The 56,114-nt window shown below is 71.4% G+C and carries 55 protein-coding genes and 4 pseudogenes (2 of these 59 running past the window's edge); 39 read left to right on the top strand and 20 right to left on the bottom strand.

The window, feature by feature from the left end; all coding sequences use genetic code 11:
• The 8 genes from phaZ to ASG32_RS16910 form a co-directional block, all read left to right on the top strand.
• A protein-coding gene (gene phaZ / locus ASG32_RS16945; RefSeq protein ID WP_056528356.1) for a polyhydroxyalkanoate depolymerase crosses the window boundary here: on the top strand, positions 1-558 show its final stretch. 651 nt of this gene lie to the left of the window's left edge; only the last 558 of its 1,209 coding nucleotides appear in the window; the start codon falls outside the window, past its left edge; its stop codon occupies positions 556-558.
• 137 nt (positions 559-695) lie between these two features.
• A complete protein-coding gene (locus tag ASG32_RS16940; RefSeq protein WP_244492010.1) occupies positions 696-3,392 on the top strand; it encodes a TIGR02302 family protein in 2,697 nt (898 codons plus the stop codon).
• A 67-nt stretch (positions 3,393-3,459) separates the two neighbouring features.
• Entirely contained in the window at positions 3,460-3,645 is a 186-nt protein-coding gene (locus ASG32_RS16935; protein WP_020091853.1) for a twin transmembrane helix small protein, read from the top strand.
• A 138-nt stretch (positions 3,646-3,783) separates the two neighbouring features.
• Positions 3,784-4,413: an acyloxyacyl hydrolase gene (locus ASG32_RS16930; RefSeq protein WP_056528353.1), complete on the top strand. Its 630-nt coding sequence runs from the start codon at positions 3,784-3,786 to the stop codon at positions 4,411-4,413.
• Between the two features lie 13 nt (positions 4,414-4,426).
• Positions 4,427-4,999 carry a cob(I)yrinic acid a,c-diamide adenosyltransferase gene (locus ASG32_RS16925; RefSeq protein ID WP_056528350.1) on the top strand — a complete coding sequence of 191 codons (573 nt, stop codon included), beginning with the start codon at positions 4,427-4,429 and terminating at the stop codon, positions 4,997-4,999.
• 167 nt (positions 5,000-5,166) lie between these two features.
• Positions 5,167-5,916 (top strand): electron transfer flavoprotein subunit beta/FixA family protein, encoded by a 750-nt coding sequence (locus ASG32_RS16920; protein ID WP_056528346.1) that lies wholly within the window; start codon positions 5,167-5,169, stop codon positions 5,914-5,916.
• Positions 5,917-5,982: 66 nt separating this feature from the next.
• The gene (locus ASG32_RS16915) at positions 5,983-6,936 is read left to right on the top strand and encodes an FAD-binding protein (RefSeq protein ID WP_056528343.1); all 954 of its coding nucleotides are present in this window, start codon (positions 5,983-5,985) and stop codon (positions 6,934-6,936) included.
• Between the two features lie 183 nt (positions 6,937-7,119).
• The gene (locus ASG32_RS16910) at positions 7,120-8,001 is read left to right on the top strand and encodes a 3-hydroxybutyryl-CoA dehydrogenase (RefSeq protein ID WP_056528340.1); all 882 of its coding nucleotides are present in this window, start codon (positions 7,120-7,122) and stop codon (positions 7,999-8,001) included.
• A 45-nt stretch (positions 8,002-8,046) separates the two neighbouring features.
• Here the strand turns inward: ASG32_RS16910 and ASG32_RS16905 are convergent, their stop codons facing one another.
• From ASG32_RS16905 to ASG32_RS16890, 5 genes and pseudogenes are all read right to left on the bottom strand, one after another.
• Complete coding sequence (locus tag ASG32_RS16905) at positions 8,047-8,349, bottom strand: hypothetical protein (protein WP_020091847.1); 303 nt, start codon at positions 8,347-8,349, stop codon at positions 8,047-8,049.
• Positions 8,350-8,462: 113 nt separating this feature from the next.
• Positions 8,463-9,476 (bottom strand): NAD(P)H-quinone oxidoreductase, encoded by a 1,014-nt coding sequence (locus ASG32_RS16900; protein ID WP_056528337.1) that lies wholly within the window; start codon positions 9,474-9,476, stop codon positions 8,463-8,465.
• A gap of 121 nt (positions 9,477-9,597) precedes the next feature.
• Positions 9,598-10,596: pseudogene (locus ASG32_RS16895) on the bottom strand (ABC transporter substrate-binding protein); the annotation flags it as partial.
• Between the two features lies 1 nt (position 10,597).
• Positions 10,598-10,939, bottom strand: a 342-nt coding sequence (locus ASG32_RS35150) for an ABC transporter substrate-binding protein (RefSeq protein ID WP_244492008.1), incomplete at its 3' end; no start/stop codon positions are given.
• A gap of 119 nt (positions 10,940-11,058) precedes the next feature.
• Positions 11,059-11,685 (bottom strand): DUF938 domain-containing protein, encoded by a 627-nt coding sequence (locus ASG32_RS16890; RefSeq protein ID WP_056528334.1) that lies wholly within the window; start codon positions 11,683-11,685, stop codon positions 11,059-11,061.
• A 247-nt stretch (positions 11,686-11,932) separates the two neighbouring features.
• On the opposite strand from ASG32_RS16890, the gene kaiC reads away from it, so the two are divergent.
• From kaiC to ASG32_RS16870, 4 genes are read left to right on the top strand one after another with little or no spacing between them, the layout of a single operon-like run.
• Positions 11,933-13,621: a circadian clock protein KaiC gene (kaiC, locus tag ASG32_RS16885; protein WP_199866130.1), complete on the top strand. Its 1,689-nt coding sequence runs from the start codon at positions 11,933-11,935 to the stop codon at positions 13,619-13,621.
• Positions 13,618-13,959 (top strand): circadian clock KaiB family protein, encoded by a 342-nt coding sequence (locus ASG32_RS16880; protein ID WP_056528328.1) that lies wholly within the window; start codon positions 13,618-13,620, stop codon positions 13,957-13,959. The genes kaiC and ASG32_RS16880 overlap by 4 nt, the downstream gene beginning before the upstream one ends.
• Positions 13,960-14,000: 41 nt before the next feature.
• The gene (locus tag ASG32_RS16875; RefSeq protein ID WP_020096506.1) at positions 14,001-14,273 is read left to right on the top strand and encodes a circadian clock KaiB family protein; all 273 of its coding nucleotides are present in this window, start codon (positions 14,001-14,003) and stop codon (positions 14,271-14,273) included.
• The gene (locus tag ASG32_RS16870; protein ID WP_056528325.1) at positions 14,273-16,027 is read left to right on the top strand and encodes an ATP-binding protein; all 1,755 of its coding nucleotides are present in this window, start codon (positions 14,273-14,275) and stop codon (positions 16,025-16,027) included. Before ASG32_RS16875 ends, ASG32_RS16870 begins: the two co-directional genes overlap by 1 nt.
• Positions 16,028-16,036: 9 nt before the next feature.
• Here the strand turns inward: ASG32_RS16870 and upp are convergent, their stop codons facing one another.
• A complete protein-coding gene (gene upp, locus ASG32_RS16865) occupies positions 16,037-16,672 on the bottom strand; it encodes a uracil phosphoribosyltransferase (protein ID WP_020096508.1) in 636 nt (211 codons plus the stop codon).
• Between the two features lie 478 nt (positions 16,673-17,150).
• Between upp and ASG32_RS16860 the strand changes: the two are divergent.
• A pseudogene (locus tag ASG32_RS16860) lies at positions 17,151-18,928 on the top strand (methyl-accepting chemotaxis protein).
• 61 nt (positions 18,929-18,989) lie between these two features.
• On the opposite strand, the gene ASG32_RS16855 reads toward ASG32_RS16860, so the two are convergent.
• A complete protein-coding gene (locus tag ASG32_RS16855) occupies positions 18,990-19,451 on the bottom strand; it encodes a DUF2852 domain-containing protein (protein WP_026605002.1) in 462 nt (153 codons plus the stop codon).
• Between the two features lie 57 nt (positions 19,452-19,508).
• Positions 19,509-20,186 (bottom strand): TetR/AcrR family transcriptional regulator, encoded by a 678-nt coding sequence (locus ASG32_RS16850; protein WP_056528322.1) that lies wholly within the window; start codon positions 20,184-20,186, stop codon positions 19,509-19,511.
• Between the two features lie 223 nt (positions 20,187-20,409).
• On the opposite strand from ASG32_RS16850, the gene ASG32_RS16845 reads away from it, so the two are divergent.
• The 3 genes from ASG32_RS16845 (at position 20,410) to ASG32_RS16835 (ending at position 22,531) form a co-directional block, all read left to right on the top strand.
• Positions 20,410-20,724, top strand: coding sequence for a hypothetical protein (locus ASG32_RS16845; protein ID WP_020093604.1), 315 nt, complete (start codon positions 20,410-20,412; stop codon positions 20,722-20,724).
• 122 nt (positions 20,725-20,846) lie between these two features.
• Positions 20,847-21,254 (top strand): thioredoxin family protein, encoded by a 408-nt coding sequence (locus ASG32_RS16840; RefSeq protein ID WP_056528319.1) that lies wholly within the window; start codon positions 20,847-20,849, stop codon positions 21,252-21,254.
• A gap of 149 nt (positions 21,255-21,403) precedes the next feature.
• A complete protein-coding gene (locus ASG32_RS16835) occupies positions 21,404-22,531 on the top strand; it encodes a glycosyltransferase (protein ID WP_348271894.1) in 1,128 nt (375 codons plus the stop codon).
• 5 nt (positions 22,532-22,536) lie between these two features.
• Here ASG32_RS16835 and ASG32_RS16830 read toward each other — a convergent pair whose 3' ends face one another.
• Together ASG32_RS16830 and ASG32_RS16825 are read right to left on the bottom strand one after the other, a co-directional pair.
• Positions 22,537-23,478 carry a helix-turn-helix domain-containing protein gene (locus ASG32_RS16830; RefSeq protein ID WP_056528313.1) on the bottom strand — a complete coding sequence of 314 codons (942 nt, stop codon included), beginning with the start codon at positions 23,476-23,478 and terminating at the stop codon, positions 22,537-22,539.
• A 122-nt stretch (positions 23,479-23,600) separates the two neighbouring features.
• Positions 23,601-24,380: a zinc-ribbon domain-containing protein gene (locus ASG32_RS16825; protein ID WP_056529249.1), complete on the bottom strand. Its 780-nt coding sequence runs from the start codon at positions 24,378-24,380 to the stop codon at positions 23,601-23,603.
• A 181-nt stretch (positions 24,381-24,561) separates the two neighbouring features.
• Here ASG32_RS16825 and ftsE point away from each other — a divergent pair, with 181 nt between their 5' ends.
• The 3 genes from ftsE (at position 24,562) to ASG32_RS16810 (ending at position 27,147) form a co-directional block, all read left to right on the top strand.
• Positions 24,562-25,254 (top strand): cell division ATP-binding protein FtsE, encoded by a 693-nt coding sequence (ftsE, locus tag ASG32_RS16820; protein WP_020093599.1) that lies wholly within the window; start codon positions 24,562-24,564, stop codon positions 25,252-25,254.
• A complete protein-coding gene (locus ASG32_RS16815) occupies positions 25,251-26,219 on the top strand; it encodes an ABC transporter permease (RefSeq protein WP_082557920.1) in 969 nt (322 codons plus the stop codon). Before ftsE ends, ASG32_RS16815 begins: the two co-directional genes overlap by 4 nt.
• Before the next feature lie 151 nt (positions 26,220-26,370).
• Positions 26,371-27,147: a YdcF family protein gene (locus ASG32_RS16810; protein ID WP_056528310.1), complete on the top strand. Its 777-nt coding sequence runs from the start codon at positions 26,371-26,373 to the stop codon at positions 27,145-27,147.
• A gap of 26 nt (positions 27,148-27,173) precedes the next feature.
• Here ASG32_RS16810 and ASG32_RS16805 read toward each other — a convergent pair whose 3' ends face one another.
• The 3 genes from ASG32_RS16805 to ASG32_RS16795 all read right to left on the bottom strand — a co-directional run bounded on the left by ASG32_RS16805 (position 27,174) and on the right by ASG32_RS16795 (position 28,705).
• A complete protein-coding gene (locus ASG32_RS16805) occupies positions 27,174-27,500 on the bottom strand; it encodes a hypothetical protein (RefSeq protein ID WP_020093596.1) in 327 nt (108 codons plus the stop codon).
• Positions 27,500-27,967 carry a PTS IIA-like nitrogen regulatory protein PtsN gene (gene ptsN / locus ASG32_RS16800; RefSeq protein WP_020093595.1) on the bottom strand — a complete coding sequence of 156 codons (468 nt, stop codon included), beginning with the start codon at positions 27,965-27,967 and terminating at the stop codon, positions 27,500-27,502. The genes ASG32_RS16805 and ptsN overlap by 1 nt, the downstream gene beginning before the upstream one ends.
• 144 nt (positions 27,968-28,111) lie before the next feature.
• Positions 28,112-28,705, bottom strand: coding sequence for an HPF/RaiA family ribosome-associated protein (locus ASG32_RS16795; protein ID WP_026605000.1), 594 nt, complete (start codon positions 28,703-28,705; stop codon positions 28,112-28,114).
• Between the two features lie 167 nt (positions 28,706-28,872).
• On the opposite strand from ASG32_RS16795, the gene ASG32_RS16790 reads away from it, so the two are divergent.
• The 3 genes from ASG32_RS16790 (at position 28,873) to ASG32_RS34525 (ending at position 33,006) form a co-directional block, all read left to right on the top strand.
• A complete protein-coding gene (locus ASG32_RS16790; RefSeq protein ID WP_056528307.1) occupies positions 28,873-30,441 on the top strand; it encodes a glucan biosynthesis protein D in 1,569 nt (522 codons plus the stop codon).
• A 52-nt stretch (positions 30,442-30,493) separates the two neighbouring features.
• Complete coding sequence (gene mdoH, locus ASG32_RS16785; protein WP_199866129.1) at positions 30,494-32,653, top strand: glucans biosynthesis glucosyltransferase MdoH; 2,160 nt, start codon at positions 30,494-30,496, stop codon at positions 32,651-32,653.
• A 185-nt stretch (positions 32,654-32,838) separates the two neighbouring features.
• A complete protein-coding gene (locus ASG32_RS34525; RefSeq protein WP_020093591.1) occupies positions 32,839-33,006 on the top strand; it encodes a hypothetical protein in 168 nt (55 codons plus the stop codon).
• A gap of 23 nt (positions 33,007-33,029) precedes the next feature.
• On the opposite strand, the gene ASG32_RS16780 is transcribed toward ASG32_RS34525, so the two are convergent.
• Positions 33,030-33,230, bottom strand: a complete 201-nt coding sequence (locus ASG32_RS16780; RefSeq protein ID WP_020093590.1) for a hypothetical protein — start codon at positions 33,228-33,230, stop codon at positions 33,030-33,032.
• A 547-nt stretch (positions 33,231-33,777) separates the two neighbouring features.
• On the opposite strand from ASG32_RS16780, the gene ASG32_RS35625 reads away from it, so the two are divergent.
• From ASG32_RS35625 to ASG32_RS16765, 3 genes are all read left to right on the top strand, one after another.
• Positions 33,778-33,900: a hypothetical protein gene (locus ASG32_RS35625; protein ID WP_280141587.1), complete on the top strand. Its 123-nt coding sequence runs from the start codon at positions 33,778-33,780 to the stop codon at positions 33,898-33,900.
• A 76-nt stretch (positions 33,901-33,976) separates the two neighbouring features.
• Complete coding sequence (locus ASG32_RS16770) at positions 33,977-36,289, top strand: Tex family protein (protein WP_056528301.1); 2,313 nt, start codon at positions 33,977-33,979, stop codon at positions 36,287-36,289.
• A 189-nt stretch (positions 36,290-36,478) separates the two neighbouring features.
• On the top strand, positions 36,479-37,690 hold the full coding sequence (locus ASG32_RS16765; protein WP_056528298.1) for a hypothetical protein: 1,212 nt from the start codon (positions 36,479-36,481) through the stop codon (positions 37,688-37,690).
• 53 nt (positions 37,691-37,743) lie between these two features.
• Here ASG32_RS16765 and ASG32_RS35145 read toward each other — a convergent pair whose 3' ends face one another.
• Positions 37,744-37,893: a hypothetical protein gene (locus tag ASG32_RS35145; RefSeq protein ID WP_244492006.1), complete on the bottom strand. Its 150-nt coding sequence runs from the start codon at positions 37,891-37,893 to the stop codon at positions 37,744-37,746.
• A gap of 304 nt (positions 37,894-38,197) precedes the next feature.
• On the opposite strand from ASG32_RS35145, the gene ASG32_RS35140 reads away from it, so the two are divergent.
• The gene (locus ASG32_RS35140) at positions 38,198-38,560 is read left to right on the top strand and encodes a hypothetical protein (protein WP_244492005.1); all 363 of its coding nucleotides are present in this window, start codon (positions 38,198-38,200) and stop codon (positions 38,558-38,560) included.
• Here the strand turns inward: ASG32_RS35140 and ASG32_RS16755 are convergent.
• On the bottom strand, positions 38,550-39,119 hold the full coding sequence (locus tag ASG32_RS16755; RefSeq protein WP_020093585.1) for a glycosyltransferase: 570 nt from the start codon (positions 39,117-39,119) through the stop codon (positions 38,550-38,552). The genes ASG32_RS35140 and ASG32_RS16755 overlap by 11 nt on opposite strands.
• Positions 39,120-39,705: 586 nt before the next feature.
• Here ASG32_RS16755 and ASG32_RS34705 point away from each other — a divergent pair.
• The 5 genes and pseudogenes from ASG32_RS34705 to ASG32_RS16735 all read left to right on the top strand — a co-directional run.
• Positions 39,706-40,029: pseudogene (locus ASG32_RS34705) on the top strand (flagellar protein); the annotation flags it as partial.
• 1 nt (position 40,030) lies between these two features.
• Positions 40,031-40,685: pseudogene (locus tag ASG32_RS35135) on the top strand (flagellar protein); the annotation flags it as partial.
• 1 nt (position 40,686) lies between these two features.
• On the top strand, positions 40,687-41,102 hold a 416-nt coding region (locus ASG32_RS34700; RefSeq protein WP_280141586.1), incomplete at its 5' end, for a flagellin.
• Positions 41,103-41,165: 63 nt separating this feature from the next.
• Positions 41,166-41,399, top strand: a complete 234-nt coding sequence (locus ASG32_RS16740; protein WP_280141590.1) for a flagellin — start codon at positions 41,166-41,168, stop codon at positions 41,397-41,399.
• A gap of 330 nt (positions 41,400-41,729) precedes the next feature.
• On the top strand, positions 41,730-44,171 hold the full coding sequence (locus ASG32_RS16735; RefSeq protein ID WP_056528292.1) for a PAS domain S-box protein: 2,442 nt from the start codon (positions 41,730-41,732) through the stop codon (positions 44,169-44,171).
• Positions 44,172-44,506: 335 nt separating this feature from the next.
• Here the strand turns inward: ASG32_RS16735 and ASG32_RS16730 are convergent, their stop codons facing one another.
• From ASG32_RS16730 to ASG32_RS16715, 4 genes are all read right to left on the bottom strand, one after another.
• Positions 44,507-44,953, bottom strand: coding sequence for a lysozyme inhibitor LprI family protein (locus ASG32_RS16730; protein WP_056528289.1), 447 nt, complete (start codon positions 44,951-44,953; stop codon positions 44,507-44,509).
• 101 nt (positions 44,954-45,054) lie between these two features.
• Positions 45,055-45,375, bottom strand: a complete 321-nt coding sequence (locus ASG32_RS16725; protein ID WP_056528286.1) for a YbjQ family protein — start codon at positions 45,373-45,375, stop codon at positions 45,055-45,057.
• Between the two features lie 42 nt (positions 45,376-45,417).
• Positions 45,418-45,822, bottom strand: a complete 405-nt coding sequence (locus ASG32_RS16720) for a lysozyme inhibitor LprI family protein (RefSeq protein WP_056529240.1) — start codon at positions 45,820-45,822, stop codon at positions 45,418-45,420.
• Between the two features lie 50 nt (positions 45,823-45,872).
• Positions 45,873-46,925 carry a hypothetical protein gene (locus tag ASG32_RS16715; RefSeq protein WP_056528283.1) on the bottom strand — a complete coding sequence of 351 codons (1,053 nt, stop codon included), beginning with the start codon at positions 46,923-46,925 and terminating at the stop codon, positions 45,873-45,875.
• Positions 46,926-47,692: 767 nt separating this feature from the next.
• On the opposite strand from ASG32_RS16715, the gene ASG32_RS16710 reads away from it, so the two are divergent.
• The 8 genes from ASG32_RS16710 to ASG32_RS16675 all read left to right on the top strand — a co-directional run.
• Positions 47,693-47,950: a hypothetical protein gene (locus tag ASG32_RS16710; protein ID WP_020094549.1), complete on the top strand. Its 258-nt coding sequence runs from the start codon at positions 47,693-47,695 to the stop codon at positions 47,948-47,950.
• 279 nt (positions 47,951-48,229) lie between these two features.
• Positions 48,230-50,323: a caspase family protein gene (locus ASG32_RS16705; RefSeq protein ID WP_056528280.1), complete on the top strand. Its 2,094-nt coding sequence runs from the start codon at positions 48,230-48,232 to the stop codon at positions 50,321-50,323.
• The gene (locus ASG32_RS16700) at positions 50,320-51,654 is read left to right on the top strand and encodes a hypothetical protein (RefSeq protein WP_056528277.1); all 1,335 of its coding nucleotides are present in this window, start codon (positions 50,320-50,322) and stop codon (positions 51,652-51,654) included. Before ASG32_RS16705 ends, ASG32_RS16700 begins: the two co-directional genes overlap by 4 nt.
• Before the next feature lie 161 nt (positions 51,655-51,815).
• On the top strand, positions 51,816-53,207 hold the full coding sequence (locus ASG32_RS16695) for a hypothetical protein (protein ID WP_056528274.1): 1,392 nt from the start codon (positions 51,816-51,818) through the stop codon (positions 53,205-53,207).
• Positions 53,204-53,716, top strand: coding sequence for a hypothetical protein (locus ASG32_RS16690; protein ID WP_056528271.1), 513 nt, complete (start codon positions 53,204-53,206; stop codon positions 53,714-53,716). Before ASG32_RS16695 ends, ASG32_RS16690 begins: the two co-directional genes overlap by 4 nt.
• A gap of 58 nt (positions 53,717-53,774) precedes the next feature.
• On the top strand, positions 53,775-54,905 hold the full coding sequence (locus tag ASG32_RS16685; protein ID WP_056528268.1) for a hypothetical protein: 1,131 nt from the start codon (positions 53,775-53,777) through the stop codon (positions 54,903-54,905).
• 80 nt (positions 54,906-54,985) lie between these two features.
• A complete protein-coding gene (locus ASG32_RS16680) occupies positions 54,986-55,972 on the top strand; it encodes a serine protease (protein WP_056528265.1) in 987 nt (328 codons plus the stop codon).
• A gap of 107 nt (positions 55,973-56,079) precedes the next feature.
• Positions 56,080-56,114 carry the 5' end (the start) of an OmpA family protein gene (locus tag ASG32_RS16675; RefSeq protein WP_056528261.1) on the top strand. It continues 781 nt past the right edge of the window, so the window shows 35 of its 816 coding nt (coding positions 1-35); the start codon lies at positions 56,080-56,082; the stop codon falls past the right edge of the window.

Raw genomic sequence — 56,114 nt, 5'->3', positions numbered from 1 at the left:
TCCAAGCCGATCGAGTGGTTCGAGAAGAACCTGATCGCCACGGTGCCGTCGCGCCACAAGGGGGCCGGCCGCAAGGTCTATCCGGGTTTCGTGCAGGTCTCGGCCTTCATGGCGATGAACGCCAAGCGCCACGTCCAGGGCCACGCCGACCTGTTCTGGCACATGGCCAACGGCGAGCACGACAAGGCCGAGGCGATCGAGACCTTCTACGACGAGTATTTCGCGGTGCTCGATCTCGCCGCCGATTTCTACCTCGAGACGGTCAAGACGGTGTTCCAAGACCACGCCCTGGCCCGGAACGCGGTGTCGTATCGGGGCGAGCCGATCGACCTGCGCGCGATCCGCCGCACGGCGCTGATGACGGTCGAGGGCGAGCGGGACGACATCTGCGCGGTCGGGCAGACCATGGCGGCCCACGACCTGTGCTCGGACCTCGCCCCGTACATGCGGACCCACCACCTCCAGGCCGGCGTGGGCCATTACGGCGTCTTCGCCGGGCGGCGCTGGGAGTCGCAGATCTACCCGCAGGTGCGCAACTTCATCCAGGCGCACAACTGACCGGCGCGCCGGTCGGGCCGCCGTCGCGCCGATTTGACCCGCCGACCCGCGCGGCCCACCATGCTAGGCACGTGTGACGGGGCCCGCCGGGGGCGGCTCCGTGGGCCACTCCTTCGGCGTGAGGCGGAACGGTCGGCGTGATCGGCAGCAACGGCACCGAGAGCAAGACCCGGGTGGGCGGAGCGGACGCGGCGTCCACGCGGCTCGACCGGCTGGTGGCGCAGGCGCGGGCCGCCGCCCTGTGGGAGCAGGCCTGGCCCGTGCTCTGGCGCGGCATCGGCGTCTTCCTGCTCTTCCTGGTCGTCTCCTGGGCGGGCGTGTGGCTCGACCTCACGCCGCTCTGGCGCCAGATCGGCCTCGGCGCCCTCGCCATCCTGCTCGTCGCCGCGCTCCTGCCGCTGATCCACATCGCCCGGCCGGACCGGCGCCTCGCCCTGGCGCGGCTCGACCGCGAGGCCGCTTCCCGCGATCCGAAGCTGCGGCACGGGCCGGCCTCGGCCGCCCAGGACAGCCTCGCCGTCGGCGCCGCCGATCCGGGAAGCCGGCTGCTGTGGGACCTCCACCAGCGCCGGGCCGCGCAGGCGATCTCGGCGCTGCGGGTCGGCCTGCCGCGACCGGGCATGACCCGGCACGACCCCTTCGCGCTGCGCGCCGGCCTAGTGGTCGCGGCGGTCGCCAGCCTGTTCGTGGCCGGCCCCGAGTGGCGCCAGCGGATCGGCGCCGCCTTCGACTGGCAGGAGCCGGCGGCGCCCGGCCCGAACTTCCGCGTGGACGGCTGGATCGACCCGCCGCTCTACACGCGGCTTCCGCCGCTGCTGATCGCGATGGACGGGAGCGACCAGCACCTGCGCGCGCCGGTCAACGCGCAGCTGATCGTGCGGATCGCCGGCCAGGGCAAGGCCGCGTCCGAGACGACCCTCACGCCCAATGCCGGCCTCGTCCCGGTGCCGGGCCAGGAGGCGCGCGCCGACCTGCGCGAGGAGCGCTACCGCATCGTCGGCGGCGCCGCGCTGACGATCGTGACCCCCGCGGGCAAGCAGCGTCTCACGGTCGACGCGATCCCCGACCGGCCGCCGGAGGTGACCGCCGTGGGCGGCCCCGAGGTGAACGGGCGCGGCACCTTCAACCTGACCTACCGGGCGAAGGACGATTACGGGATCAGCTCGGCCGAGGCGGTGATCGAGCCGCTGAAGTCCGCGCGGGCCCTGGTCCCGGTGCCGCAGATCAACCTGGCGCTGCCGGGCGACGCGAGCGGCGACACCGACACCAAGACCCTCGTGGACCTCACCGAGAGCCCGTGGTCCGGCGCGAAGGTTCGCTACCATATCGTCGTCAAGGACGAGGCCGGCCAGGAGGGGCGCACGCCCGACACCGAGATCGTCCTGCCGGCGCGGCCGTTCCGCGAACCGCTGGCGCGGGCGCTCGCCGAACAGCGCCGCCGGCTCGTCATCGCGCCCGACACGGATCGCCGCTGGGTCCAGGGGGCGCTGGACGCCCTGCTGGTCGCGCCCGACACGTACACGCCGCAGCCCGCGGTCTTCCTCGGCCTGCGGACTGCGACCGAGCGCCTGCGCCGCGCCCGCACGGATGCCGACCTCGTCGCGGTGGCCGACCTCCTCTGGGAGATGGCTCTCAAGATCGAGGACGGCGACCTGTCGGACGCCGAGAAGCAGCTCCGCCAGGCCCAGGACCGGCTGAAGGAGGCGATCGAGCGCAACGCGCCCGACGACGAGATCAGGCGCCTGACGCAGGACCTGAAGCAGGCGCTCGACAAGTTCCTGTCCGAGATGGCGCAGAAGCAGGGCCGCGAGCCCCGCGAGCAGAGCGAGCGCGGCCAGAGCAACGGGCAGACCAAGACCGTCACGCCGGAGGATCTCGACAAGATGATCCAGGACATGGCGGAGGCGATGAAGCGCGGCGACACCGCCGAGGCGCAGCGCCTGATGGAGCAGCTGCGCAACATCCTGGAGAATCTCCAGACCGCCGAGCGCGGCGGTCGCTCCGATCAGGCGTCCCGCGAGATGCAGAAGCAGATGCGCGATCTCGACGCGATGTCGCGTGAGCAGCAGGGCCTGCGCGACGAGACCTTCAAGGACAGCGAGGAGCAGCGCGACGGCCAGCGCCCGCAGAATCGCGGCCAGCCGCAGCAGGGACAGCGCGGCCAGCAGGGCCAGGGGCAGCAGGGCCAGCGCCAGCAGGGTCAGAAGGGTCAGCAGGGCCAGGGGCAGCAGGGCCAGCGCCAGCAGGGTCAGAAGGGTCAGCAGGGGCAAGGCCAGCAGGGTCAGGGCCAACAGGGCCAGAAGGGTCAGGGGCAGCAGGGCGAGGGCCAGCAGGGCGGCGTCGGCGAGCGCCAGCAGGCGCTCCGGCAGCGGCTGGAGGACCTTCAGAAGCGCATGAAGGAGAACGGCATGCGCGGCGAGCAGGGCCTCTCCGACGCCGAGGACGCCATGCGCGAGGCCGAGAACGCGCTGAAGGACGGCGATTCGGACGGCGCGGTCGACGCGCAGGGCCGCGCCCTCGACGGCCTCAAGCGCGGCGCCGACGGCATGGCCCAGCAGATGCAGGAGATGGCCGAGGGCCAGGGCGAGGGCCAGCAGGAGGGGGGCCAGCAGCCGGGCCAGCAGGGTCAGGCCGGCGCCCGCGACGACGATCCCCTCGGGCGCCCGACCCGCGGCCGCGACATGAGCGACGGGCGGGTCCGCGTCCCCACGGCCGACGAATCCGCGGTCCAGCGCGCCCGGCGCATCATGGAGGAGCTGCGGCGCAAGCTCGGAGACCCGAGTCGCCCCCGCGAGGAACTCGACTATTTCGAGCGCCTCCTCCGCCGCAACTGAGCGCCCGACACCTCAACGACGCGCCGAGCCGCATCGCGGCTCGCGCCCCACCCGGATCCCCGACCGCATGTCGTCCAACACCCTCGTCCTGATCGCCTGCCTCGCCGTCGCCGCGGTGCTGGTCGCGGGCCTCGCCAACATGATGCGCGGCGGCAGCGTGAACCTCTCGCAGAAGCTGATGCGCCTCCGGGTGCTCCTGCAGTTCGTCGCGATCGTGATCATCATGGGCGTCGTCTGGTGGCGCTCGGCGTGAGGGCTTCGGGCCGGGTGTGACCGCGCCGCCGCACCGAACACCTTTCGATCCGGTGAAGGATGAATAGGCCGCCCCGCCGCGCGGGCCTCTGCTACGCTCGGTAGAAGCAAATCGCTGCGCCTAACCGGCCGAGCCCGCATGACTGCCCCTTCCCGCCTCCGTCTGTTCGGCCTTCTGACCGGGGCGGCGATTCTGCCGGCTTCGGCCGCCGACCTCGCGCCGCCGCCGCCCGCCGCCTACGCGGCCCCCGTCCAGCCGCTCAGCATCGTGTCGGAGATCCGGATCGGCGGCGCGGTGCAGGATCCCGGGAGCGCCGAGGGCAAGCTCCCCGGCTTCAGCAAGGCGAACGTCAACGGCGAGATCCTGTTCGCCAAGCCGCGCATCAGCGACGATCCGTTCTGGCAGGCCTTCGTGCCGCGGCCGACCGTCGGCGGCAGCTACAACACCGGTGGCCGGACCAGCTACGCCTATCTCGGCGCGACCTGGACGCTCGAGATCTTCCCCGAGACCTTCAACCGCCGCGTGTTCCTCGACGGGTTCTTCGGCGGCGTGGCCCATAACGGCTGGACCGGCCCGAAGGCCGAGACGCCCTACGGCTTCAACACCCTCGGCTGCTCGCCGATGTTCCGCGAGGCGGCCGCCCTGGGCTTCCGCCTGACGGAGCACTGGAGCATCATGGCGACGGTCGAGCACATGTCGAATGCCGGGCTCTGCGCCAACAACCGCGGCCTGACCAATTTCGGCGGCAAGATCGGCTACACGTTCTGAGGCACGCCACCCCGTGGTCAAGCTCAACCGCATCTACACGAGGACCGGCGACAAGGGGACGACCGCGCTGGCGGACGGGCAGCGGCGCTCGAAGGCAGACCTGCGGGTCGAGACCTACGGCACCGTCGACGAGACCAATGCCTGCATCGGCATGGCGCGCCTGCACACGCAGGGCCCCCTCGACGGGATGCTGGGGGCGATCCAGAACGACCTGTTCGACCTCGGCGCCGATCTCGCGACGCCGCCGACCCCGGAGCCCCTCCCCTACGAGCCGCTGCGGATCGTGGCGAGCCAGGTCGACCGGCTGGAGCGCGATATCGACGCGCTCAACGCCGCGATCCCGCCGCTGAAATCCTTCGTCCTGCCCGGCGGCTCGCCGGCTGCCGCGGCGCTGCACCTCGCCCGGACCGTCTGCCGGCGCGCCGAGCGGCTCGCGGTCAGCCTCGCTGCGCGGGAGGACGAGACGGTCTCGCCGGAGGCGCTGCGCTACCTCAACCGCCTGTCGGACTTCCTGTTCGTGGCGAGCCGGGCGGCGAACGGCGACGGGGCCGACGACGTGCTCTGGGTGCCCGGCGCCAATCGCTGAGCCGGCATCGCGGTTTTCGCGGGGCCGCCACGGCGCCGCGTTGACAAGGCGGAAATGTGGCCGTTACGGTCCGGCGCCTTGCGTGCCCCGGCCACGCTGCGCCTCGCGCGCCCGTGGGAGTGGCCTGCACGACGACAAGAATCCTCCGGGGAAGGATCGTGACCGCCATGAAGGTGCTGGTGCCCGTCAAGCGGGTGGTGGACTACAACGTCAAGATTCGCGTGAAGGCCGACGGCTCCGGCGTCGAGCTCGCCAACGTCAAGATGTCCATGAACCCCTTCGACGAGATCGCCGTCGAGGAGGCGATCCGCCTGAAGGAGAAGGGCAAGGTCACCGAGATCGTGGCCGTGTCGATCGGCCCGCAGCAGGCGCAGGAGACGCTGCGCACGGCACTCGCCATGGGCGCCGACCGGGCGATCCTGGTGAAGACCGACGTGAACTGCGAGCCGCTCGCCGTCGCGAAGCTCCTGAAGGCCGTCGTCGAGAAGGAGAGCCCGGAGCTCGTCATCCTCGGCAAGCAGGCGATCGACGACGACTCTAACCAGACCGGCCAGATGCTCGCCGCCCTGCTCGGCTGGCCTCAGGGCACCTTCGCGTACAAGATCGAGCCCGGCGAGGGCAGCCTCGACGTCACCCGCGAGGTCGATGGCGGCCTGCAGACCGTGAGCCTCAAGCTGCCGGCCATCGTGACGACGGACCTCCGCCTCAACGAGCCGCGCTACGCGTCGCTGCCCAACATCATGAAGGCCAAGAAGAAGCCCCTGGAGGAGCTGGCACCCGACGCGCTCGGCGTCGACGTCACGCCGCGGCTCACGGTGCTGAAGACCGCCGAACCGCCGGGCCGCTCGGCCGGCGTGAAGGTCGCCTCCGCGGCCGAGCTCGTCCAGAAGCTCAAGGTCGAAGCCGGCGTCATCTGATCCGAGGCGGGGCTCCCGGTCGACGGTCGAGCCCCGCGCCACCACCTTCGAGGGCACCAGCAGACCATGACGACACTCCTCTTCGTCGAGCACGGCAACGGCCAGATCAAGGACAGCACGCTGAAGGCGCTCGCCGCCGCCAAGGAGATCGGCGCGCCGGTCCACGCCCTCGTGCTGGGCACCGGCTCCAAGGCCGTGGCCGAGGCCGCGGGCAAGCTCGACGGCGTCGAGAAGGTCCTGAACGCCGAGGACGGCGTCTACGACCACGACCTCGCCGAGCCGGTCTCGGCGCTCATCGCCGCCATCGCCGAGCCCTACGACACGATCATCGCCTCGGCCTCGACCACGGGCAAGAACGTGCTGCCGCGCGTGGCCGCCCTGCTCGACGTCGCGCAGGTCTCCGACATCATCAAGGTGGTCTCGCCCGACACGTTCGAGCGGCCGATCTACGCTGGCAACGCCATCCAGACCGTGCAGGCGCCCGCCGGCAAGAAGGTGATCACGGTGCGCACGGCGGCCTTCAAGGCGGCCGAAGAGGGGGGCGCCCCGGCGCCGGTGGAGGCCGTCTCGGCGGCCGCGCCCGAGGCGGGCGGCTCGAGCTTCAAGGGCGAGGAGATCGCCAAGTCCGACCGGCCGGAACTGGCCTCGGCGCGGATCATCGTCTCCGGCGGCCGCTCGCTCGGCTCCTCGGACAAGTTCCACGAGCTGATCGAGCCGCTGGCCGACTCGCTGGGCGCCGCCGTCGGCGCCTCGCGCGCCGCCGTGGACGCGGGCTACGCGCCGAACGACTGGCAGGTGGGGCAGACCGGCAAGGTCGTGGCGCCGGACCTCTACGTCGCGGTGGGGATCTCGGGCGCTATCCAGCACCTCGCCGGCATGAAGGACTCGAAGGTCATCGTCGCCATCAACAAGGATGAGGACGCGCCGATCTTCCAGGTGGCCGATTACGGCCTCGTCGGCGACCTGTTCCAGGTCGTTCCCGAGCTGCAATCCGAGATCGGCAAAGCCAAGGGCCAGTAACGGCACCGGATCTGGCAACCCGCGAGCATTGTCGCAGAACGCGGCTTCACGGGTTCCTTCCGGATCGAGGATTGGTCTAGAAGGCAGCAGCGGCGAGACTTCGCGCGGTGCCGTCGCGTCCGTGCCGTCCAGAAAACTGGGCGGCAGCGCTGCGGCATCCGCCTTGGGGGCACAGGTCGGCACATGCATATGGAGATCAAGCGGGTCGGCATCGTCGGCGCGGGCCAGATGGGCAGCGGCATCGCGCAGGTCTGCGCCACCGCCGGCTTCGAGGTTCTGCTGAACGACCGCGATCCCGCCCGGCTCGAGAACGGGCTGTCGGTGATCGAGGGCAGCCTCGCGCGCCTCGTCTCGAAGGGCGCGCTCACCGAGGGCGACAGCGGCGAGGCCCGCTCGCGCATCGTCCCCGCCCGCGACTTCGCTGCCCTCGGCCCGTGCGATCTCGTCATCGAGGCGGCGACCGAGAACGAGGCGACCAAGCGCGAGATCTTCACCACGCTGTGCGGGTCGCTGCGGCCGGAGACCCTGGTGGCGACCAACACGTCGTCGATCTCGATCACCCGGCTGGCGGCGGCGACCGACCGGCCGGAGAAGTTCATCGGCATCCACTTCATGAACCCGGTGCCGGTGATGCAGCTCGTCGAGCTGATCCGCGGCATCGCCACCGAGGACACGACCTACGAGTCGGCCAAGGCGTTCATCGCGAAGCTCGGCAAGACGTCGACGATGTCGGAGGATTTCCCGGCCTTCATCGTCAACCGGATCCTGCTGCCGATGATCAACGAGGCGATCTACACGCTCTACGAGGGCGTCGGATCGGTCGAGTCGATCGACACCGCCATGAAGCTCGGCGCGAACCACCCGATGGGCCCGCTGCAGCTGGCCGACTTCATCGGCCTCGATACCTGCCTGTCGGTCATGCAGGTTCTCTACGAGGGCCTCGCCGATTCGAAGTACCGGCCCTGCCCGCTCCTCGTGAAGTACGTCGAGGCCGGCTGGCTGGGCCGGAAGGCCAAGCGCGGCTTCTACGATTACCGCGGCCCGACGCCGATCCCGACCCGCTGAGAGGGCCGTGTGCGGGACGGCCCGAGCCGTCCCGCGCGCGACGCCTTACTTCGGCGCGCCGTTCGCGCCCGGCTGGGCCGGCTGCGGATAGGACGGGTTGCCGCCCGGAACGGCGGTGCTATTCGACGGCGACGACCCGCCGGACTGGCCGTTGACCGAGCCCGTCACCTCCTTGCGCGACGCGTCCTGGCTCTGGCTGGCGTAGTCCTTCGGCGAGTTGGCGCCGTTCCACGTGAGCAGGCCCACGGTCGCGATCGCCAGCAGGACGAGGCTCGCCACCAAGACCCAGAGCACCGGCTTGCCGCGCTCGCCCTGACGGCTCTCGTTGGGGTTCAGTCTCTCGGCCATGTACAAAACCTTCCTCGGCGGGACGCCACACGCCGGAACGGGCGCTGTGCGACACGATCTCGTTACCGGCCGCCAACGCGGGGCCGCCGAGGCAGGTTCCTGACGGGGCCGGCTCAGCGGCCGGTCGTCAGCAGGATCTTGCCGAGATGGGCGCTCGATTCCATCAGCTCGTGCGCCGCCCGCGCCTCTTCGAGCGGGAACGTGGCGTGAGTGACGGACCGGATGCGTCCGGCCTCGAGCTCGGGCCAGATGTCCCGGCGGAGACCGTCGGCGATCGCGGCCTTGTCGCCCTTCCCGCGCGGCCGGAGCGTCGAGCCGGTGAAGGTCAGGCGGTTGCGCATGATCGGCGTGATGTTCAGCCCGTCGACCTTGTAGCCGCCCATCAGCGCGATCATCACCAGCCGCCCGTCCGGTGCCAGCGACTTGAGGTTCCGGGCGAGGTAGCTGGCGCCGATCATGTCGAGGATGACGTCGACGCCGCGCCCGTCGGTGAGGCGCTTCAGTTCCTCGGCGAAGTCGGCCTGCTTGTAGTCGATCGCGGCATCCGCCCCGAGATCCTCGCAGAACCGGCACTTCTCGGCGGAGCCCGCCGTCGCGAAGACCCGGGCGCCGACATGCTTGGCGATCTGGATCGCCGTGGCGCCGATGCCGCTCGACCCGCCGTGGACGAGGAAGCTCTCGCCGCGCGTCAGGCGGCCGCGCTGGACCACGTTGGAGTAGACCGTGAAGAAGGTCTCCGGCAGACCGCCGGCATCGACCAGCGAGACGGCCTTCGGTCGCGGCAGGCAATGGGCCGCCTCGGCCACGGCGTACTCGGCGTAGCCGCCGCTGATCACCAGGGCGCAGACCTCGTCGCCGGCCGACAGGCCCTCGACCCCGCTGCCGAGCGCGACCACACGGCCGGCGACTTCGAGGCCGGGAATCTCGGTGGCGCCGGGCGGCGGCGGGTACACCCCGGACCGCTGCGCGACGTCGGGCCGGTTCACCCCGGCCGCCACCACCTCGATCAGGACCTGGCCGGGCCCCGGGCTCGGCACGGGCGCGTTCTCCAGGCTGATCACCTCCGGTCCCCCGGAACCCGCGTAACGGATCTGGCGCATGGTCCCGGGCAGGTCGGTGGTGGCCATCAGCGATTGTCCTCAGCGCGCATGTCGTCTCGGCCGCGCTCACGGTGTCGCGGCCCGGCTCTACTTGCGGCAACGGGCGCGCTTGGCAAGCCGCGCGCCCGTTGCCGGTCCGGAGAGCCGCCTAGCGGGCCGCCGCCTTCACGGCCGCCGGGAGCACGATCGCGCCCTGCGCGAGGCTCTTCGGCCAGACCGCGACCTGCTTGCCGTCCTGCCACTGCGCCATCAGGCCGGTGACGAAGCCCGGCCCGTACTTGATCGAGTGGGTGAATTGGTCGTCCTTGCCGTAGAACTGCGTGCGCCCGACGGTGCCGACCCAGTCGGTCTTCTCCAGGGCGTCGACCAGCTTGTCGGCCTCCGTGGTGCCGGCCCGCTTCACCGCGTCGGCGGCGTAGTAGACCTGATCGTAGGCCATGTACCCGGCGTAGGACGGGTCGCTGCCGAAGCGCTTCTTGAACGCGGCGCTGAAGGCGAGCGACTTGTCGGTGATCGCCGCGCCCGGCACGGCGATGCTCTGGAAGATCACGCCCTGGGTCGCGCCGTTGGTGTTCGACCAGAAGGTCGAGGAGGTCGCCTGCGAGTTCATGCCGGTCATGGCGAGCGGCACCTTCTGGTTCTGCCACTGCACGGTCGGCTGCACGCCGACATGCGAGATGCCGGTGACGATCAGGTCGGGCTTGGCCGCCTCGATCTTGTTGTAGATCGGCGTGAAGTCGCCCGTGTCCGGCGAGAAGCGGATGTGGTCGACGACCTTCACGCCGATCTCGGGCAGGCACTTCTCGTAGCCGACGTCGAGCGGCCGGGTCCAGGCCGCGTCCTCGCTCATGATCGCGGCGGTCTTCACCTTCATCAGGTCGATCAGCATGTCCTTGGTGGAATCGCAGATGGACTGGGCGAGCGCCGCCGAGGTCAGGTAGCCGTGGAAGGTGTACTTGTTGCGCGCGTAGTCCTTGTGGACCGCGGCGCTGATCTCGTTCGAGGCCGCGCCGGGCGTGATCATCGGCGTCTTGAGCCGGGCCGCCCAGGGCATCAGCGCCAGCACGACCTCGGAGATGTAGCTGGCGATGACGAGGTTGACCTTGTCCTCGGAGACCGCCCGCTGGAAGGCGCGGACCGCGTCGGANGGGCATCAGCGCCAGCACGACCTCGGAGATGTAGCTGGCGATGACGAGGTTGACCTTGTCCTCGGAGACCGCCCGCTGGAAGGCGCGGACCGCGTCGGAAGCGGAGGACTTGTCGTCGTAGGTGACGACCTGGATCTGGCGGCCATCGACGCCGCCCTGGGCGTTGATCTCGTCAGCGGCGAGCTGGACGGCCTGCGGGATCGAGGCCCCGACCACGGACTGCGCCTCGGCGATCACCCCGATCTTGATCGGATCGGCGGCCCGCGCCTGCGTCGATCCCAGTAATCCGGCCACTGCGAGCAGGGCCAGGGCCCGGCTCGAGACGCTGCGTTCCATCGGCATGAGCTTCCTCCTGCGGCCCGTGCGGCTTTTGCCGCCGCATCGGGTCCAGGACAGGATAGTGCAGCACGCGGATGCTTGAATACAGTGTGCAGATGCGGAAAGCCGTGACAGACGGGCGCTCACCTGTCCGCGCGGCCGAAGATCAGGCTCAGATTGTTGGCGGGCATGGCCACGCGGCGGACCAGGCCGAGCCCGTGTTGGGCCGCTTCCGCCGCGACGGCGTCGAGGTCCCGCACGCCCCAGGCCGGATCCCGCGCGCGTAAGGAGGCGTCGAAGGCGGCGTTGCTCTCCGCGAACGGCCGGTCCGCCTCGCGGAACGGCCCGTACAGGAACAGGACGCCGCCCGCGCTCAGGACGCGGCCGGCGCCCGCCATCAAACCCTCGGTGGCGGCCCAGGGCGCGATGTGGATCATGTTGATGCACACGATCCCGTCGACCCGCGCGACGGGCCACGCCGCGGCGGCGGCGTCGAGCGCGAGCGGCGGCCGGATATTGGCGAGCCCGGCCCGGAGCGCGTGCGCGGCGATGCTGCGCCGGGCGGCGGGTTCGGGATCGCTCGGCAGCCAGTCCAGGCCCGGCAGGGCCGCGGCGACGTGGACCGCGTGCTCACCGGAGCCGCTGGCGATCTCCAGAACGGTGCCGCTGTCGGGCAGGATCTCGCGGAGCACGGCCAGGATCGCGTCGCGGTTGCGCGCGACGGCCGGCGCCGTCAGGGCCTCGGTGACGTCGACGTCCCAGCCGAGCATGGAGGCCCTCCATCGATCTGCGCAGTCCGTCGACGGGATGGCGGCCGGACGCGTCACGCACCCATATTGCGCGGGCGGACCCGTTGCCATACCGCATTCCACCGGTGTTCCGCCCGTTCGACGCGCTGTTCGCGCCAGCCTCCGCGTCTCTCGCGGTGCGAACCGTCCCGATCGGCCCGGCAGGGTTGAGAGCGCCGCCCCACTTCCGGACTTGCCGTCCTCCGAGACGTCCAGGGATTCGCCCATCGTGCCCGACCCGCAAGCCGCCCGGACACTGCCCAAGGTCGCGACCGGCATCACCGGTTTCGACGACCTGACCCATGGCGGTCTGCCGGCCGGGCGGCCGACGCTCATCTGCGGCGCCGCGGGCTGCGGCAAGACGCTGTTCGCCACGACCTTCCTGGTCAACGGCGCGACGCTCTACGGCGAGCCCGGCGTGTTCATGAGCTTCGAGGAGCGGGCCGAGGATCTGGCGGCGAACGTCGCGTCGCTCGGCTACGACCTCGACGGTCTCGTCGCCGCGGGCCATCTCGCCATCGACCACGTGCGCGTGGAGCGGAGCGAGATCGAGGAGACCGGAGAGTACGACCTCGAGGGCCTGTTCATCCGCCTCGGCTTCGCGGTGGACTCGATCGGGGCCAAGCGCGTCGTCCTCGACACGATCGAGACACTGTTCGCGGGCTTCACCGATCCGACCCTGCTCCGCGCCGAGCTGCGCCGCCTGTTCTGCTGGATCAAGGATCGCGGCCTGACCGCGATCATCACGGGCGAGCGCGGCGACGGGCCGCTCACCCGCCAGGGCCTGGAGGAGTACGTCTCCGACTGCGTCGTGCTGCTCGACAACCGCGTCGAGGACCAGATCACCACGCGACGGTTGCGCGTCGTCAAGTATCGAGGCTCCGCTCACGGCACCAACGAGTACCCGTTCCTGATCGATCACGCGGGGATCAGCGTCCTGCCGGTGACGTCGGCGGATCTCGTCTACGGGGTGCCCGACGGCATCCTCTCGACGGGGATCGCCGGGCTCGACGCCATGCTGGGACCGCGGGGCTTCCATCGCGGCTCCGGGATCCTGATCTCCGGCGAGGCCGGGACCGGGAAGAGCATGCTCGCCGCCTCGATCCTCGACGCGGCCTGCCGGCGCGGCGAGCGCTGCATGGCCTTCGTGTTCGAGGAGAGCGGTGCCCAGATCATCCGCAACGCGCGCTCGATCGGGCTCGACCTCGCCGCGCACGTGGCGAGCGGCCGCCTCCGCTTCGAGGCCGCGCGGCCGAGCCTGTTCGGTCTGGAGACGCATCTCGCGCGGATGCACCGCGACCTCGACCAGTTCCGGCCGGACGTGGTGGTGCTCGACCCGATCTCGGCCCTGCGCGGGTCGTCGGGCGAGCTGCAGGCGACGCTCCTGCGCATGATCGACCTGATCAAGACCCGCGGCATCACGGCGATCTTCACGACCCTCCGCGGCGACGGCTCCCTGATCGAGGACAACGATCTCGGCGTGTCCTCTCTGATGGATGCCTGGATCAAGCTCCAGAACATGGAGGCGAACGGCGAGCGGACGCGGACCCTCTACGTCATCAAGGCGCGGGGTATGAGCCACTCCAACCAGATCCGCGAATTTCTGATGTCGTCGGACGGGATCCAGTTGGTGGATGCCTATATTGGTCCTTCAGGTGTTCTCACCGGCACCGCGCGCCTGGTTCAGGAGGCTCAGGAACGCGCGGCCGCGCAGCAGCACCGGGACGCGACCGAGCGCCGGCTCCGGGATATGGCGCGCCGACGCTCCGCCTTGGAGCGTCAGATCGAGGAGCTCAGGGCCGGTCTCGAGGCGGCCGTGGACGAGGAGGAGAGCCTGCGTACCGAGGACGCGGCGCGGGGCGTCACGCTCGCGGCGGAGCAGCAGGCGTTGAGCGCACGACGGAGTGCCGCGGAATGAGCGATACGACATCGGACGACCAAGCACCCGAGACGGATCCCGATCGCGATTCCGGCCACTATCACCTGCGCCTCTACGTCGCCGGGCAGACGGCCAAGTCTCTCGCTGCCCTGAGCAACCTGAAGCGGTTCTGCGAGGAGCACCTGGCCGGCCATTACGACATCGAGGTCATCGACCTCATGAAGAACCCGCAGCTCGCCGCCGGCGATCAGATCCTCGCGATCCCGACCCTCGTGCGCCGGCTGCCGTCGCCCCTCAAGCGGATCATCGGCGACCTGTCGAACACCGAGAAGGTTCTGGTCGGCCTCGACATCCGTCCCAAGGCCGACCGGCCTTGAACGCGGCCGCCTCGTCTCCGACGGACGCGGAGCACGTCCGGTTGCGGCTGTTCGTGGCCGGAACCGCGTCGCGCTCGCTGCGCGCGGTCGAAGTGCTGCGCCGCATCTGCGAGGCCCACTTCCCGGGCCGCTACGAGCTGGAGATCGTCGACATCTATCAGCAACCCGACCTTGCCGAGCGCGACGGGATCCTCGCCGCGCCCACACTCCTGAGACTGGCGCCGGGGCCGGAACGGCGCCTCTCGGGCGACCTCCTGGATGAGGGCCGCGTGCTGCGCAGCCTCGAGATCGCGTCCGCCGCGGAGCCGCTCTGATGGGTGTGGACGCTCTGCTGCCCGGCGACGAGCCCGGGCTCGACGCCTATCGCGCCCATATCCGCGAACTCGAGGCGCGGCTGGAGGAGAGCGAGGAGACCCTCGCGGCCATCCGCCGGGGCGATTTCGACGCCGTCGTGGTGGAGGGGCCGAACCACGAGCGCCTCGTCTACACGCTCGAGAACGCGGACCTGCCCTACCGGGCACTTATCGAGCAGATGCAGGAAGGCGCGTTCACGTTGGCGCTGGACGGGACGCTGCTCTACTGCAACCGGCGGCTGGCCGAGATGCTCGGCGAGCCGCAGGAGCGCCTGACCGGCCGCGCGCTCCGGAATTTCGTCCACGCGGACGTCGACCTCGGGCGCCTGATCCGGCACGCGATGGACGGGCCCGTCCGCGAGGAGATCGCGCTGCGCGCGGCGGCGGGATCGGAGAGCGCGACCTTCCTGTCGCTCAGCCGCTTCGCCTGCCAGGGCGATCAGCCGCTCCTCTGCGGGATCCTGACGGACCTGACCGAGCAGCGACGCAATATGCAGGCGTTGGCGGAGGCCCATGCCAAACTCCAGTCCGAGAGCGCCGAGCGCGAGCGCGTGGAGGAGGCGCTGCGGCAGTCGCAGAAGCTCGAGGCGGTGGGGCAGCTGACCGGCGGCGTCGCCCACGACTTCAACAACCTGCTGACGGTGATCAAATCCTCCACCGACCTGCTCAAGCGGCCGGACCTGCCGGAGGAGCGCCGTCGCCGTTACGTCGAGGCGATCTCCGATACCGTCGACCGCGCCGCCAAGCTGACCGGCCAGCTCCTCGCCTTCGCGCGCCGTCAGGCCCTGCGGCCCGAGGTTTTCGAGGTGGGCGCCTCGCTGCGGGCCGTGGCGGAGATGCTGGATTCGGTCACCGGCGCGCGCATCAGCGTTCTGGCAGAGATCCCCGCCACACCCTGCTACATCCGCGCCGACCTCAGCCAGTTCGAGACCGCGCTGATCAACATGGCGGTGAACGCCCGCGACGCGATGGGCGGTGAGGGCACCCTCACCCTGAAGCTATCCGGCGACCGGCCGATGCCGGCGATCCGCGGTCACGCGGGGTCGCGCAGCACCTTCGCGGCGGTGTCGCTGTCCGACACCGGCATCGGCATTCCGTCAGACGTGCTGCCGCGCATCTTCGAACCGTTCTTCACCACCAAGGACATCGGCAAGGGCACCGGGCTCGGGCTGTCCCAGGTCTTCGGCTTCGCCAAGCAGTCCGGGGGCGACGTCGACGTGTCCAGCAGCCCGGGCCACGGCACGACCTTCACGCTCTACCTGCCGCAGGCGGAGTACGCGCCGGACATGTCCGTCACGCCGCGGAGCGAGGAGAGCGGGCTCGACGGCGCCAGCCTCTGCGTGCTGGTGGTCGAGGACAACATCGAGGTCGGCCGCTTCGCCACGCAGATCCTGGAAGATCTCGGGCACAAGACCGTCTGGGCGACCAATGCCGAGGAGGCGCTCGTCGAGATCGAGAGGATCCCCTTCCGTTTCGACGCCGTCTTCTCCGACGTCGTGATGCCCGGCATGGGCGGTATCGCGCTGGCCCGCGAGCTGCAGCGGCGCCTGCCCGACCTGCCGGTGGTCCTCACCTCCGGCTACAGCCACGTGCTGGCGCAGGAGGGCGTCCACGGCTTCGACCTGATCCAGAAGCCCTACTCGGTGGATCAGCTCTCGCAGACCCTCCGCAAGGTCGTCGGCAAGAGCCGCGCCGGAGCCCGGCGGCGGCGCTGAGGCCGGCTCCTAGCGGGTGCCGTACATCCGGTCGCCGGCGTCGCCGAGGCCCGGGACGATGTAGCCGTGGTCGTTCAGGTGGCTGTCGATCGCCGCGGTCCAGACCGGCACGTCCGGATGGGCGGCCTGGAACTTGGCGAGGCCCTCCGGCGCCGCAAGCAGGCAGACGAAGCGGAGGTCGGAGGCGCCCCGGGCCTTGAGGCGGTCGAGGGCCGCGATCGCCGAGTTGGCGGTCGCCAGCATCGGATCCAGCACCAGCACCGTCCGGTCGGCCAGATCGGACGGCGCCTTGAAGTAGTACTCCACGGCTTCCAGCGTCTCGGGATCCCGGTAGAGCCCGATATGCGCGACGCGGGCCGACGGGACCAGCGACAGCATGCCGTCGAGAAAGCCCACTCCGGCGCGGAGGATCGGCGCGAGCACCAGTTTCTTGCCCTGGATCTGCTGCCCCTGCATCGGCTGGAGGGGCGTCTCGATGGTGACGGGCTCCAGCGGGAGGTCACGGGTCACCTCGTAGGCCAGGAGCATCCCGATCTCGTTGAGGATCTGCCGGAAGCCCTTGGTCGAGCGGTTCTTGTCCCGCAGATGGGTCAGCTTGTGCTGCACCAGCGGGTGATCGACCACGGTGACCCGAGCCGTCGACATGCCCCGAACCCTCCCCTTGCGGTTGAGGAGCAATGCAGGAGCGAAGGCCGGGGTGCAACTCGTCCCGGTGATCCCGGCGGAAGGCCGGATCGACGGAGGTCCGTGAGGACTCGGGTAGGCATCGCGGCCGGGCGCGGAATCCTCTCGGAAGGATGGGGGCTCGGTCGGCGCGGACCGTCGCGTGCGGGTCCGGCACAAGCGTCACTTGTCTCGTCGCGGTCAACGCTTTCGTCTGGATAAGAGAGATTTTCGGGCAAACCGGATACCCGAACCTGCGCGACGGTTGACCTTTATCTCATATGATGATGTAATTTTGTTCGGTTAATTATGTATTTCTGAAGTATTTTTACAAGTCAAAATCATTCTATGATTTTTTTAAGGCGCGGGTTGCGCGAGATCCCGAAGTGGCTAGATGCAGTCGCTTGCGTCGGACCGCCCGATGCGACCGTCCCGCACTCGGATCTGGCCGAGGATCGTCATGCGCGCATCCATTCCACTCAAAGCAATCCTGGCCCTTCTCTTCGCGGGACTTGCCCTGATCTCCGCGGCGCAAGGCGGTCTGTCCCTCCGTCAGCTGGCCGGGATCGGGCAGGCTGCGACGGCGCTGGCCAGGGACTGGGTGCCCTCCCTCGAGAAGGTCGGCGCGATCGAAGTGGCGGCCTCCGAGGTGCGCATCAAGCAGTACCGGCTCATCCTGCTGTCGGATACGCCGGAGCACCGGGACGCCAATGAGGCCGCCCTGGCGAACACGCACGCGCGGCTGCGCGACGCGCGCCGGGCTTACGAACCGCTGATCACCACCGCCGAGGAGCGGCAGCACTACGAGGCGTTCGGCGCGTCCTGGACCCGATTCGCGGAGGTGGATCGGGACGTGCGGCGCCTCGTGGAGGCGGGGCGGCAGACGGAGGCGACCGCGCTGCTGATCCGGCCCGACGTCGTGGCACTGTACGACGGCGCCCGGGCGGCCCTGGCCCGTCTGGCGGACCACGACGAGAAAGCGGCGCAGCAGGACGCGGACGCGGCGATGACCCGGGTCGAGACCGCCTCCGCCGCGGCCGTCGCCAGCATCGGCCTCGCGCTGGTGTCCGCCCTGGCGGCGGCGATCTTCGGCCTCCTCTACATCTCGCGGCCGATCGCCGCGATGACCGCCGCGATGACCCGGCTGGCGCGGGGTGAGGCCGGCACTGAGGTCCCGTTCCGGCACCGACGCGACGAGATCGGCGCCATGGCGGCGGCCGTGCAGGTGTTCAAGGACAACCTGATCCGCACCCGGCAGCTSGAGGCCGAGGCCGAGGCGGCCCGGCAGGACGCGGMGCGTCAGCGCGGCCTCGCGATGCGGCAGGTCGCCGACCGCTTCGCCGACGCCGTCGGCGGGATCGTCGCGCAGGTCTCGACGGCGGCGGCATCGTTGCAGGCCACGGCCCGCGGCATGACGGAGACCGCGGCCGAGACCGCGGGGCAGTCGACCACCGTCGCGGCCGCGGCAGCAACGTCGGCACCGTGGCGGCGGCGGCCGAGGAACTCGGCGCCTCCGTGCAGGAGATCGGCCGGCAGGTCGACGGCTCGGCCGGCCTCGCGCGGGCGGCGGTCGCGGAGGCCGACCGGACCGGCGCGCTGGTCCGGGACCTGAGCGAGGCCGTGGCGCGGATCGGCGACGTGGTCGGGCTGATCTCGACCATCGCGGGCCAGACCAACCTSCTGGCGCTCAACGCCACGATCGAGGCGGCGCGCGCGGGCGCAGCCGGGCGCGGCTTCGCGGTGGTGGCCACGGAGGTGAAGGCGCTGGCCGAGCAGACCGCCCGGGCCACGGARGAGATCGCGGGCCAGATCGGGCGGGTGCAGGCCTCGACCGGGCAGGCCGTCGCGGCGATCGGGACGATCACGGCCCGGATCCGGGACATCGACGGCGTGGCGACCACGATCGCGGCGGCGGTGGTGCAGGCCTCGACCGGGCAGGCCGTCGCGGCGATCGGGACGATCACGGCCCGGATCCGGGACATCGACGGCGTGGCGACCACGATCGCGGCGGCGGTAGAGCAGCAGGGCGCGGCGACCCACGAGATCGTCCGCAACGTCGGGCAGGCCGCGGCCGGCACCGGCGAGGTGACCCGCAGCATCGTCAGCGTCGCGGGGGCCGTCGAGAAGACCGGTCAGGCCGCCGGGCAGGTTCTGGCCGAGGCGTCGCGGCTCTCGGAGCAGTCCGAGCACCTGAACGGCGAGGTGGCGCGGTTCCTCGATCGCGTCCGCGCGGCCTGAGACGGCACGCGGCGTTCAGGGGTGCGTCCGGGCCGATGAGCCCGGACGCCGCGTCGCAGGATCAGACCGCGCGGCCGCCACCCTCGGTCCGGCGCTTGGCCATGAACGCGTCGAACTGCTCGCGGTCCCGGGCACGCTTCAGCTCCTCCACGAAGTCCGAGAAGGCGCGGCTCTCTTCCTCGAGGGCGCGGCGCTGCGCCTCGAGGCGGTCGAGCTCGGCCCGGCGGTACTCGTCGAAGGCGGCGTTCCCGCTACCGCCGCGGCGGTTCGCGGCCTCGAAAGCGCGGGCGAAGCGCGACGCGGGGCGCCCACCCTCGAATCCCGACACCGTCCGGCGCGCGGCGTCCCGCATCTCGGCGAAGGCCGGGTAGCCCGCGAATTTCCAGGCCACGAGCGCGAGGCCGATCGGCCACCAGTAGATGAAGCCCACCACGATCGCGCCGATCTCCAGCGACCGACGCGGGAACGGGCCGGACCGGCAGAGCCTGCCGGTCGCCCAGGGAGAGGAGGATTGAGAGGTCACGGCTGTGCTCCGCTGTTCATGTGAACGCGGTTAACATGCGGGTCCGGCGGGGGCCTTTCAAGGCCGCACACCGCCGCCGTCGCGCTCGCCGGGGCGCCCCGCCCCGTGGACCAGAGCGAGGACTCCGGCCCGCAGCAACTCGTACTTGTCGGGGAAGCCGGGGCCACGCGGCAGATGGCCGGCGGCCGAGAGGGTGGCGAGGCCGTGCGCGAGGGCCCAGACCTCCAAGGCGATGAAGCGGGGCGCCACGCCCCCGAACCCGTCCGCGAAGGTCGCCTGCAGCGCTTCCACCAGCAGGTCGAAGGGACTCGGCCGCGCCTCCGCACCGGGGGCGCCGGGCGGCGCGTCGGGATCGGCCCCGCCGGCGGGCGCCCCGCGGGTCTCGAAGATCGCCGCATAGTAGGCCGGCTCCTCCTCGGCGAAGGCGAGATAGGTCTCACCCATCCGGGTGAACCGCTCCAGCGGCGTCCCGCGCGACGTCAGGGCCCGCGCCAGACGCGCGGCGAGCTCCGCGAAGCCGCGCCCGGCCAGCTCCTCCAGGAGCGCCTCGCGGCCGCGGAAATGGCGGTACAAGGCGGCCGGCGTCACGCCGACGAGCCGCGCCGCGTCGACCAGGGTGAAGCCGCCGATCCCGCGCTCGGCGATGAACCGGCGCGCGGCCTCCAGCAGGGCCTCCTTCAGGTTGCCGTGATGGTAGCTCCGCCGGTCGTCCGGCCCGTCCCGCCAGGGTCGCAAGATCTCATATCCTTCGCGCGCCTATTACACCACACCGGACCTCTACGCCCCTGTCGAGTCCGAAGACCAACGAAGTCGGTTTTTCCGAGGTCGGCCTCTGCATGACCGGTGAACACGACGGTTGTTTCAGGCGCATGGGGCGACGCTTGACCGCCCCCGGAAAACTGTAACAGTGTTACACATCCGCAGCGGGGCTTCCACGGCAGGACAACGAGCATCGCGCATGGCTTTCGTGAGCCTCAAGGCGTGGCGGGCCCGCTCGGCGGAGCGCGCCGCAATCGCGGCGCGCCTGAAGCAGGATCTGCGGACGGCCCTCGGCCTCGGCGAGGCCGACACGCTGGCGGTCAACGAGATCGCCTGCGCCGATCCGGGCTGCCCCGACATGGAGACGATCGTGCTGGTGATGCGCGCCGGCGCGCCCACGCGGGCCCTGAAGATCCGGCGCCCGATCGACGCGGTGGATCCCGACGACATCGCGGCGCTCGTGGCGGAGGACCGGTCGTCCGACGCGCCGCCGTCCGGCGTCTCGACAATGTGATCCGGCGCGGGGGCTTTCCGTCTTTGGGGCGCACAGGTCACAGGGACGGAGCCGGGTGCGCGACGTAGCATCCCGCCACCAGCAGCCCCCGCGCCGACGGGGTCGCGGGAGGATCGCACACCATGATGAGCCGTCGTCACGTCCTCGCGCTCGTCGGCCTCGCCCTCGCCGGCCCGGCCCTGCTCGGGGTCCCGACCGCTGCCCTGGCGGGCGAGACCCGGCCGTTCTCGGACGCGGCCTTCGAGGCCGCGCAGAAGGGCGGGAAGCCGGTGCTGATCGCGGTCAGCGCCCCGTGGTGCCCGATCTGCCGGACGCAGAAGCCGATCCTCGCGAAACTCGCGGCCGAGCCGCGTTTCAAGGATCTCCAGATCTTCGACATCGACTTCGACAGCCAGAAGGAGCTGCTGCGCCGCCTGAACGTGCGGATGCAGAGCACGCTGATCGCCTACAAGGGCGCGACCGAGGTCGGCCGCTCGGTCGGCGAGACCCAGTCGGAATGGATCGAGGGCCTCGTCGAGAAGACCCTCTGACCGACGGCGCGTCGCCGGATCTCCCCGGTCCGGTCCCGTTCAGGGAAGCTCCGGCATAAGCCCGATCCAGACCCGCACGACGGGTACGGCGGAGATGATCACCGGTGTCGAGCCCCCCTTTGTCAGACGTCCCGGGTCCCGATGCGATCGTGGCGGTGCCCGTGCGCAACGAGGAGGAGCGGATCGCCGCGTGCCTGCGGGCGATCGACGCCCAGGAGGGTGCCGAATCGGGGCGCGTCGGGCTCGTGCTGTTCCTGAACAACTGCACGGACGGCACCGAGGCCCTCGTCACCGCGCTGGTGCCGACGCTGTCGATCCCGGTCCGGGTGTCCGTCGAGAATTTTTCCGGCGCCCATGCCGGATGGGCCCGGCGCCGGGCCATGGACGCCGCCGCCGCCTGGCTGGGTGATGCGGGGAATGCGGGGATCATTTTGTCGACCGACGCCGACAGCCGGGTCCCGCCCAACTGGGTGGCGCGCAATCGCGAGGCGATCGAGGCCGGGGCCGACGCTGTGGCCGGCCGGGTCGAGCTCGACGCGGCGGAGGCGGCGCTGCTGCCGCCCTCGCTCCCCGCCCGCGGCCGGCTGGAGGACACCTACGACGCCCTGATCACCGAGGCCGAGGCGCGGATCGATCCCGATCCGAACGACCCCTGGCCCTGCCACCGGACCGCGATCGGCGCGACCCTCGCGGTGACCCGCAGCGCGTACCTCGCCGTCGGCGGCATGCCCGAGATCCCGCTCGGCGAGGACGGCGCCTTCATCGCTCGGCTGCTGGAACACGGGCTGCGGGTCCGGCACGCCACCGACGTCTGCGTGACCATCTCGGCCCGCCTCGCCGGGCGCGCGCCGGGCGGCGTGGCGGACACGATCCGCTCCCGCTGCGAGGAGCCCGACGCGCTCTGCGATGCCCGGATGGAGACCTTCCCGCGCGCCGTGCGGCGCTACCTCTGGCGGCGGCGATTCCGCCAGATGCACGGGCGCGGGGCGCTCGCGCGGAGCGACGGCTGGGCGCGGGCGATCGGCATCGTTCCGCCGGAGGCGCGGCGCATCGCGTCCCTCCCGCTGGGTCAGGCCATCGCGGAGGCGGAGCGCGCCAGCCCGCGCCTCGCCTACCGCCCGATCGGCCCGCGCCAGCTGCCCGGGCAGATCCGGATCGCGCGGGTCGGCGTCGTCGCGATCCGCCTCGGCCTGGGGGTGATCGGCGTGGCGCAGCGGCTCGCGGGCGCGGTCGCGCCCGGGCGGACGGTCTCCGACCCGCGCGGCAGCCGCATCTGACTCCGTCAGGGGCGGCGTTCCAGCACGTCCCGAGGTGCCACGCCGAACCGGCGGCGGAAGGCGCGGCTGAAGGTGGCCGCGTCGGTGAAGCCGCAGCTCGTCATCACCGACCCGATCCGCGTGCCGCCGCGGAGCCGCTTGTAGGCCCGGTCGAGCCGGGCGTCGCGGATCTTCGCCGCCACGCCCTCGTCGCCGGTGAAAGCCGCGTAGAGGCGGCTTCGCGAGACCCGCAGAGCCGTCGGCAGCGATTCCGGCCCGAAGGCGGGATCGTGCAGTCGGCGCTCGATATGGGCGAGGGCCAGGGCCCGCACGGCGTCCCCGGACAGCTCGTCGCCGGCCGTCTCGCCTTGGCGGTCGGCCAGGGCGCGCAGCAGGTGCAGGACGCCCTCGAGGGCGATGCCGGCTTCCGCCTCCGACATACCGCCGACCGTCTCGGAGAACGACCGCAGATAGGTCGCGAACAGCCCGCTGAGCGGCGTCGCGCGGAGACCGCGCCCGGCGAAGGCGTGCACGCTGCCGACCTGGCTCACGAAGGCGGCGCGCGGCACCTGGAGGCGGATCTCCTCGTAGGAATCGCGGCTGCCGATCGCGAAGGGCTGGTCCATGGCATGGACTGCGATGTCGCCGGCGCCCAGCACGGCGCCGCTGTTGCCCTGCTCGATGTAGCCGCTGCCCTGGACGAGGAGCACGATCGCGATGTCGTCGCGCCCGTCCCGGCGCACGTGCTGCGTCGTGCGCTCGACCCCGATCGGTTTGCTCAGGGTGTGCAGGATCGCGCCGTGACGGGTGATCGCGAGCCGGCGGCCCGCCGCGAACGGGATGTCGGGTGCCAGCGGCGTCGCGTCGACGCGCGCCAGTGCCGTGCTGCGCCAGTAGTCGAAGGCGCGCTTCTGATCGACCGAGTCGGTCGTCTCGACGACGATGGGAACGGTTTCGCGAACACTCAAGGCACGGCGATCCCATGCGCCGACGTCGGCCGACGCTCACGCCCGCAACGGGAGCGCCGTCGAGAAGGTTGCCGATCCGCGGGAGAGGCGCAACCTGAGCTAATGACCGGCGCGGACCCGCCTCACCGATCCGCCGCCGCCACCCGAGGGTCGGAGCGGGTCGCGGACGCGTCGGCGAAACGCAGCACCACCGCGCGCCCAGCGGCCGGCGGCGACGGCAGGCTCGCGCGGAATCGCGCGGTCTCGGTCGCGGCGAGGATCGTCCGCGGCGGCGCGACCGTGAAGGTCTTGATCGTCCGACCGCCGGCGTCGCGGATCTCGACGCTCAGCGGCGCGACGGGCGCGTCCGAGCGCGCGACGCCGACGAGGTCGCCCTCGACGACGAGTTCCGCGGGACTGTCGTCCTCGGCCGGGTTGTTGAAGGCGACGACGTCGCGGATCTCGATCCCGCGCACGTTCACCGGCAGGCCGATGCGCGCGAACAGGGAGGCGGTCTGCGGGACGGCCCGGACCACGCTGGTCCGGGCGAGGCAGACGAGCGGGATCGCCGCCAGGAGTGTCAGGCCGAGAGCCAGCGACGGGGTCAGACCCGGGATCGCGCGGCGCGCCTTCCCGGCGGCCTTCCCGGCGGCGGACTTGCGCTTGGCGGACCGTCGGGATTCGGGCGCCGGAACGTCGGTCGCATTCCGCACCGAGGCAGTCGCCTCCTCCCAGGCCGCGTCCGCCAGGGGATCGGTCTCGGCCTGCGCGGCGAGCTCCGCCTCGTGGCCGGCGAGAACGTCGGCGGGCGAGATGAACCACGTCTCGCGGCAGGCGGCACAGCGGACCGAACGGCCCTCCATGCCGACCTTGCTGGCGTCGATGCGATATTCGCTCGCGCAGCTCGGGCAGGCGATCAGCATCCGCGCCATACTCGCATCGATCGGCCGCGACCGGGCCGGACTGTGAATTGCTTGAAGAAGTGTGCCCGAACAGGGTTAAGGGGCCGTGAAATTCCCGAGGCCTTGAAAACGCCCGCCGCTCCGGCGATTCCCGAGGGACGGACAGACGAGATACGGCACGGCTTTGAACCTACAGGCGAGCATGAAGAGCCTGCTGCCCGGCGCGGAGCGGCCGGTGGTGCAGTTCGAGAATGTCGGCATGCGCTACGGCCTCGGGCCGGAGGTGCTGTCCGACGTGAGCTTCCGCATCGCGCCGCGCTCCTTCCAGTTCCTGACCGGCCCGTCCGGCGCCGGGAAGACGACGCTGCTGCGCCTGATCCTTCTGTCGGTGCGGCCGACCCGCGGGCTCGTCTCGATCTTCGGCGAGGAGGTGAGCGACATTTCCGCGAAGGCGCTGACCGGGCTCCGGCGCCGGATGGGCGTGGTGTTCCAGGATTTCCGGCTCCTCGACCACCTGACCACCTACGAGAACGTCGCACTGCCCCTGCGCGTCCAGGGCCGGGCCGAGGCCAGTTACCGGGCCGAGGTGGTGGAACTGCTGCGCTGGGTCGGCCTCGGCGAGCGCATGCACGCCCTGCCCCCGCTGCTCTCGGGCGGCGAGAAGCAGCGCGCGGCCATCGCCCGCGCGCTGATCGCGCGGCCCGACCTGCTGCTCGCGGACGAGCCGACCGGCAACGTCGATCCGGGCCTCGGGCGGCGGCTGCTGCGCCTGTTCCTGGAGCTGAACAAGCTCGGGACCTCGGTCATCATCGCCACCCACGATTTCGGCATCATGGACGCCGTCGATGCCCGCCGGATGGTCCTGGGCGAAGGCCGGCTGCGGATCGAGGAATGAGCACTCAGGCGATGCCGCGGACAAAGGCCGGTGGATCGGCCGTGCCGCCCGACCCGTCGATGCCGGCCAACTTGCGCCGCAACGCGCCGCTGGTGCCCACCGACACGGCGGCGGGGCGCTCCCTCGCGGCGGTCATCGCGATCCTCACCTTCCTCGCCGGCCTCTGCGCGGGCGCGGCCGAGATGGTCGCGACCAACGCCGCCCAGTGGCAGGGCGACGTGGCGCGGGAGGTCACGATCCAGGTCCGGCCCGGTCCCGGCCGCGACGTCGACGCCGACGTCGCGCGCGCCGACGGCATCGCCAAGGCCGAACCCGGGATCGCGGAGACGCGGGTGTTCAGCAAGGCCGAGGCGGAGCGCCTGCTCGAGCCGTGGCTCGGGACCGGGCTCGACCTGTCCGACCTGCCGGTGCCGCGGCTCATCGCCCTCAAGCTCTCCAGCAGCCAGGCGGCCGACCTGAAGCGGCTGCGATCACGCCTTGTCGAGGCGCTGCCGGGCGTCGCCAGCCTCGACGACCACGCGCTCTGGCTGCAGCGGCTCTCGACCGCCGCCAACGCCTTCGTGGGGATCGGGATCGGGCTCGTGCTGCTCGTCCTGATCGCCACCGGCCTCGCGGTGACCTTCGCGACACGCGGCGCCATGGCGAGCAACCGCGAGGTGGTGGAAGTGCTGCATTTCGTCGGCGCCGACGACGACTACATCGCCCGCGCGTTCCAGCGGCGGTTCTTCGGCCTGGGCCTGCGCGGCGGCGCGATCGGCGCCGGTCTGGCCCTCGTGGCCTTCGTGATCGCCGGGCTCCTCGCCCGGGCCGCGCGCTCCGGACCGGCCGGTCAGGAGGTCGAGGCGCTGTTCGGCGCGTTCCATATCGGCCTGCGCGGCTACGCCAGCGTGATCCTGATCGGCGTGATCGCGTCCCTCGTCACGGCCGTCGTCTCGCGCGTGACCGTGCGGCGCTTCCTGGCCTGATCCCTGCTGCGTCACGAAGACGTGGAAATAGGGGGTCTTCCGAGCGCGTTTACCATCTGGAAACTTTATCGTTGCGGTGTGGAAACAGCCGACCGCGCCGGCCTCCGAGCCGCCGCAATCGGCGCCGATTCTCCGGAGGATGACCACGCGTATGCTGCGCGCATCGGATCCGCCCTCGACCGACGCCGTCGGCTGGGCCTGGCACGAGTGGGGTCTCCCGCGCCGCGCCGCCGCGCGCCCGCGCGACCGGCGGCGGATCGCGCTCTGGACCTGCGGCCTCGGCGCCGGGCTCGGGATGCTGGCCCTGTTCGCGGGCTTTCTCGTGTTCGTCGGCGCGCTCGCCCGCCAGGAGCGGACGCCGACCGACCGGGCCGACGGGATCGTCGCGCTGACCGGCGGTGCCCAGCGGATCGGCGACGCGATCGACCTGCTCGCGGGCGGCTACGGGCGGCGCCTGCTCATCACCGGGGTCAACGAGCGGACCAGCCGCGACGAGATCGCCCGGCTGAACCCGACCCAGCGCGCCCTGATCGCCTGCTGCGTGGATCTCGACTACCGGGCGCGCAACACGATCGGGAACGCCATCGAGACGCGCCGCTGGATGCGCGCGCACCGGTTCAGCACCGTCGCGGTCGTGACCTCGAACTACCACATGCCGCGGACGCTGGTCGAACTCGACCACGCCCTCCAGGACAGCGACCGCGTCCTGCCGCATCCGGTCGTGAGCGAGGCCTTCGATGCCGATCGCTGGTGGCAGAACCCGCCGGCCGCGCGCCTCCTGGCCTCCGAGTACATGAAGTTCCTGGTCAGCTGGGTCCGCACGCGCTTCGAGGCGGATCCCGAGCGCTCCCGCGCGGCGATCCTGATCGGGCGCGGCAAGCCGGTGAAGATGGTGGCCGAGCCGCTCATGCTCCGCGGCGTGGATTGAGGGCGCGGCGAGCGCCACGCCCGCCCCTACAGCCCCTTGCAGCGGGCTTTGATCGCGGCCGAGAACTCGCGGTCCGACCCCTGGACCTGGGCGAGGCGCTCGCCGCGCTCCGAACCGGACAGGCAGCGGCCGTAGACGCTCGCCACGCGGCGCATCGTCTCCACGTGGCGCCGCCAGACGCGGCAGTTCTTGGCGTCGTCCCCGTCCGCCTGCTCGAGCTGCTCGAGGGCCTGGCGCTGCATCGACTGCGCCACCAGGACGTCGCGCGCGCAGGTGGTCTCGCCCTGGGCGGCGGCGCCGGAGATGCCGGCCGCGAGGGTCAGGGCGGCGGCCGTTCGGAAGCTCTGGATCATCACGCGGCCTGCGGTGCCGTCGAGCGCGTCAGGAGCGCGTAGAGCGCGCCGGCGTCCCGGGCGGCGCGGATATGCGCGAGCATGCCCGGCTCGCGCAGGATGCGGGCGACCTGCGCCAGGGCCTTCAGGTGATCGGCGCCGGCGCCCTCGGGCGCGAGCAGCAGGAAGGCGATGTCCACGGGCTGCCCGTCGAGCGCCTCGAAGTCCACCGGCCGGTCGAAGCGCGCGAACAGCCCGAAGAGACGGTCGAGACCGGGCAGCTTGCCGTGCGGGATCGCCACGCCGTCGCCGATGCCGGTCGACCCGAGCCGCTCGCGCTGGAGCAGCGTGTCGAAGACGGGGCGCTCGCCGAGGGCGGGCAGGCGCCGCGCCGCCTGCGCGGCGAGGTCTTGCAGCACCTGCTTCTTGGCGCGGGCGCGCAGGGCCGGCACGACCGAGTCGGGGTCGAGGAATTCCAGAACTGGCATCGAACGACCGTTGCCCCGTCGCCCGTTCGCGAGGAAGCGGGCCTCGTCGCAGGGGCATCGACGACCGTTCCGGCCGCGCCCCCACCAGATTCAATAAGCGGGGAAACCAGCCGGTTCCGGCTCCGTTCCTCCCGACCCGCGGCGTCACTCGGTGGCGTTCGGCGGGTCCACCCAGCCGATCGCTCCGTCGCTCCGCCGATATACGACGTTGACGCGGCCGGTGCCAGCGTGGACGAACACAACCACTGGGGATCCCGTCATGTCGAGGGCCGTCACCGCTTCGCCGATGGTGCGGCGCTGGAGGGTCTTGGTGCTCTCGGCGACGATCGGCGGGTGGGCGTCGCCCTCGGCGGCGTCGTCCTCCTCCACCTCCGGGGCGGCGAACACCGCGTAGGCGGCCTCGACCGCCGCGTCGTCGCCCGGGCCCGTCGCGTGCTGCTTCAGCTTGTGCTTGTAGCGCCGCAGACGGGTCTCCAGGCGCTCCGCGGTCTGCTCGAAGCTCGACCGCGCGTCGTGCGCGAAGCCGTTGGCCTCGATCGTCAGGCCGGAGACGAGGTGCAGGACGCAATCCGTCCGGAAGGCTGTGCCGTCGCGCCGGAGCGTGACGTGGCCGTTGCAGGAATCGTGCATGTGCGAGTCGAGATACTTCGCCTGGATCGCCGACATCCGTTCCTCGACGCGGCCGCGCAGACTCTCGCCGAGATCCACGCCGTGGCCAGTCACTCGCAACGATCCCATGCTGCCTCCCCCGTTCCGATGCAGTCGGCCGAATTAGAGAGCCGGCTCGGGTTAAGTCAACGGAGCCCCTTGCGGTTCAAGCGCTTGCTTAACGCTGGGTTCAGCCGGCCTGTCCGTATACACGGGGCCTCCCGCACCTTGCCTTGCGACGTGAGACGACCGCCTGCATGATGATCGACCCCGGATTCTCCGCCACCGCGACACGCCGCGCCGTCCTGGGGGGCGCGCTCGGCGCTGCCGCGGGCCTGCTCCCGGCAGTCGCGCGGGCGGCCGACCCGGAGAAGGCCCCGGCCCTGCCCGGCGCCGGCGAGGCATTCGCGGCGGGCACGCTGACCGACCTCGCCCGCGCCCGGGCCGCCGCCCCCTACGCTGCCCCGAAGACCGGCGACGTGCCGACGGTTCTCAAGAACCTCTCCCGCGAGGCCTACGAGGCGATCCGTCCCGCGGAGGGCCGCGCGGTCTGGGCCGACCGGAATGCCGGCTACGTCCTGGAGCCGCTGCTGCGCGGCTCGATCTTCGAGACGCCGGTGTCGCTGTTCGTAGTGGAGAACGGCGTGGTGCAGCCGGTCGGGTACGACAAGTCCGCCATCGCGGCGCCGGGCCTCGACCTGCCCGACCTGACCGCCGACACCGCCTTCTCGGGCTTCCGCCTGCGCGCCCGGTTCGACGGCGCCGACGGGCTGTCGAACTTCGCCCTGTTCCAGGGCGCCTCGTTCTTCCGCCTCGTCGCCGAGGGCCAGGATTTCGGCATCAACGCCCGGGCGCTCGCCCTGCGGCCGGCGGATTCCCGCGGCGAGGAATTCCCGCTGTTCCGGGCCCTGTTCGTCGAGGCGCCGCGGGCGGGCCAGCCGTTCATCGTCCACGCCCTCGCGGAATCGGAATCGGCGACCGCGGCCTTCAAGATCACGCTGACGCCGGGCCGCGACGTCTCCACGGCGCAGATCGACGGGACGGTCTTCGCCCGCGCCGAACTCGACCATATCGGTCTCGGCGGCATGCAGGGCAGCTACCTGTTCGGGCCCCTCGACCGGAACCGCGTGGACGACCTGCGCGCCGCGGCCTTCTCGGTGGAGGGCCTGGCGATCCACAACGGCTACGGCGAACCGATCTGGCGCCCGGTTCACAATCCCGAGGCGCTGCAGGTCTCGGCCTTCGTGGATCGCGGGCCCAAGGGCTTCGGCCTCATGCAGCGCGCCCGCGCCTACGACGATTTCGAGGACGACCGGCGCCACTGGGAGCAGCGACCGTCCCTCTGGCTGGAGCCCCTCGACGACTGGAACGAGGGCGCGGTCACGCTGCTGGAGATCCCGAGCGATTCCGAGCTCAACGAGAACGTCTTCGCCTACTGGCGGCCCAAGGCGAAGCTCGCGAAGGGCGCGGAGATGCGCTTCCAGTGCCGGCAGCACTGGTCCAAGGGCTGGCCGGACCCGCTGCCGCCGGAGATCGCCCGGGTGCGCGACAGCCGCTGCGGTCACGGCAGCACGGGGAACCGCCGGCTCTTCGCCGTCGATTTCGAGGGCGACGCGCTGTTCCAGCCCGGCGACATCGATGTCGACCTCGGCGCTTCGGCCGGGACTATCACGCGTCAGGAACGGTTTCGGTACCCCGATCGTAAGACGCTGCGGATCCTGTTCGAGCTCGATCCGGGGAGCGAGCGCGCGAGCGAGCTGCGTCTCGCGCTCCGGCGCGGCCAGGCCCGAGCCAGCGAGACCTGGCTGTTTCGCTGGACACCCTGAACCCCGACCCGATTGCTGAGGAACGGCCTCCCCCGTGCGACTGGACGAGACCATGATGTTGCCGCCAGCGACGGACGCCGGTTCCGGGCGCGAGACCGTGACCGACGGCGGCCGTTATCTGCCGCCCGAGGCTCCCCTGTCGATGCCCGTGCAGGATCTGGCGCGCTGGGATCCGGGGCTCGGTCACCGGCCGGAGCGCCGAGTCCGGACGCCCTGGCCTGAGCGGATCCTGGTGTTCGGCGGCGCCCTGGCGCTCACGGCCTTCGGCGGCTGGCAGATGGTGGAGACCGTGTCGGTCTCGGGCAGCCCGACCGCGCTCCAGCTCGTGCTGGTCGTCCTGTTCTGCCTGACCTTCTCGTGGATCGCGCTCGCCTTCACCAGCGCGGTGCTCGGCTTCGCGACGCTGCTGCGCCGGTCCCGGCCGGCGCCGAACCCGGCCGCGCTGCGCACACGGACCGCGGTCCTGATGCCCGTCTACAACGAGGCGACGGCCCGCACCTTCGCGGGCATCGAGGCCATGCGCGAGGCGGTCGAGGCGACCGGGCTGGGCGATCATTTCGACTGGTTCGTCCTGTCGGACTCCACCCAGCCCGATGCCTGGATCGCCGAGGAGCGGGCCTATCTCGACCTGCGCGGCCGGCTCGGCCCCGAGGCCCGGCTCTACTACCGGCACCGGCCGAAGAACCATCACCGCAAGGCCGGGAACATCGGCGATTTCGTCACCCGCTGGGGCGAGCGCTACGACCACATGCTCGTACTGGACGCCGACAGCCTGATGAGCGGATCTGCCGTCGTGGCGCTCGCGGCCGCCATGGAGGCGGACCCGGACGCCGGGATCATCCAGACGCTGCCGCTGATCATCAACCGCAACACCCTGTTCGCCCGGCTCCAGCAATTCGCGGCCCGGATCTACGGCCCGGTGATCGCCGCCGGCCTCGCCGCGTGGTCGGGCCGGGACGGCAACTACTGGGGTCACAACGCGATCATCCGGACCCGCGCCTTCGCGGATTCCTGCGGCCTTCCGGACCTGCCCGGGAAACCGCCTTTCGGCGGACACATCCTGTCCCACGACTTCGTCGAGGCGGCCCTGATCCGCCGGGCGGGCTGGGCGGTGTACATGCTCCATCGCCTGCCGGGCTCGTACGAGGAGAGCCCGCCCTCGCTGATCGACGTGGCGGTGCGCGACCGGCGCTGGGCCCAGGGCAATCTCCAGCACGCGCGGGTGATCGGCGCCGCCGGGCTGCATCCCGCGACGCGGCAGCACTTCGCCACCGGCATCGCCGGCTACCTCGCCTCACCGCTGTGGCTGCTGCAGCTGGTGGTCGGTATCCTGCTGGTGCTCCAGACGGCCACGGAGCGGCCGGACTATTTCGGCGGCGCCGGCTTCTCGCCGGTCTTCCCGCGCTTCGATCCGGTCCGCGCGCTCCAGCTGTTCGGCCTCACCATGGCGGTGCTGCTGGCACCCAAGTTCCTCGGCCTGATCCTGGCGCTGCTGGACGGCCCGGTGCGGCGCGCCTGCGGCGGCGCCGGACGGCTCGTCCTGTCGAGCCTCGTCGAGATCCTGCTGTCCGCCCTGGTGGCGCCGGTGGCGATGGTGATCCAGTCGGGCTCCGTGATGGGCATCCTGCTCGGACGGGACACGGGATGGAACCCGCAGCGGCGGGACGACGGCTCGATCCCGCTGCGCGACATCGTCGTCCGCCATCGCTGGCACACGCTGCTGGGGCTGGTGGCAGGCGTCGCCGCCTTCGCGATCGCCACCTCGCTGTTCCTCTGGATGAGCCCGACGATCCTGGGTCTCGTTCTGGCGATCCCGATCTCCTGGGCGAGCGGCCAGCTCGGGCTCGGCCTGGCGCTCAAGCGACGCCTGCTCCTCGCTACGCCGGAAGAGGCCACCCCGCCGGAGATCGCGGTCCGCGCCGCGTCCCTCGCGGCCCGCAACGCGGAGCACGGGTTCGACGAGACGGATGCCCTCGCGGCCCTACACGCCGATCCCGACCTCGCGCGTGACCACACGCGGATGCTGCCCCTCGGACAGCGGCGGCCCCGGGGCGCGATCGATCCGGACCAGACCCTGGCCACCGCCAAGATCTGCGAGGCCGAGACGGTGGCGGAGGCGCAGGCGTGGCTCTCGCCGAAAGAGCGGATGGCGCTCCTGCACGACCGGGCCCTGGTCGACCGTCTCGTCCGCCTCGACGCGCGCGAACGGTGATCGCGGTCCGTCCGCCCGCCGAGTGACGGGTCGCGGCGCGCGCCCGAGATCGCTCAGCGCCGCTCGCGAAGACGTGTCGGTGCGCCCCGATCGCGAGGTCCACCGAGGCCGCCAGCCGGACCGAGCCGTGAGAAGTGATTAACCATTCGGGTCCTAGATTCGCGCATCGTCATTCGGATCCGGTCATGACCCTCCTGTTCGTGTTCCTGCTCCTGCCGCTCGCGGTGGCCATCGTTCTGGCCCGCGGCGAGCCGATCCGCACCATCAGCTGCCTCGGCGCGATGGGCGTTGGCTGCGTCATCGCCGCCACGAGTCTCGTGAGCCTCGTGCGCCACCGGATCCGGACGACCTGACACCGGACCGGAGCAAGCTACCGTCAGAGAAACCCGACCTGACGCGGGCCGCCGCCCAGGCTGCGCCCCGCACGGGAGACGAGCTGGGAGAAGGCCAGGGCCGCCGCCGTGGCCTGGGCGCGGGACGGGAAGCTGCGTCGCGATTCGAGAACGGGCTCGTCAGTCTCGTTGACGAGAACCCAGGACCACAGCGACCGGCTACGCTCTCGTATCTCGAATTGCACGGGCGCCTCCCTGTCCGGGACATGCGAAGCGAAAGACTTGCATCCGCGGGTGACATCCGGATGACATTATTTCGCGACCGTCAAGGCGCGCCGGCCGCCGCGAACTTCCACTGAAGACTATTGTCTTCGCCGAAGGAGCGCGATGAGATCGATGCGTCAGCATCGTGCCAGCTATCCATCGAGATCTGACCTGAACAATCAAGTGCGAAATCCGTGCCAGGATGAGCGGACAGCCGGCCAGCTATCCCCAGGAACTGCGCTGGTCCCGTGACAGCCGCCTCGGCATCCGCGCTGCCGACGCCGCGACGGGCCAGCGACGCGCGGACTTGACTGGATTGTCTGGATCTCGATGCTCTGACCCGTTGCGGGCGGGGTCGAGGGCATTCTGGCGGCAGCACCCGGTGGCGCTGCGAGGCGGATCGACGTGATGGCAGATCACAGCAGAGTCCCGAACGAACGGTCGCGTCGCCTTCTCGGCGATCTGGCCGAGACTCTCGGATGTTCGGTCGACGTCTTCTTCGATCCGGACCCGCACGACGACCGTTTGATGACCGAAGAATTGCTGACCCTGTGGTTCTCGATCAAGGATCCCGATGCCCGGCACCGCATCCTGGATTGTGCCCGGGCCGTGAAGGCCGAGGCCGGGGCGGACGCGCAGCCGCGCCCCTGACCGGTGCCTTGTTTCCGACGGCTTGGCGCTCCACCCAGGCAGCCCGTCCGTCGCCGCGACTCCAGTCGGAGAACCCATGAAATCCGTGAACGCTCTGATCGCCGAGGAACTCGGTGTCGGGGAGGCGCAGGTCGCGGCCACCGTGGCGCTCCTCGACGACGGCGCGACCGTGCCGTTCATCGCGCGCTACCGGAAGGAGAATACGGGCGGCCTCGACGACACGCAGTTGCGCAGGCTGGAGGAGCGCCTGTCCTACCTGCGCGATCTCAACGAGCGGCGCGCCGCGATCGTCGCGAGCATCACGGCCCAGGGAAAGATGTCCCCGCCCCTGGCGGCGGCCCTCGACGCCGCCGACACGAAGGCGCGGCTGGAGGACCTGTACCTGCCCTTCCGGCCCAAGCGGCGCTCGAAGGCGCAATCCGCCCGCGAAGCCGGCCTCGAACCGCTGGCCCAGGCCCTGCTGAGCCGTCCCGACCGCGCGCCCGAAGCGGTCGCGACCGCTTACGTGTCGGACGCGCGGGGCGTGCCGGACACCGAGGCCGCGCTGGAGGGCGCCCGCGCCATCCTGATCGAGCGCTTCGGCGAGGATGCCGACCTCGTGGGGCGCCTGCGGGCGGATTACTGGCGGACCGGCCAGCTCGTCTCGCAGGTGCGCAAGGGCAAGGCGAACGAGGGGGCGAAGTTCTCGGACTACTTCGACTGGAGCGAGCGGCTGGAGCGCATGCCCTCGCACCGGATCCTGGCGATCTTCCGCGGTGAGCGGGAAGAGGTGCTCGACGTCGGCTTCGCCGCGGAGGGGGAGGAGTCGGCGCCGGGCCTTCCCGGGCCCTTCGAGATGGCGATCTGCCGCCGCTTCGAGATCGCGGCGCGGGGGCGTCCCGGCGATGCCTGGCTCCTCGACACGGTGCGCACGGCCTGGCGAACGAAGATCCGGGCCGGGATCAAGCAGGACCTGCGCGGCCGGCTGTTCGAGCGGGCCGAGGACGAGGCCGTGTCGGTCTTCGCCGGGAACCTCAAGGACCTGCTCCTCGCCGCTCCGGCGGGCGGGCGGGCGACGATGGGGCTCGATCCGGGCTACCGGAACGGCGTGAAGGTCGCGGTGGCGGATCGGACCGGGCGGGTCGTCGCGGTGGAGACGACCTACCCGCACGAGCCGCAGCGGCGCTGGCGGGAGGCCGTCGCGACGCTCGGCCGGCTCTGCCGGCTGCACGGCGTGGAGCTTCTCGCCGTCGGCAACGGCACCGCGTCCCGCGAGACCGAGCGCCTCGCCGCGGAGATCATCGCGGCGAACCCGGACCTGCCGCTGGCGAAGGTCGTGGTCTCCGAGGCCGGCGCCTCGGTCTACTCGGCCTCCGAGATCGCCGCGAAGGAATTGCCCGACCTCGACGTGTCCCATCGCGGCGCCGCGTCGATCGCCCGGCGCCTCCAGGATCCCCTGGCGGAGCTGGTCAAGATCGACCCCAAGTCGATCGGCGTCGGGCAGTACCAGCACGACGTGAGCGAGGCGAAGCTGTCGCGGTCGCTCTCGGCGGTGGTGGAGGACGCGGTCAACGCGGTCGGGGTGGACGTCAACACCGCCTCCCCGGCCCTGCTGGCGCAGGTCTCCGGCCTCGGCGGCGCGATGGCGGCGCGGATCGTCGCCCACCGCGACGCCCAGGGCCCGTTCCGCACGCGGGCGGCGCTCAAGAAGGTCCCGGGGCTCGGCCCGAAGACCTTCGAGCTGGCCGCCGGCTTCCTCCGCATCCAGGGCGGTGACGACCCGCTCGACGGGTCTGGCGTCCACCCGGAAGCCTATCCGGTGGTCCGCCGCATCCTCCAGGCGACGAAGAGCGACATCCACGTCCTGCTCGGCAACACCGCCCTCCTCGGCCGCCTCGCGCCGGAGCCCTTCGTCGACGCGCGCTTCGGCCTGCCGACCGTGCGCGACATCATCACCGAGCTCGAGAAGCCGGGGCGGGACCCGCGGCCGGAATTCAAGACGGCGCGCTTCCAGGAGGGCGTCGAGACGATCGGGGACCTGAAGCCCGGGATGCAGCTCGAGGGTGTCGTCACCAACGTCGCGGCCTTCGGGGCCTTCGTGGATATCGGCGTCCACCAGGACGGGCTCGTCCACATCTCGGCGATGGCCCGGCGGCGGATCGCGTCGCCCACCGAGGTCGTCCGGATCGGCGAGGTCGTCCGGGTGCTGGTCCTCAGCGTCGACGTCCCGCGCAAGCGCATCGCGCTGTCGCTGCGGCTCGACGATCCCGTCGAGCCGGGCCAGCAGACCCGGAGGACGGCCGAGCCCCGGCAGGACGCGCCGCGGAGCCGACCGAGCCCGGGTCCGGCGCCCAGCGGGGCGCTGGCCGACGCTCTCCGGCGCGCGGGCGCCGCGCCGCGGCGCGAGTGAGGCACGCCTGACGCGCGCGCACGGCCTCCGCGTCTCGGCCGGGACTGCCGCCGGTGAACCGAGAACATGGTTAGCGCTTCGTAAACCTCCGTGCGGTCAGAGTGCGTTCGTCGTGCCGCGGAGCGCGATTCGAAACACCTGATCGCGGTTCCGGGATCGCTGCGGCGACCCCACGGCTCGGAGGCTCTGATGCAAGCGCACGTTGCGGGGATCGACAACCCGAACCCGATGATCGGCCCGGCCCGCCTGATCCGGGCGGCCTTCGAGGGCGCCGACATGGCCGCACTGGCCGCCGAGATCCTCGCCGAGGGCGGCGACTCCGCCCTCGACGCCGGGACGGCGCTGGACATGGCGACGATCCTGCTGCTGAAGCACCGCTTCACCGAGGGGCTCGCGCTCCAGAGAGAGGTGCTGGACGGACAGCGGGTCTTCTCGCTGCGCTCGAACCCGGATCAGGCGCAGATCCGCGTCCTCGTCCTGGTCACGGCCGGCGACCTCATGGCCAACACGCCGATCGACTTCCTGCTGAACGACGGCGATTTCGGCCTCACCTACCTCTATCTCCGCCCCGGCGAGCCGATCCCGCACGACCTGCCGGCGCACGACGTCATCGTCACGGGCATCGCCTACGCGCGGACCGCCGAGCCGCTCCTGGAAGCCCTCGCGGCGGCGGCGGACCAGTGGACGCGGCCGATCGTCAATCACCCGCGCCACGTCCTCAAGACGTCCCGCCACGGGATCGCGGACGCGCTCCGCGGGGCGGATGGGATCCTGGCGCCGGAGGTCGTCCGCGTGAGCCGCTCCATCCTGAGCGCCGCGGCGTCCCGCAGAGCCGAGGGCCCGACCTACCCGCTCCTCGTGCGCCCTCTGGACACGCACGCCGGCAACGACCTCCAGAAGATCGACCGGTCGGAGGACCTGCATCTCTACCTCGCGCAGACGGAGGCCGAGGCGTTCTACGTCACGCAGTTCTGCGATTACCGCGGTCCCGACGGCCTCTATCGGAAATTGCGCATCGTACTGATCGACGGTGTGCCCTACCTCTGCCACATGGCCATCCGCGATCACTGGATGATCCACTACCTCAACGCCGGCATGCTGGAGGATCCGGTGAAGCGGCAGGTCGAGGCCGCCGCCATGGCCACGTTCGACACCGACTTCGCCGAGCGCCACCGCGCCGCGTTCGCCGAGATCCACCGCAGGATCGGCCTCGATTACCTGATCATCGACTGCGCCGAGAGCGCGGACGGCCGTCTGCTGATCTTCGAGGCCGATACCGGGATGGTCGTCCACGACATGGATTCGGCGGAGCTGTTTCCCTACAAGGCCCCGCAGATGCGCCGGGTCTTCGCCGCGTTCCAGGACGCGCTGCGGGGGCGGGCTCGGGGGCGGACCGCCTAGGTCGGCCGCCTCGGGACGGGGGCTGCGGGCGTCGGGTGCTCCACCCGGCGCCTTCACCAGGGGATGCGACCGAAGCGGTCGACCAGCCGCTGGTACTCGGCGTTGCTCTCGGCCTTGGAGGTGCCGCCCGAGCCGACATCCGAGGTCCCGGAGCCCGGATGCACGAGGCGGCACACCAGCGGCAGGACGAAACCGTGCCGCACGAGCTGCACGTTGGGGCCGCCGTTGCGCAGGACGTAGGCGAGCCACGGACGGACCTGGATCGCGTCCTGCAGCGTGACGGGCGCCGTCGCCTCGACGAGGTGGGCGCGGCGCAGGCCGGTCTCGGCGAGGCGGCCGAGCCACTCGTTGTCGTAGTGCCACTTCCCGCATCAGCCAGCCCGACGGCGTCGCGAAGTCGTTGATCCGCACCACCTCGCCGGCCTCGTCGGTCTCGAGCTGCGTCGAGGAGACGAAATCGAAGCTCTCGAGGGCCCTTAGCGCGAAGCCCAGATAGGCGGGCAGCCAGTGATCGTCGTCCTCGAGGAAGCCGACGAGGTCCCAGCTGTCGTCGACGGCGCCGATGGCGGCGTTCAGCGCGGGGATCTGGCCCCTCTGCGGGCCGCGCGCGAAGGTGACCTGCGGGTGCGCGGCGAGCCGCGCCGGGATCTCGATCCCGGGATCGATCCCGACGAAGAAGTGGATCGTCGCCGGCCGGTCGAGCTCCTGGGCGTTGGCGCTCGCGATCGCGTGCTCCAAAAAGTACTGGCCGGCCTTTCCGGCCAGGGTCGAGGGTTTGAGCCTCGACGGCGTGATGATCGCGATCCTCATTCCCACGCCTCACCGTGTCGGGCGTCGCGCGCCGCGGCGCGGAACGCTGTCAGAGCTTGAAGGATTGCTCGCCGATATGGCCGAGCTCCTTGCTGAGATACGGATCGCACCAGATCCGGAAGCCGGCGGCGCGTGCCCGGTCGCTGAAGTCGAAGTCCTCGCCGATGTTCACGCCGGCTTCCTCGTCGACGCGGAAGCGGAAATAGGGCTTCTTCAGCTTCTCGAAGACCGTGGACTTGATCAGCAGGAAGCCGGTCGGGATCCGGGACATCTCCAGCAGACCCTTCGGCGCGTCGGCCGGCTGCTCCGGGAGGATGTCGCCCAGGAAGTGGAACGGGGCGGTGCGGCGGGAATAGGTCGCGCCGATGATGTCGACCTGCCGCACGAGGAGCTTGAGGAGTGCGTCCTTCGGGAAGGTCATGTCGCTGTCGATGAACAGGACGTACTCCGCCCCGTACTTCTGCGCGTATTCGAGGCCAAGATTGCGAGCATCGGCGACGATCGACGACTTCCCGACGACGATCGACATCGGCATCTCGCCGAGCGAGTGCATCATCGATCCGAGGCTCACGGCGAAGTCCGCGTGGACCATGGTCCCGCAGGGGATCGCGATCGCCACATGGGGCAACTTCGGCGACGCGGAAGGGGTCGCGGCGCCAACATCACCGGACGCTTGAGCGATCACATCTGAGCTCCCTGCAAGGTGCGCCCCGTACCCGCCGCGCCGACCGAACCGGATCGGCACCGGTCGGGCAGGCGCGACAGACTTGGTTTGCGTCACAGCTTATGGCTGCGGATGGTTAATAGATCTTGAACACGCTCCGCGATCCGTAAATACTTAGCGCCTGAAGGATCGATTCATTAACGATCACTTCGGACACACTGGGAGTCGGCAATTGATTTAACCCCCGCGAAACGTTTGGAGGACGATTACTGGCGTACCCGAGAAACGGGTGCATCAAATCAGAAAGATAAGACCTATGTCCTCGATCACCCTGTCGGCCGCCACGCGTCAGAACCTGCTCTCGCTGCAGGACACCGCCCAGCTGATGGCGACCACCCAGAACCGGCTCGCGACCGGCAAGACCGTCAACTCCGCCCTCGACAACCCGACCAACTTCTTCACCTCCCAGGCCCTCGACGGACGCTCCTCGAGCCTGAACTCGCTCCTCGACGGCATCTCCAACGGCATCCAGTCGATCCANCAGAACCTGCTCTCGCTGCAGGACACCGCCCAGCTGATGGCGACCACCCAGAACCGGCTCGCGACCGGCAAGACCGTCAACTCCGCCCTCGACAACCCGACCAACTTCTTCACCTCCCAGGCCCTCGACGGACGCTCCTCGAGCCTGAACTCGCTCCTCGACGGCGTCTCCAACGGTATCCAGTCGATCCAGGCCGCCAACCAGGGCATCACCTCGATCCAGAAGCTCGTGGACCAGGCCAAGTCGATCGCCAACCAGGCGCTCTCGACCCAGCTCTCCACCACCGGCACCGCCGCCAACGCCTACAGCGCCAGCACCGCCTCCNAACCAGGGCATCACCTCGATCCAGAAGCTCGTGGACCAGGCCAAGTCGATCGCCAACCAGGCGCTCTCGACCCAGCTCTCCACCACCGGCACCGCCGCCAACGCCTACAGCGCCAGCACCGCCTCCCAGACGGTGCTCCTGACCATCAACGGCACCTCGGTCTCGGCCACGGTCGCCGCCTCCTCCAGCATCAGCGCCACCGTCGCGGCCCTGAACTCTGCGGTCAGCTCGGCCTCGACCTCGTCGAGCGGCKCSTTCGGCGCCGGCGCGATCTTCTCGGTCGACAGCACCGGCACCAAGATCGTCCTGAACGCCCAGGCGGACGTGGAATTCCAGAACTCGGGCAGCCAGACGGCGCTCGGCTTCACCGCCTCGGCCACCACTGCCTCGACCTACGGCACCGCCGCCAGCACCGTMGTGTCCAGCGACCTGTCGATCTCGGGCGTGACGCAGCGCGCCTCGCTGGCCAAYCAGTACAACAACCTGCTCAACCAGATCACGCAGCTCGCCRGCGACGCCAGCTACAACGGCGTCAACCTCATTGCCGGCAAGGGCAATGACATGAACATCAAGTTCAACGACACCGGCAGCTCGAACCTGAACGTCGCCTCGGTCGACGCGACCTCCAGCGGCCTGGGCCTGTCGTCGATCACCANATGACATGAACATCAAGTTCAACGACACCGGCAGCTCGAACCTGAACGTCGCCTCGGTCGACGCGACCTCCAGCGGCCTGGGCCTGTCGTCGATCACCAACTCGAACAGCTCGACCAGCCAGAACGGCCTCGGCAACTTCCTGCTGAACGCCGACGTCAACAAGACCCTGGCGGTCCTGACCACGGCCGGCGCGGCCCTGAACTCCGCGGCGAGCACGCTGGGCTCGAACCTGTCGGTGGTTCAGAACCGCCAGGACTTCTCCAAGCAGCTGATCAACGTGCTGCAGACGGGCTCGGCCAACCTGACGAATGCCGACCTGAACCAGGAGGCGGCCAACTCGCAGGCGCTGTCGACCCGCCAGTCGATGGGCATCTCGGCCCTGTCGCTGGCCAACTCCGCCCAGCAGGGCTGCTGATGATCCTGGGGCTCACCCGGATGATCGATCTCCGGCGGGAGCTGTAGCGATNCCGGCAACTCGCTGACCTCCGCGGCGAGCTCCCTGGGCTCGAACCTGTCGGTGGTTCAGAACCGCCAGGACTTCTCCAAGCAGCTGATCAACGTGCTGCAGACGGGCTCGGCCAACCTGACGAAYGCCGACCTGAACCAGGAGGCGGCCAACTCGCAGGCGCTGTCGACCCGCCAGTCGATGGGCATCTCGGCCCTGTCGCTGGCCAACTCCGCCCAGCAGGGCGTCCTCCAGCTCCTGCGGTAAGCGACACGCACCGCGTCGACCGAGCGGCCGGAGTCGAACTCCGGCCGTTCGCGTTCGCGGCGTCCCGAGGCCGCATCCGGCCGGAACGCGAGAGACCGGTCCCGGCGGCACGACCGCCCGCAGCCCGCCGCTGTCCCCCGGATTCCCATGGAGGCAGCGCGCCGGTCATCGCGGGTCAGGAACCGGCGGATCCGCCCCCTTCCGGCATCGCAGGATCCGAACGCCCGGTGGCCACCGCCGGCGCTGTCGGGACCAGAGGTCACACCCCCTTCTCGCATCCGCGTGCCGGTTGCGGTTGGACGCGGCGGCGGCTCCGGATAAGACCGGGCCATGAGCATCGAAGATCTTCGGGGGGAGGTCGAGCGGCTGCGTCGGCGCGAGCGCGCGCTGGTTGAGGAGAACGCGCGCCTGCGCGCGTCACAGGCCCCGGCCACCGCCCCGACAACCACTCTGGCCGGAGTCGGCACCGCCCGCTCCGATCTTCTGTTCACCGCCGCCGACAAGACCCGGATGGCGATGATCGTCACCGATCCGAACCTGCCCGACAACCCGATCGTCTTCGCCAACCGCGCCTTCCTGGAACTCTCCGGCTACTCGGCGGGGGAGCTGATCGGGCGCAATTGCCGCTTCCTCCAGGGGCCCGCGACGGATCCGGCCGATGTCGCCCGCATCCGCGATGCCATCGCCGCGCGGCGCGACGTGGTGGTCGAGCTGCTGAACTATCGGCGCGACGGCAGCACCTTCGTCAACGAACTCTACATCAGCCCCGTCTTCGGACCGCTCGGCGAGTTGCTGTTCTTCTTCGGCAGTCAGCTCGACCTCACGCGCTTCCGGCAGCGCGAGGCGCAGGCCGTCGAGCGGACCATCGCGCCGCGGCATGCCCGGGCGGACGACGGGGTGGGCTTCTGCATCGTCGAGCTGCGCTTCGACGGGGATGGCAGGGCAGCGGATTACCGCGTCGCGGAGACCAACGCCGCCTTCGAGGATCAGTCCGGCCTCGGCGCTGCGGCGGGACGCTGGATGAGCGCGCTCGAGCCGGACCACGCCCGACGCTGGTTCGACACCCTCGGTGACGTGGCGCGATCCGGGCACAGCGCCCGGTTCAAGGGAGCCCTGTCGCGAACGGGACCCATCCTCGATGTCCGCGCGATGCGGACCGGTAGCGGGACGCAGAACCGCGTCGCGATCCTTCTCGAGGATCCGGCGGCCCGGCGGGCGGACGAGGAGCGGCGGGAGGCCCGGACGCGCGACCGGAAGATCGAGCATGACCTGGTCTGGCGGACGAGCCGCGACCTTCTCGTGGTCTGCGCCCTCGACGGAACCTGCCAGGCGGTCAACCCGGCCTGGACGGAGCTACTCGGGTGGCCGGCCAGCAGCTTGGTCGGCATCCGCATCGATACCCTGATCCATCCGGACGACGGCGAGACCGCGGCCAGCGCGTTCGAGACGCTGCGGACCGGCCACACGCTGTCGGACCTCGACGTCCGGTTCCGGACCGCCGACGGCGCGTATCGCTGGATCGCCTGGAACGCCATCGCGCGCGGGGACCGGTTCCACGCGACAGGGCGCGACGTCACGGAGCGCCGCGCCCTCGAGGAGCAGCTGCGTCAGTCGCAGAAGATGGAGGCCGTCGGGCAGCTCACCGGCGGCGTGGCGCACGACTTCAACAACCTGCTGACCGTCATCAAGTCGTCGACCGATCTGTTGAAGCGACCGGGCCTCAGCGAGGATCGTCGGGGCCGCTACGTCGACGCCATCGCCGACACGGTCGACCGCGCCGCCAGATTGACCAGCCAGTTGCTGGCCTTCGCGCGCCGGCAGGCACTCCGACCGTCGATCTTCGACGTGGTGCAGTCGGTGGCCGCCATCGCCGACATGGTCGGCACGCTGACCGGCGCGCGCATCCACGTCGCGACCGACACGGATGCCGGCACGGACGCGGACGGCCGCAGGCTGCGCTGCCACGTCGATGCCGACCCCAGCCAGTTCGACACGGCCCTCGTCAACCTCGTGGTGAACGCCCGCGATGCCATGCAGGGCGAGGGCCGCCTCGTGATCAAGGTGCGGCGCGCGGACCGGATCCCGGCGCTGCGGGCGCATCCGGCCGTGCCCGGCGATTTCGTGGCCGTGTCGGTCTCGGATACCGGCTCGGGCATCGAAGCGGACCTCCTCGAACGCATCTTCGAGCCGTTCTTCACGACGAAGGGCGTCGGCCACGGCACCGGCCTCGGCCTCAGCCAGGTGTTCGGCTTCGCCAAGCAGTCGGGCGGTGACGTCGCGGTCGACAGCGTCGTCGGCGTCGGGACCACCTTCACGCTGTTCCTGCCGCGGTCCCAGCAGGCGGAGGTCCAGGAGGGCGTGCCGGACGAGCCGGAGCCGCTCGCCGAGGGTCACGGCACGCCCGTCCTCGTGGTGGAGGACAACGAGGAGGTCGGCGCCTTCGCCCGGCAAGCCCTCGTGGAACTCGGCTACAGGGCTGTCTGGGTGAAGGACGCGCAGGCGGCTATCGCCACGATCGAGGCGAACGGCCAGGAGATCGAGATCGTCTTCTCCGACGTGGTGATGCCGGGCATGAACGGTGTCGATCTGGCCCGGGAGATCAGGCGCCGTCGTCCCTACCTGCCCGTCGTCCTCACCTCCGGCTACAGCCACGTGCTGGCGTCGGAGGGCACCGACGGCTTCGAGCTCCTGCACAAGCCCTACTCGGTGGCCGACCTCAGCCGGGCCCTGCGCAGGGCGCTCCGGGAACGGTCGGCGCTGACCTTCGGCTGACGAGGCCGCATCCGACCGGACCGACGCGCGTTACGTCCTCGACCGCCCAAAGATTCGGACAGGACACCGCACCATGTCGTCGGATACGCCGCGTCCCGGGGACGACCCGCTGCCTCCCATCGACGATCCGCTGCCGGAGCCCGCACCGCCCGACGGGGACCCGCCAGCCGAGCCGCCGGCGCCGCGTCCTCCCGGTCCCATCGAAGCGGGGTGAGATCGGGCGCCGGACGGCCGTCCGCAGGCGGACGAAGACTGCATCGGGGCTGGAGGAGCTTCCGGCGGAACCGAAGTGTTCACCGGATCGCGACGAGCTGTTGACGATGCCGCGCCGCTTCTCAATGCAGCGGGTAGCGGCTCAGCAGGTCGGCCGTCCTCTGGACGGTCTTGTCGTAGAGGCAGGCGGGCAGCGCCGCGTTTGCGCCGCTCCCGTTGGCCCACTCGCTGTCGGTCAGGTCGCCGCAATCCGCGTCGCGGAAGGCGATCCAGGCCCGCTGCGCCCGCTCGAGCCGCGTCTTCCAGAGCGCCCTGGCGTCGGGGTCCGGCGTGCGGTCATCGTGATCGATCACCGACATCGCCTTCCTGTAGGCCGCGTTGAGCTTCGCGTCCGCCTCCTTAAGGGCGCGGGTCATGCACGCCGTCGTGCCCGGCGTGGAGGTCTCGGTCAGGCACAGTTTCGCGGACGGCTGGTCGGCTCCGGCGGTCGTCGGCACGGCGAGGCAGGCGAGCAGCCCGGCAAGGACGGGGGCCGAGGCCTGCAGCAGGCGTGGGCGCTTATGATTCATGGCTCTGGGATCCGGTTCGCGCGTCGCATCGACCCGGCTGAGGGGTCCTGCGCGTGGCGGGTGACGGCGGGTCGGAGCGGAACGCGGCCCGGGCCGCGACCTCAGCGTGCCTCGACGACCACGGCGGTGCCGTAGGCGACGACGCCCATCATCGACTGGTCGGTGTCCGCGGTATCGAAACGCATCATGACGACGGCGTTGGCGCCGAGTTGCGCCGCGTTCTGCGCCATGCGGTCGATCGCCTGCGACCGCGCCTGCTCGATCAGCTGGCTGTACTCGGTGATCTCGCCGCCCATGATGCTGCGCAGTCCGGCGGTGAAATTGCCCACCGCACCGCGGCTGTGCACCACGGCGCCGAAGCAGGGGCCGCGGACCTCGCGCACGTGGTAGTTTGGAATGTTCTCGGTCGTGACGATGATCATGGCAGCTCGCTCAGGCGGGTGGTCGGGAAAGACGGGAGGCAGTCAGGGCGAGCACGACAGGTCGCCGCCCGGGCACTTGATCTGGGCTGCCAGGTCCTGGATCCGCTGGCGCGTCAGCGTGATCTTGCACGCGCCCAGGAGCATCGGGGCGATGCTTCCGTTGTCGTCGGGCGTCAGCGTGTTGAAGCCTGTCCGCAGGTTGCACTCGGAATCGCGGAAGGCGATCCAGGCGCGCTCGGCGGCGACTAGATTGCGTCGGCCGTTCTCGTCGAGCTTGCTGCGCAGGGTCGCGTAGCGGCGGTTCAGCTCCGCATCGGCCCGGTCGAATTCCTGGGCCGTGCAGACGTTGGCGTCCATCTGGTTCGCGGAGGCGCCGCAATCGACCTCCGCCGCGTATCCGGCGGTCGGGACGAGGATCACGGCAGTGAGAAAGGCGTTGCGCAGCATGGCGGACTCGGTGCGGGAGAGGGCGGACGACACGGCGGCCGATGCGCAGATCACGGGTCGTCGGACGCCGACTGTGCGTCGCGGGCCCGGAAGCCGTAATAGCCGCGGTCGGCGTCGTAGAGGACGTCGAAGCCGTTCAGGACGTGCAGCCCCGTGTTGACGAAGGGCTGCGGGCGCACCGTGTTGAGGACGATGCGTTCGGGAGCGAGCGGCGCGGCTCGGTCGCCGACATCGATCGCGTAGCCGGCCGCGTCGCCGAACTGGAAGCCGAGGCGCGTTCCCGGGCGAAGGACGGCGTGATCGCCCGCATCGGCCCGGAGGCTGTCGGCGACCTGGGACGGCGGCAGCGTCAGGAACATGCCGGTGACACCGGTATCGAGGAGCCCCCGGCCGCAGGCGGCGGGCTCACGGCCATCGACGGTGATGCAGACGGGAACGCCGAGCCAGTCGCCCGGCACGTGCGGGTGCGGGTCGAGCTTCACGAAGCGGTAGCGGCCGCGCGTGTTGGCGCGCGTCAAGCCGACATGCACGCCGCGTCGGGTCAGCACGTAGCCGCGGCGCACCGAACCGGTTCCCGGCGGCTCCGCGTTGAGGAGCGGATTGGTGTCCGGCGTGCTCTGCGTCTGGCTGTCGTCCTCGCGGCCGAAACCGATCCCCATCATCGCCACGTGGGCCGGCGCCGCCTCGGGCGTGCAGCTGCGGGCGCGCGCGGTGCAGTCGATCCGGTCGACGGCGAGGACCCGGATGGGCTGCGTGACCACGCTCGCTCCATCGCGGCCGACGATGGAAACCGGGACGCGCACCCAGCGTCCGACCATGATCCGGCCGGAACTCGAGTAGGTCAGCCGTCCGGGCTCGCTCGGCAGGCTCTCGTTGTCGGGAATCCGAGCGGCTGAGACCACGATGCCGGTCGAACCGGTATCAACGAGCACCGGACGAGGCTCGCCGCCGAACGACAGGCCGAGGCGCGGGGACTTCGTGACGGCGTCGCCGGGTCGCGGCGCGTTGAGGAAGGGCAGGAAGATGCCGCGTCGGCCATCGCCGTAGCTCGGCCCATCGTCGGCCCGCGCCGACATCGCCGGGCCGATTAAGGCCGCGCTCACGATCCCGACGCCGAGGAGAGCCGAGACCGATCGGGTGTGAGGGTTCCCAGGACGGACGGTCAGGCAAGCTGAGCGCGGAGGATGCTGAAACACCTGGCACATGTCGGCCCCGGGAGATGTCGTTTCCGAGTCGACACCGCGCGCGATCCGCACCGGCGTCGAGAACAGCTCTGCAGTCCGCGCACGGTCGCGCAGGCGTGGTGGACCGGATCCGGGCGGTCGGCGGCGAGAGCCTGTCCACCCTCAGGCGGTCGGGAGCACGATCCGGTCCGCCACGCGCGCAGCCGACGCCTCGACGAGAGATTTCATGAATACCTCTCAGATGAAGAGAAGCCCTTAATAGTATTCGCCGTCCATCGAGCAGGCTCTCACCGATCAGCGGACGCTGTATTGGCCCCTCTCCGATCCCGGGTCAACGAATCGTGAGAAATAGTGTTACCGGTTCAGTAAGCCGGGATGGCTTGCGGCGGATGATGAGCATTCGACGCCGTCGCGTCGCGTGTTCTGGACCGAACGCAGCGCCCGCGTCGCTCTCGATCGGAGCGCGCCGACGGTCCTGAGGGTGAAGGCTGTTCGGGGTGACCCTGCCGTCGATGGTGACGGGCACCGCCGCCGTCGGGCGGTTTCCGGACGACCGACGCCATCTCGGCCGCGCCTGTCGGAAGAAATTTTTCGCGTCACACCGCGCCGGCCGCACGAAACCGCGTCTGGCCGACCCATGCCCCTGTCGAGGCGGACGATCCACCGCCCGACCAGGGAGACCCGAGATGACCAAGACCAAGATCCTCGTCCTCGCCGCCAGCCTTCTCTGCGCCGCGGGTCCCGCCCTCGCCCAGGAGGCCGCGCCGCAGCACGGAAACCAAGAATTCCTCGGCGTCGATCTCGACAACGGCGGCGTCTACTACAACGGTCGCAACTCCGGCCGTTACTGCGTCTACCGCACGGTCGAGGTCTACAACCGCTACACCGGCTACTTCGAGGCGCGGCGCGCCCGCCGCTGCGGCCGCGGTCTCTACCTGCCGTGAGGAGCGAGACCATGCTGACCGCCCTCTCGCCGCTCCACCTCGCCGCCCTCAGCCTGATCGTCGCGTATCTCGGCTGGGGCTGAGATGCCCGCTCCCCGCGCCGGCACCTGCGCCCCCGATGTCATCCGCATCGTCGCGGAGCCCGCCTCGACCGGCCGCGCTCACACCGTGAGATTGTTTCCCGATCCTCCAGCGGATAACCCTGTCGCGCGTGCCGACCGGGCACGCCCCGCTCCGAGGACGATGAAACCGGGCCGCGACCCGGACAGGAGGACGCGCTTGCCGAGAGCCAACCCGGTATCCGCGCTGCGGCGGGCCGCCCGCACCGCGCTCATCCTGCTCGGGATGACCTGCCTCGCCCCGCTCGCGCCCGCCAGGGCCGCCCCGGATCCGGCAGCCTTCGCCGACAATGCCGACGCCGTGGCGGTTGTGATCGGGAACCGCAGCTACAAGCAGACCGTGCCTGTCGACTATGCGCACAACGATGCCGAGGCGATCCGCGCCTACCTGATCGAGCGCCTGGGCTACCGCGAGAGCAACGTCTTCCTCCTGAAGGACGCGACCCTCAACGAGTTCAACCAGGTCTTCGGCACCGAGCGGAACCCGCAATCCGGCCGCCTCTGGCGCAGCGTGCGCGAGGGCCGCTCGAACGTCTTCGTGTACTATTCCGGCCACGGCGTCCCGGATCTCGCCACCAAGCAGCCGTTCCTGCTGCCCGAGGACGGCAACCCGAACCAGGGCGAGAGCGGGTACGCGCTGGAGACCCTGTACCGCAACCTCGAGCTCGTGAAGCGCAAGATCGGCGCCGACCACCAGCTCGTCGTGATGGTCGATGCCTGCTTCACCGGCGAGACCGGCCGCAAGGGCGAGAGCCTGCTGGCGGTGTCCGCGCCCGGCTTCGCCCCCGCCCGGCCGAAGACGGAGGGCGGCATCGTCCGGCTGGTGGCGACATCGGGCGCGACACCGGCCAACTGGGACGAGGCGAACAAGCTCGGCCTGCTGACCAGCCGGTTCCTGATGGGCGTGTCGGGCCTCGCCGACGCGCGCGACCATCAGGGCGACGGCGACGGGCTCGTGCAGTGGACGGAGCTGAAGCGCTACCTCCGCCGCGAGGTGGAGGACGCGGCCCGCCGCGCGTCGGGCCGCGAGCAGGTGCCCGAGATCGACGAGGCCCCGATCGTCCTCAAGGCCTCCCTGCCGGTGGCGGCCGTCGCGAAGGGCGTCGAGGCCATCCGGGACGAGGCGGCCTGGCGGCGGGCCGAAGCGCTCGGCACCCGGGAGGGCTTCGAGGCCTATATCGGCGCCTGCGGCGAGACCTGCCTGTACCGGCCTCAGGCCATGGACAGGCTCCTGGCCGGGCGGCGCCGGGACGCGGCGGCGATCGACCAGGAGAACTGGGCCAAGTTCGGGACCCAGCGGCAATATCAGGCCTATCTCGATTCCTGCGGCGAGGTCTGCGCCTATCGCAGCCTCGCCGAGGGCTATCTCGGCGGCAAGAACCCGAGCGCCGATCCGCGCGTCAAGCGCTGCGACGAACTCGCCGCCGGCACGGACGATCCCGACCGTCCGAGCGGGGTCGCGGGCGTGAAGCTCGGCCGGATCGAGCCCGCCGCCGCGATCGACGCCTGCCGCGGGGCCGCGGCCGCCTATCCGGACCTGCGCCGGCTCTCCTACCAGCTCGGCCGCGCCTACGACCGGGCCGACCGCTACAAGGAGGCCCTCGCCGCCTACGACCGCGCCGCCAAGGCCGGGAGCATCTCGGCGCTGAACAACCTCGCCGCCCTCTACGAGAACGGCCAGGGTGTGAAGCGCCAGCAGGCCGAGGCGTTCCGCCTCTACCGGCAGGCGGGCGAAGGCGGGAACGTGGTGGCGCTGGCCAACGCGGCCCGGATGCTGGAGTACGGCAACGGCATCCCGAAGGACGAAGCGCAGGCGGTCGCCCTGTATCGCCGCGCCGTGGCCGGGGGCGACGTCGCGTCGATCAGCAAGCTCGTGCCGCACTACGCGACGGGCGCCTACGGCTTCCCGAAGGACCTGCGGCAGGGCTTCGACCTCTTCCGGCAGGCGGCGGACCGGGGCGACCCGGTGGCCATGGCCACGATGGCGACGCTGATCGACAACGGCTTCGGGCGGTATTTCCCCGGCGTGCGCTCGGCCGACATGGTCCTGCGCGCGCTGAAGCACGGGGAACTCGGCGCCGCCTCCGTCTCGGCGACCGACACCGCCGCCCAGAAGCTCAAGCCCGAGACGATCCGCTCGGTGCAGCGCGCCATCAAGGACGCGGATTACTACACCGGTGCCCTGGACGGGCGGTTCAATCCGGTCTTCGTCCGCGCCCTCGATCAGTACGCCCGGGCGAACGAGACCGAATGAGGCGCCTCCTCCTCGCCGCGCTGCTGCTCGCCCCGGCGGCGGCGCGCGCCGACCCCGCGACGCAGGCGCTGGCACCGTTCCTCGATGCGGTGGCGGCCTGCGCCGGCCGGCCGGACCTGACGCTCGCGGTCGTCGGCGTCGAGCCCGGCCAGACGGCCCTGTCGCGCGAGCAGTCCGAGGAGGTGCGCCTCGCCGTCGAGACGCGGCTCCAGGCGACCGGCCGGGTCAGGCTGGCGGCAGCGGCCGACGTCGTGCGGATCAAGGCCCTGCGCGAGGGCACGACGGGCCTCTCGGGCGCGGAGGCCGAGGCGCAGATCCGGTCCGCCTTCGCGGGGGACGCGGCCGTGTTCCTGGTCGAGCCCCGCCGGGCCGGCGAGACCGCCTCCGTCCGGCTCCAGGCCGTGACGCAGAGCGCAGCCTGCAAGGCGACGAGCGACCCTCTGGTCGTGCCGATCCATGTCGGCGCCGGCGTCGCCGACGTCGACGCGGTCATGGACGGTGCGGTGAAGGCGTTCGCGCAGGCCGCACCGAATGCCGGCGCCGTCGAGGTCTGCCCATTCGTGGCGGAGGGCGGCCATTCCACCTGCGCCGGCGCCCTCACGGACCGCCTCGTCATCGCCCTCGACGTGGAGGCCCGCTCGGCCAACCGGGTGCTCCGCGGCGCGCGCCTCGACGTGCGCCGCCGGCCGCCCGGCACCGCCTGCGCCGGCACCGTCACCGCGCGCGGCCGCTTCCGCACGGACCACGACCGGCAATCCTGGATGGAGGTCGAGTTCCAGCGCGACGGCGCTGTCCTGGCCCCGACGGGACGACGCCGGATCGCGACGGAGGGGCTCGGCTGCGATCCCGTCCCGCGGCCGTTCCTGGACCACCTCGCCGCCACCGCGCGCACGGATGCCGGCCGCCTCTCGGTGGCGGCCGCCGCCACGCCGTTCGCGGCCGGTCAGCGCCTGGAGATGCGCATCGAGTCCCGCGTCGCGCAGAACCTGTACTGTTGGGTGGTCGCGGCCGACGAGACCGCCTTCGTCGCCCTGCCGGTGCGCGACAACCCGGCCTCGCAGCTGGCCCTCAAGCCGGGAGACTCGCGGCGCTATCCGCGGGGCTACGGCCTCGACGAGATCGTCGCGGGGGAGCCCTTCGAGAACCTGTTCGCCTGCTTCGGCGTGCCGGGCGGCCTGCCGCCGGAGCTCGCCGCGCGGTGGCTGGCGGCGGCGCCGGGCGCCGACGGCGAGGCGCGTCTCCTGCAGCCCCCGGACGTGCTGGACCTCCTCGACCGGATCCGGGCCACGCCCGGGGTCACCGAGGCCGCCGCGCGCGTCGTGGTGCGCTGAGCCGGAGCGCGACGGGATCAGAACCGCGTCTGGGCCGCCCAGAGCAGACGGGTGGCGCCCGGATGGCCGCCGGAGGTCGACGGATGGCCGGTCGCGAGGTAACCATAAGGCGAATCGAACGATCACAAGGGGTTGCGTGGCAGCCCGCGACCGGGAGGCGCATGACGGGCGGATACGATGAGCGCTGCGCGGCCGACCTCGCCAATGTCGGCGACGGCCGCGATCTCTCCCGCGCCGACCGTGCCTGGCTCGCCCGCGTGGTCACGGGTGCCGTGCGCCCGAACCGCGACAAGCCCCTGTGGGACCTCGCCCACGCCCTCGCCGCGCTGGCCGAGGCGGCCGGGGCCCGCGACGGGCGCGATCTCATCACCCTCGCCCTGGACCCGGGCCTCGCGCGACCGGCCGCCCTCTCGGCGCGCTTCGGCGGCGGCCCGGCCGTCGACGACCGCGGCCCCGTGCTCGGCACCGCCTGGTCCACCGGCTGGGCCGGGCTCGCCCGGCTCCTCGCGCTGGCCGAGTTCGTGCTCACCGCGGAGGACCTGGCCCAGTTCGCGACCGTCGCGGGCTGGCTCGACGAGCTCGCCGCCGCGCCCGACGCGGAAAGCGCGGCGATCCTGGCCAAGCGGCTGGCCCGGCATCTCGCCGCCTACCGGAACGCCCATCTGCCGCTGGCGCCGCTGGAGCGGCGCTTCCGGGCGCTCCTGACCTTCCTGGGCGGCCGCCGGTCGATCGCGGACGACGACATCCTCGATTTCTGGCGCGCCGAGATGGCGACGGGCGAGCGACCGGGCTTCCGCATCGTCGCGGAGCATTTCGTGACCTTCGAGGCGGCCGGCCGCCTCCTCGAAGGCCTCGACGCCCTCGCGGCCCCCGCCGCGCTCGACGCCCACGCGGGCTGGGAGGAGCGGCTGGACGCGGCCCTGGGCGATCTCGCGGCCGCCGAACCCGCCGCGGCGCTGGCGACCCTGCTGGCGGACTGGCCGGAGGGCCCGAAGATCCTCACCGGCGCCGAGCGCGAGGACCTGGCCGACTTCCTGCGCCTCGAGCCCTACCACCGGACCCGCCCGCTGACGACGCTCCGCGCCGTGAGCTTCGGCCGGGTCCAGTCGGGCATCGCCAACCGCCTGCGCCGCGGCGGCGGCGGCGCCGCCATCGCCGAGCGGGCGACCTGCCTGGAGGCCGAGAGCTACGCCGAACTCCGGACGCGCGCGGGACTGCTCGCGGCCCATCTCGGCCGGATGCTGCGCATCGCGGCGGCACTCCGGATCGCCGATCGCGACGCGCTGCCCGAGGCGGTGCGGGGTGCGCTGGAGGCCGCCGAGGCCGACCTGCGCCGCGTCCGCCGCGCCGGCTTCGACGATCGGGAGGGGCTCTCGGCCGGGTTCGCGGCCGCCGAACCGGCGCTGCTGCGCCTCGCCGAGGCGGCGGCCGACCTGGAGCGGTCGCTCGACGGACTCGCCCGGCACCGGCCGCTGGACGCGCTGTTCCCGGCGGATCGGGACGTCTTCGCGGTCGCGTTCGCGGCGGCCTATGCCGGGGAGGCCGCGGCGTGAGCGACGCGGCACGGCTCCTCGCCGAGATCCACGCGGCCCGCGCCCTCGTGCGCGATGCGGCGGCGACCGCCCGGCCGGACCACGCGGGGCTCTGGGCCCACGCGACCCGTGCGCCCGACGGCCCGGTCGACCTCGCGACGGTGCGGGCGATCCGCGGCGACCCCGCGACGGCCCGGCGCTACCGGACGATGCTCGGCGCACTGGCGATGGCCCACGCGCCGCTCGCCGCGGCCGCCTCGGACGGCGCGATTCTCCGGCGCCGGGTCGGCGCCTTCGCGCTGGAGATCCTCGAGGCCGCGGACGGCGCGCCGCCGCTCCTCGTCCTGCGCGGCGAGTCGGGGCAGATGCCGCGGGTGATAGAGGCGTGGCTCGGCGACGAGACGGTCCGGCTCGACCTCGGTCCGGCGATCGAAGGCGCGGCGGTGCTCGCCCTCGACCCGGCCGTGCCGGACGCGGCCCTCATGGGCCGGATGCTCCGCGACCCGGCCTGCGCGGTGTTCCTGCTTTGACGAGCCGTCGGACCAGCCGGCAGGCCGGTCTCGGCCCGTCCGGGAGACCGGGCCGCGCATGACGCGTCCGGCCATCCTCGTCGTGGTGCCCACGACCCGCGGACCGCTGGTGCTGCGCGGGCTCAGGCCGCGCCCCGGCCTTCCGGCCCCGGCCGCCTTCGCGGACGGCGATTATCGCCCGCTGCCGTGGTCGGCCGATTACGCCCGGCTCTGCGGGGCTGCCGGCCCGCTCGCCCGGTGGACGGGCCGGACGCCGGAGCCCCACGAGCTGCGGCTGTCGGGCTCCTTCGATGCCGGGCGCTCCTGGGAGGTTCCGGTCTGCCTGGCGCACGGCCTCGCCGAGGGCGGCCACCCGCTCGCCGCGGCACCGGAGGAGGCCGACCTCATCCTCTGGGCGACCGGCGCGGTCGATCTCGACCTCGCGGTGCTGCCCGGCGACTACGCGCTCCTCGACAAGATCGAGCGCTCCGCCGCGACGATCGCCGGAGCTCCGAACGCCGCGCTGGCGGTCCTCCTGCCGGACGGGCCGGAGCGCGCGCAGGCCGAGGCCGTCTTCCGCGGCATGGGCCGGAACGTGCGGATCCTGCCGTCGCACAGCGTGCCGGGAGCGCTGGCCGCATTGACCGCGCTGCGGCCTCCGGAGAGGGCCGAGACGCCGCCGGCGCGGCGATGGTGGCGTCTCGCATTGCCGGCCGGCGCCGTCGCGGCGGCCGGCCTCGCCGGTGTGCTCGCTCTCGGGGCCACGCGGCCCGATCCCGTCAGCGAGCCGCGCCCCGACACGCCGGCCGGTCCCGCCAGCCCTCCTCCCAGCATCGAAGTCCGGATCGCGTCGCCGATCCACGTCTCCGAGCTGCGCGCGCCGGCGGGATCCTCCTGCCGCCGCGTGGCCTTCGGGGCCGACCCGCCCGAGCGGCGCCCGGTGCCGGCGGAGTCGGGCGATCACCTGGCCGCGAGCCGCCTCACGCCGGACCTGTGCGGGCTCGCCATCGGAGCGGAGCCGGGCCTGCGCGTGCAGGTCGGGCCGGAACTGCGCGACGCCGCCCTCCCGGCCGTCCGGCTGGCGGACGGCGCGCTCGGCTATTTCCTGCGCGAGGGCGCGCGGCAGAACCTCGTCTACACGGTCCAGGCCGTTCCGGAGGCCGGAACCGGCGCGCTTGCCGGCCGCCTGGTCCACACCCTGGCGCGCTGATGAGAATCCGGCGTGTTGCGAATGCTGTCGATCGACCCCGCGAGCGCGGGCCCGATTCGCAGACCGAGAGGAGGGAGAGGATGATCGCGATGCGCCGGAGAGGCCCACTCCTTCTGGGAACGGCCTGCGCGCTGATCGTGCTCGGCCGCGGCGACGCCGTGCGGGCGCAGAGCGTCGGCTTCGATCCCGCCGATTACGGCCGGGCGCAGCTGCCCCTGCGCCAGACGACCGGCGACGCGGCGGCCTACGTCGACCAGAACAAGGGCGCCTTCGAGCCGGTCAGCGAGCTCGACCCGAAGGACGGCCTCGCGGCCCTCGCCCGGCCGATCGGCCGCGTCGACATCGTGCTCCAGAACGGCCGCACCGGGCAGCAGGTCGGTGCCTCCTGCACGGGGACGCTCCTGACCGGCGACTACGTGCTGACCAACCACCATTGCCTGCCGCAATCGGGCGACCTGCGCCCGGTCAAGGCGTCGATCCTGATGGATTACCTGACCCTCGACGGGAAAGGCTCCCGCCGGTTCGAGATCGACCCGAAGCCCGTCGAGTTCGACGCCCGCCTCGACTTCGCCCTCGCCCGCGTGGCGGGCAATCCGACCGCGACCTACGGCGCCGCGCGGCTCTCGGGCGAGCCGGTCACGGCCAACCGCTCGATGCTGGTCATCCACCATCCCCTCGGACGTCCGAAGGTGATGAGCCGCTTCCGCTGCTTCGCCGTGAAGGATCAGGCGGAGGGACCGGACCTGCGCCATCGCTGCGACACGCTCGGCGGCTCGTCCGGCTCGCTGATGTTCGACGCCTCCGTGGCCGGCATCGCGCTCCACAAGGAGGGCGGCCTCGATCCGAAGGATCCGTCGAGCTTCAACAGCGCGACCCGGCTCTCCGCCATCCTGGGCCGGAGCCCGACGCTCGCGCGGATCGCGGCGGCGCAGGGGCGCCCGGTCGTCGCCGCCGATCCGGGGGCCAAGCCGGTCGCGCCCGCATCCGTGCCGGCACCGCAGCCCAAGCCGGCGACCGACGGACCGCTCGATCCGGCCGGGATGAACGCCATCCTGCGGGGACGCTGAGCGCCGTCGCGAGAATCGCGAGGCCGGGCGACGAAAATCGCTCTGGGCCGACCAGGAACGGGGAGAGAGGGGCCGCAGCAAGGCCCGGGACACGAAGAGGGGAAGCGATGCGGACCCACGATCTACCGCGCGCCGCGCGGGC

The sequence above is a fragment of the Methylobacterium sp. Leaf361 genome (assembly GCF_001424445.1).
In the GTDB taxonomy this organism is placed as follows: Bacteria; Pseudomonadota; Alphaproteobacteria; order Rhizobiales; family Beijerinckiaceae; genus Methylobacterium.
The sequence above is the reverse complement of the archived record's forward strand: the minus strand, read 5'-3'. Positions and strand labels throughout refer to the sequence as shown.

Bases quoted from the DNA above. Each gene is read 5' to 3' on its own strand.
- ASG32_RS16935 (WP_020091853.1), top strand. From the start codon at position 3,460: ATGTCGTCCAACACCCTCGTCCTGATCGCCTGCCTCGCCGTCGCCGCG.
- ASG32_RS16930 (WP_056528353.1), top strand. From the start codon at position 3,784: ATGACTGCCCCTTCCCGCCTCCGTCTGTTCGGCCTTCTGACCGGGGCG.
- ASG32_RS16920 (WP_056528346.1), top strand. From the start codon at position 5,167: ATGAAGGTGCTGGTGCCCGTCAAGCGGGTGGTGGACTACAACGTCAAG.
- ASG32_RS16915 (WP_056528343.1), top strand. From the start codon at position 5,983: ATGACGACACTCCTCTTCGTCGAGCACGGCAACGGCCAGATCAAGGAC.
- ASG32_RS16910 (WP_056528340.1), top strand. From the start codon at position 7,120: ATGCATATGGAGATCAAGCGGGTCGGCATCGTCGGCGCGGGCCAGATG.
- ASG32_RS16905 (WP_020091847.1), bottom strand. From the start codon at position 8,349: ATGGCCGAGAGACTGAACCCCAACGAGAGCCGTCAGGGCGAGCGCGGC.
- ASG32_RS16900 (WP_056528337.1), bottom strand. From the start codon at position 9,476: ATGGCCACCACCGACCTGCCCGGGACCATGCGCCAGATCCGTTACGCG.
- ASG32_RS16890 (WP_056528334.1), bottom strand. From the start codon at position 11,685: ATGCTCGGCTGGGACGTCGACGTCACCGAGGCCCTGACGGCGCCGGCC.
- ASG32_RS16880 (WP_056528328.1), top strand. From the start codon at position 13,618: ATGAGCGATACGACATCGGACGACCAAGCACCCGAGACGGATCCCGAT.
- ASG32_RS16870 (WP_056528325.1), top strand. From the start codon at position 14,273: ATGGGTGTGGACGCTCTGCTGCCCGGCGACGAGCCCGGGCTCGACGCC.
- upp (WP_020096508.1), bottom strand. From the start codon at position 16,672: ATGTCGACGGCTCGGGTCACCGTGGTCGATCACCCGCTGGTGCAGCAC.
- ASG32_RS16845 (WP_020093604.1), top strand. From the start codon at position 20,410: ATGGCTTTCGTGAGCCTCAAGGCGTGGCGGGCCCGCTCGGCGGAGCGC.
- ASG32_RS16840 (WP_056528319.1), top strand. From the start codon at position 20,847: ATGATGAGCCGTCGTCACGTCCTCGCGCTCGTCGGCCTCGCCCTCGCC.
- ASG32_RS16825 (WP_056529249.1), bottom strand. From the start codon at position 24,380: ATGCTGATCGCCTGCCCGAGCTGCGCGAGCGAATATCGCATCGACGCC.
- ftsE (WP_020093599.1), top strand. From the start codon at position 24,562: ATGAAGAGCCTGCTGCCCGGCGCGGAGCGGCCGGTGGTGCAGTTCGAG.
- ASG32_RS16815 (WP_082557920.1), top strand. From the start codon at position 25,251: ATGAGCACTCAGGCGATGCCGCGGACAAAGGCCGGTGGATCGGCCGTG.
- ASG32_RS16810 (WP_056528310.1), top strand. From the start codon at position 26,371: ATGCTGCGCGCATCGGATCCGCCCTCGACCGACGCCGTCGGCTGGGCC.
- ASG32_RS16805 (WP_020093596.1), bottom strand. From the start codon at position 27,500: ATGATCCAGAGCTTCCGAACGGCCGCCGCCCTGACCCTCGCGGCCGGC.
- ptsN (WP_020093595.1), bottom strand. From the start codon at position 27,967: ATGCCAGTTCTGGAATTCCTCGACCCCGACTCGGTCGTGCCGGCCCTG.
- ASG32_RS16795 (WP_026605000.1), bottom strand. From the start codon at position 28,705: ATGGGATCGTTGCGAGTGACTGGCCACGGCGTGGATCTCGGCGAGAGT.
- ASG32_RS16790 (WP_056528307.1), top strand. From the start codon at position 28,873: ATGATGATCGACCCCGGATTCTCCGCCACCGCGACACGCCGCGCCGTC.
- mdoH (WP_199866129.1), top strand. From the start codon at position 30,494: ATGATGTTGCCGCCAGCGACGGACGCCGGTTCCGGGCGCGAGACCGTG.
- ASG32_RS34525 (WP_020093591.1), top strand. From the start codon at position 32,839: ATGACCCTCCTGTTCGTGTTCCTGCTCCTGCCGCTCGCGGTGGCCATC.
- ASG32_RS35625 (WP_280141587.1), top strand. From the start codon at position 33,778: ATGACCGAAGAATTGCTGACCCTGTGGTTCTCGATCAAGGATCCCGAT.
- ASG32_RS16770 (WP_056528301.1), top strand. From the start codon at position 33,977: ATGAAATCCGTGAACGCTCTGATCGCCGAGGAACTCGGTGTCGGGGAG.
- ASG32_RS16765 (WP_056528298.1), top strand. From the start codon at position 36,479: ATGCAAGCGCACGTTGCGGGGATCGACAACCCGAACCCGATGATCGGC.
- ASG32_RS16735 (WP_056528292.1), top strand. From the start codon at position 41,730: ATGAGCATCGAAGATCTTCGGGGGGAGGTCGAGCGGCTGCGTCGGCGC.
- ASG32_RS16730 (WP_056528289.1), bottom strand. From the start codon at position 44,953: ATGAATCATAAGCGCCCACGCCTGCTGCAGGCCTCGGCCCCCGTCCTT.
- ASG32_RS16725 (WP_056528286.1), bottom strand. From the start codon at position 45,375: ATGATCATCGTCACGACCGAGAACATTCCAAACTACCACGTGCGCGAG.
- ASG32_RS16720 (WP_056529240.1), bottom strand. From the start codon at position 45,822: ATGCTGCGCAACGCCTTTCTCACTGCCGTGATCCTCGTCCCGACCGCC.
- ASG32_RS16710 (WP_020094549.1), top strand. From the start codon at position 47,693: ATGACCAAGACCAAGATCCTCGTCCTCGCCGCCAGCCTTCTCTGCGCC.
- ASG32_RS16700 (WP_056528277.1), top strand. From the start codon at position 50,320: ATGAGGCGCCTCCTCCTCGCCGCGCTGCTGCTCGCCCCGGCGGCGGCG.
- ASG32_RS16695 (WP_056528274.1), top strand. From the start codon at position 51,816: ATGACGGGCGGATACGATGAGCGCTGCGCGGCCGACCTCGCCAATGTC.
- ASG32_RS16685 (WP_056528268.1), top strand. From the start codon at position 53,775: ATGACGCGTCCGGCCATCCTCGTCGTGGTGCCCACGACCCGCGGACCG.
- ASG32_RS16680 (WP_056528265.1), top strand. From the start codon at position 54,986: ATGATCGCGATGCGCCGGAGAGGCCCACTCCTTCTGGGAACGGCCTGC.